The 57,671-nt window shown below is 70.4% G+C and carries 44 protein-coding genes, 1 tRNA gene and 1 rRNA gene (1 of these 46 running past the window's edge); 19 read left to right on the top strand and 27 right to left on the bottom strand.

The genetic code is table 11. From position 1 onward, the window contains the following. From IG54_RS0106920 to miaA, 5 genes are all read right to left on the bottom strand, one after another. A protein-coding gene (locus IG54_RS0106920) for a M1 family metallopeptidase (protein ID WP_030778581.1) crosses the window boundary here: on the bottom strand, positions 1–786 show its 5' portion. It extends 714 nt beyond the left edge of the window; 786 of the gene's 1,500 nt are visible here — the first part of the coding sequence; the start codon lies at positions 784–786; its stop codon lies off the left edge, out of view. A gap of 137 nt (positions 787–923) precedes the next feature. Then, positions 924–3,071, bottom strand: a complete 2,148-nt coding sequence (locus IG54_RS0106915; protein ID WP_030778579.1) for a RelA/SpoT family protein — start codon at positions 3,069–3,071, stop codon at positions 924–926. 142 nt (positions 3,072–3,213) lie between these two features. Next, complete coding sequence (gene dapF, locus IG54_RS0106910) at positions 3,214–4,092, bottom strand: diaminopimelate epimerase (protein ID WP_030778577.1); 879 nt, start codon at positions 4,090–4,092, stop codon at positions 3,214–3,216. 70 nt (positions 4,093–4,162) lie between these two features. After that, entirely contained in the window at positions 4,163–4,621 is a 459-nt protein-coding gene (locus IG54_RS0106905; protein ID WP_030778575.1) for a hypothetical protein, read from the bottom strand. A 107-nt stretch (positions 4,622–4,728) separates the two neighbouring features. After that, the gene (gene miaA / locus IG54_RS0106900; protein WP_030778572.1) at positions 4,729–5,667 is read right to left on the bottom strand and encodes a tRNA (adenosine(37)-N6)-dimethylallyltransferase MiaA; all 939 of its coding nucleotides are present in this window, start codon (positions 5,665–5,667) and stop codon (positions 4,729–4,731) included. Positions 5,668–5,849: 182 nt separating this feature from the next. On the opposite strand from miaA, the gene IG54_RS0106895 reads away from it, so the two are divergent. Both IG54_RS0106895 and IG54_RS0106890 read left to right on the top strand, forming a co-directional pair. Further along, positions 5,850–6,143, top strand: coding sequence for a hypothetical protein (locus IG54_RS0106895; protein WP_030778570.1), 294 nt, complete (start codon positions 5,850–5,852; stop codon positions 6,141–6,143). Between the two features lie 24 nt (positions 6,144–6,167). Beyond that, positions 6,168–6,473 carry an antitoxin gene (locus IG54_RS0106890; RefSeq protein ID WP_030778568.1) on the top strand — a complete coding sequence of 102 codons (306 nt, stop codon included), beginning with the start codon at positions 6,168–6,170 and terminating at the stop codon, positions 6,471–6,473. Between the two features lie 119 nt (positions 6,474–6,592). Here the strand turns inward: IG54_RS0106890 and IG54_RS0106885 are convergent, their stop codons facing one another. Continuing rightward, positions 6,593–7,312 carry a class III extradiol dioxygenase subunit B-like domain-containing protein gene (locus IG54_RS0106885; RefSeq protein WP_030778564.1) on the bottom strand — a complete coding sequence of 240 codons (720 nt, stop codon included), beginning with the start codon at positions 7,310–7,312 and terminating at the stop codon, positions 6,593–6,595. A 72-nt stretch (positions 7,313–7,384) separates the two neighbouring features. Beyond that, the gene (gene miaB, locus IG54_RS0106880; RefSeq protein WP_030778562.1) at positions 7,385–8,875 is read right to left on the bottom strand and encodes a tRNA (N6-isopentenyl adenosine(37)-C2)-methylthiotransferase MiaB; all 1,491 of its coding nucleotides are present in this window, start codon (positions 8,873–8,875) and stop codon (positions 7,385–7,387) included. Between the two features lie 139 nt (positions 8,876–9,014). On the opposite strand from miaB, the gene IG54_RS0106875 reads away from it, so the two are divergent. Beyond that, positions 9,015–10,010, top strand: coding sequence for a TAXI family TRAP transporter solute-binding subunit (locus IG54_RS0106875; protein WP_030778559.1), 996 nt, complete (start codon positions 9,015–9,017; stop codon positions 10,008–10,010). Here the strand turns inward: IG54_RS0106875 and IG54_RS0106870 are convergent. Both IG54_RS0106870 and IG54_RS0106865 read right to left on the bottom strand, forming a co-directional pair. Further along, positions 9,989–11,461: a sensor histidine kinase gene (locus tag IG54_RS0106870; protein ID WP_051819317.1), complete on the bottom strand. Its 1,473-nt coding sequence runs from the start codon at positions 11,459–11,461 to the stop codon at positions 9,989–9,991. The genes IG54_RS0106875 and IG54_RS0106870 overlap by 22 nt on opposite strands. 15 nt (positions 11,462–11,476) lie before the next feature. Beyond that, on the bottom strand, positions 11,477–12,166 hold the full coding sequence (locus tag IG54_RS0106865; RefSeq protein ID WP_030778555.1) for a response regulator transcription factor: 690 nt from the start codon (positions 12,164–12,166) through the stop codon (positions 11,477–11,479). Positions 12,167–12,439: 273 nt separating this feature from the next. On the opposite strand from IG54_RS0106865, the gene IG54_RS0106860 reads away from it, so the two are divergent. The 9 genes from IG54_RS0106860 (at position 12,440) to IG54_RS0106825 (ending at position 20,777) form a co-directional block, all read left to right on the top strand. Then, positions 12,440–13,219: an amino acid ABC transporter ATP-binding protein gene (locus tag IG54_RS0106860; RefSeq protein WP_030778553.1), complete on the top strand. Its 780-nt coding sequence runs from the start codon at positions 12,440–12,442 to the stop codon at positions 13,217–13,219. Between the two features lie 70 nt (positions 13,220–13,289). Beyond that, on the top strand, positions 13,290–14,129 hold the full coding sequence (locus tag IG54_RS0106855; RefSeq protein ID WP_030778551.1) for a glutamate ABC transporter substrate-binding protein: 840 nt from the start codon (positions 13,290–13,292) through the stop codon (positions 14,127–14,129). 75 nt (positions 14,130–14,204) lie between these two features. Continuing rightward, positions 14,205–14,870 (top strand): amino acid ABC transporter permease, encoded by a 666-nt coding sequence (locus IG54_RS0106850; protein WP_030778549.1) that lies wholly within the window; start codon positions 14,205–14,207, stop codon positions 14,868–14,870. Further along, positions 14,867–15,778 carry an amino acid ABC transporter permease gene (locus tag IG54_RS0106845; RefSeq protein ID WP_030778547.1) on the top strand — a complete coding sequence of 304 codons (912 nt, stop codon included), beginning with the start codon at positions 14,867–14,869 and terminating at the stop codon, positions 15,776–15,778. The genes IG54_RS0106850 and IG54_RS0106845 overlap by 4 nt, the downstream gene beginning before the upstream one ends. 623 nt (positions 15,779–16,401) lie before the next feature. After that, a complete protein-coding gene (locus tag IG54_RS41920; RefSeq protein ID WP_158708835.1) occupies positions 16,402–16,890 on the top strand; it encodes a hypothetical protein in 489 nt (162 codons plus the stop codon). A 706-nt stretch (positions 16,891–17,596) separates the two neighbouring features. Further along, complete coding sequence (locus tag IG54_RS0106835; RefSeq protein WP_078593791.1) at positions 17,597–19,270, top strand: FAD-dependent monooxygenase; 1,674 nt, start codon at positions 17,597–17,599, stop codon at positions 19,268–19,270. Between the two features lie 15 nt (positions 19,271–19,285). After that, positions 19,286–19,768: a putative leader peptide gene (locus tag IG54_RS43720; RefSeq protein ID WP_420712228.1), complete on the top strand. Its 483-nt coding sequence runs from the start codon at positions 19,286–19,288 to the stop codon at positions 19,766–19,768. Positions 19,769–19,848: 80 nt separating this feature from the next. Further along, positions 19,849–20,391, top strand: coding sequence for a cysteine dioxygenase (locus IG54_RS0106830; RefSeq protein WP_030778538.1), 543 nt, complete (start codon positions 19,849–19,851; stop codon positions 20,389–20,391). After that, positions 20,388–20,777, top strand: a complete 390-nt coding sequence (locus IG54_RS0106825) for a rhodanese-like domain-containing protein (RefSeq protein ID WP_030778536.1) — start codon at positions 20,388–20,390, stop codon at positions 20,775–20,777. The genes IG54_RS0106830 and IG54_RS0106825 overlap by 4 nt, the downstream gene beginning before the upstream one ends. Positions 20,778–20,825: 48 nt before the next feature. Here the strand turns inward: IG54_RS0106825 and IG54_RS0106820 are convergent, their stop codons facing one another. The 4 genes from IG54_RS0106820 to recA all read right to left on the bottom strand — a co-directional run bounded on the left by IG54_RS0106820 (position 20,826) and on the right by recA (position 26,342). Then, complete coding sequence (locus tag IG54_RS0106820; protein ID WP_030778534.1) at positions 20,826–23,432, bottom strand: FtsX-like permease family protein; 2,607 nt, start codon at positions 23,430–23,432, stop codon at positions 20,826–20,828. Beyond that, on the bottom strand, positions 23,429–24,262 hold the full coding sequence (locus IG54_RS37700) for a helix-turn-helix domain-containing protein (RefSeq protein WP_234336035.1): 834 nt from the start codon (positions 24,260–24,262) through the stop codon (positions 23,429–23,431). The genes IG54_RS0106820 and IG54_RS37700 overlap by 4 nt, the downstream gene beginning before the upstream one ends. 144 nt (positions 24,263–24,406) lie before the next feature. After that, positions 24,407–25,210: a recombination regulator RecX gene (recX, locus tag IG54_RS0106810; protein WP_030778530.1), complete on the bottom strand. Its 804-nt coding sequence runs from the start codon at positions 25,208–25,210 to the stop codon at positions 24,407–24,409. A 4-nt stretch (positions 25,211–25,214) separates the two neighbouring features. Further along, positions 25,215–26,342 carry a recombinase RecA gene (gene recA / locus IG54_RS0106805; protein WP_030778528.1) on the bottom strand — a complete coding sequence of 376 codons (1,128 nt, stop codon included), beginning with the start codon at positions 26,340–26,342 and terminating at the stop codon, positions 25,215–25,217. A 312-nt stretch (positions 26,343–26,654) separates the two neighbouring features. Here recA and IG54_RS0106800 point away from each other — a divergent pair, with 312 nt between their 5' ends. After that, positions 26,655–27,791, top strand: coding sequence for a winged helix DNA-binding domain-containing protein (locus IG54_RS0106800; protein WP_030778525.1), 1,137 nt, complete (start codon positions 26,655–26,657; stop codon positions 27,789–27,791). Positions 27,792–27,829: 38 nt separating this feature from the next. Here the strand turns inward: IG54_RS0106800 and IG54_RS0106795 are convergent, their stop codons facing one another. Next, on the bottom strand, positions 27,830–29,122 hold the full coding sequence (locus IG54_RS0106795) for an AI-2E family transporter (RefSeq protein WP_199809504.1): 1,293 nt from the start codon (positions 29,120–29,122) through the stop codon (positions 27,830–27,832). A gap of 104 nt (positions 29,123–29,226) precedes the next feature. Next, positions 29,227–29,421: a DUF3046 domain-containing protein gene (locus IG54_RS0106790; RefSeq protein ID WP_030778522.1), complete on the bottom strand. Its 195-nt coding sequence runs from the start codon at positions 29,419–29,421 to the stop codon at positions 29,227–29,229. Positions 29,422–29,501: 80 nt separating this feature from the next. Between IG54_RS0106790 and IG54_RS0106785 the strand changes: the two genes are divergently transcribed. The 4 genes from IG54_RS0106785 to IG54_RS0106770 all read left to right on the top strand — a co-directional run bounded on the left by IG54_RS0106785 (position 29,502) and on the right by IG54_RS0106770 (position 37,529). Next, a complete protein-coding gene (locus IG54_RS0106785) occupies positions 29,502–30,479 on the top strand; it encodes a hypothetical protein (protein WP_030778520.1) in 978 nt (325 codons plus the stop codon). A gap of 430 nt (positions 30,480–30,909) precedes the next feature. Then, on the top strand, positions 30,910–35,586 hold the full coding sequence (locus tag IG54_RS0106780) for an ATP-dependent helicase (RefSeq protein ID WP_030778518.1): 4,677 nt from the start codon (positions 30,910–30,912) through the stop codon (positions 35,584–35,586). 249 nt (positions 35,587–35,835) lie between these two features. After that, positions 35,836–36,636 (top strand): DNA-formamidopyrimidine glycosylase family protein, encoded by an 801-nt coding sequence (locus IG54_RS0106775; protein WP_030778517.1) that lies wholly within the window; start codon positions 35,836–35,838, stop codon positions 36,634–36,636. A 32-nt stretch (positions 36,637–36,668) separates the two neighbouring features. Further along, positions 36,669–37,529, top strand: coding sequence for an SDR family NAD(P)-dependent oxidoreductase (locus IG54_RS0106770; protein WP_030778515.1), 861 nt, complete (start codon positions 36,669–36,671; stop codon positions 37,527–37,529). 490 nt (positions 37,530–38,019) lie between these two features. On the opposite strand, the gene IG54_RS0106765 is transcribed toward IG54_RS0106770, so the two are convergent. The 9 genes from IG54_RS0106765 to IG54_RS0106725 all read right to left on the bottom strand — a co-directional run bounded on the left by IG54_RS0106765 (position 38,020) and on the right by IG54_RS0106725 (position 52,618). Further along, positions 38,020–38,490, bottom strand: coding sequence for a Dps family protein (locus IG54_RS0106765; RefSeq protein WP_030778514.1), 471 nt, complete (start codon positions 38,488–38,490; stop codon positions 38,020–38,022). A 241-nt stretch (positions 38,491–38,731) separates the two neighbouring features. Next, positions 38,732–39,106, bottom strand: coding sequence for a helix-turn-helix domain-containing protein (locus tag IG54_RS0106760; RefSeq protein ID WP_030778512.1), 375 nt, complete (start codon positions 39,104–39,106; stop codon positions 38,732–38,734). Between the two features lie 109 nt (positions 39,107–39,215). Continuing rightward, complete coding sequence (locus IG54_RS0106755) at positions 39,216–39,797, bottom strand: CinA family protein (RefSeq protein WP_234336034.1); 582 nt, start codon at positions 39,795–39,797, stop codon at positions 39,216–39,218. Continuing rightward, positions 39,794–40,495, bottom strand: a complete 702-nt coding sequence (gene pgsA, locus IG54_RS0106750; RefSeq protein ID WP_030778508.1) for a CDP-diacylglycerol--glycerol-3-phosphate 3-phosphatidyltransferase — start codon at positions 40,493–40,495, stop codon at positions 39,794–39,796. The genes IG54_RS0106755 and pgsA overlap by 4 nt, the downstream gene beginning before the upstream one ends. Then, on the bottom strand, positions 40,492–41,973 hold the full coding sequence (gene rimO / locus IG54_RS0106745) for a 30S ribosomal protein S12 methylthiotransferase RimO (RefSeq protein ID WP_030778506.1): 1,482 nt from the start codon (positions 41,971–41,973) through the stop codon (positions 40,492–40,494). The genes pgsA and rimO overlap by 4 nt, the downstream gene beginning before the upstream one ends. Positions 41,974–42,112: 139 nt before the next feature. Further along, positions 42,113–43,015, bottom strand: coding sequence for a helix-turn-helix domain-containing protein (locus tag IG54_RS0106740; RefSeq protein WP_030778504.1), 903 nt, complete (start codon positions 43,013–43,015; stop codon positions 42,113–42,115). Positions 43,016–43,249: 234 nt separating this feature from the next. Further along, positions 43,250–46,024, bottom strand: a complete 2,775-nt coding sequence (locus IG54_RS0106735) for a DNA translocase FtsK (RefSeq protein ID WP_199809503.1) — start codon at positions 46,022–46,024, stop codon at positions 43,250–43,252. 164 nt (positions 46,025–46,188) lie between these two features. Next, a complete protein-coding gene (locus tag IG54_RS0106730; protein ID WP_030778500.1) occupies positions 46,189–46,872 on the bottom strand; it encodes a response regulator in 684 nt (227 codons plus the stop codon). Positions 46,873–47,116: 244 nt separating this feature from the next. Then, the gene (locus IG54_RS0106725) at positions 47,117–52,618 is read right to left on the bottom strand and encodes a HAMP domain-containing protein (protein ID WP_106976958.1); all 5,502 of its coding nucleotides are present in this window, start codon (positions 52,616–52,618) and stop codon (positions 47,117–47,119) included. A gap of 335 nt (positions 52,619–52,953) precedes the next feature. Between IG54_RS0106725 and IG54_RS0106720 the strand changes: the two genes are divergently transcribed. Then, the gene (locus IG54_RS0106720) at positions 52,954–55,575 is read left to right on the top strand and encodes a SpoIIE family protein phosphatase (RefSeq protein WP_030778498.1); all 2,622 of its coding nucleotides are present in this window, start codon (positions 52,954–52,956) and stop codon (positions 55,573–55,575) included. Between the two features lie 123 nt (positions 55,576–55,698). Here the strand turns inward: IG54_RS0106720 and IG54_RS0106715 are convergent. Then, positions 55,699–55,771 (bottom strand) — tRNA-Thr (locus IG54_RS0106715). Between the two features lie 116 nt (positions 55,772–55,887). Here IG54_RS0106715 and IG54_RS0106710 point away from each other — a divergent pair. Continuing rightward, positions 55,888–56,802 carry an alpha/beta hydrolase family esterase gene (locus IG54_RS0106710; protein ID WP_078593789.1) on the top strand — a complete coding sequence of 305 codons (915 nt, stop codon included), beginning with the start codon at positions 55,888–55,890 and terminating at the stop codon, positions 56,800–56,802. Here IG54_RS0106710 and IG54_RS0106705 read toward each other — a convergent pair. Together IG54_RS0106705 and rrf are read right to left on the bottom strand one after the other, a co-directional pair. Beyond that, entirely contained in the window at positions 56,799–57,461 is a 663-nt protein-coding gene (locus tag IG54_RS0106705; RefSeq protein WP_030778495.1) for a DegT/DnrJ/EryC1/StrS family aminotransferase, read from the bottom strand. The genes IG54_RS0106710 and IG54_RS0106705 overlap by 4 nt on opposite strands. A gap of 115 nt (positions 57,462–57,576) precedes the next feature. Then, positions 57,577–57,671 (bottom strand): 5S ribosomal RNA (gene rrf / locus IG54_RS39135); the annotation flags it as partial.

The raw sequence follows: 57,671 nt of genomic DNA, 5'->3' as shown, positions 1-57,671 counted from the left end.
GTCCTTGGTCGGCACCACATCGCGTACGGGAAGGCCGTTCGGTCCCTCGCGGTGCAGCACGGTGGAGCGGCCGATCGCCACCTGTGCCAGCTCGGTCGCCATGGGGTGGTGGGTGCGGTACGTCCAGGTCGTGGCCCCGCCGATGTGACGGGTCCGGTCGATCGGCAGGCCGTTGGCGACGGCGGTGAGCCCCTTGGGGGCCGTCACACGGAACGTGAACGCCGCCTTGTCCGAAGGGTGGTCGTTGCACGGGAAGACCAGGTGGGCGGCGTCCGCCTGATTGGCCATGACGAGCCCGTCACCGGTACGCACCCAGCCGCCCTGCGCGTCCTTGGCGGACACGGGGTCACTGGTGTGCCGGACGGTGATCCGCAGCCGCTCGCCGGGGCCGACCGGCGCGGACGGCGTCAGGACCAGGTCCTCACCGGTGCTCTCGAAACGGGTGGCCTCGTCATTGACCTCGACGGACCGGACCTTGCCGTGCGCGAAGTCGAGATTCACGCGCTCCAGGGGAGCCGTGACCACGGCGTCGATCGTGGTGACGGCGTCCAGAGGCTTGCGGTTGTCACCGTGATAGGTGAAGTCGATGTCGTACGACGCCACGTCGTACCCGGGGTTGCCCAGGTGGGGGAAGAGCCGGTCGCCGATGCCGAGCGGGGCGGCCGGCGACGGTGCGCTCGCCGCGACGAGGGCGGCGGACGTGGTCGCCGCGATCAGCGCCGCGGCGAGGCGGGGGGTGCGCAGGGCCTTCGGCCGCGCGGCCGTGGTCCGGGGGGTGAGCAGCATGAACTTACGGCTACCAGCGCGCGCCTTCCCCGGTACGTGGGCGCGCGTCGGGCCACTCGAACGAGTCGCGGAGAGGTCCGTCCGATGAGCCGAACCGCTTCATGGGGGTCGAGGTCCCGCTCGGAGACCGGCCCGCCTCAGGGGGCCGCGGCCGCCGGATGCTGGGCCCGGCTCACGTCGTACACGCCCGGTACGGCCCGCATCGCCCGCATCAGGCCCGGAAGGTGCGCCGCGTCCGGGAGTTGCAGCGTGTACGTATGGCGTACGCGCTGCTGGGTGGGTGGTTCCACGGTCGCGGAGATGATGGCGACGCCTTCGAGGGCGATCGCCTCGGTGAGGTCGGCGAGCAGATGCGCACGGCCGAACGATTCGGCGGTCAGGGTCACCCGGCATTCGGCGGTGTCCCCCCAGCGCACGCCGACCTCCGCGCGCCCTACGTCCTTCATCCGCCCCACCGCGGGGCAGCCGGCCCGGTGGACGGTGACGGCGCCACCGCGCACGGCGAAGGCGGTGATGGCGTCGGGCGGCACCGGCGTACAGCACCCCGCGAGGCGCACGCTCGCGCCCTCGCGGTCCACCACGGCGCTCGCGGCTGCGGAACGCGCGCCGGTGTCCGGGCCCTCCGGGCGGGGCGTGGCCGTCGGCGCCTGCTGGGGCGGCCGCTGGGCGGACGGCGCCGGGGCGGGCGCGGGCGCCGGATGCGTGGTGAGCCAGCGCCGGATGGCGATCCGCGCGCCGGGCGTGCGGGCGTGGTCCAGCCACTCGCTGGAGGGCCCGGAGGCGGCGTCCTGGCCCATGAGGAGCTGCACCGTGTCGCCGTCCCTCAGGACCGTGCTGAGCGTGGCGAGGCGGCCGTTGACCCGGGCGCCGATGCAGGCGTGCGCGTCCTCCCCGTACTGGGCGTAGGCGGCGTCCACGCAGCTGGCGCCCGCGGGCAGGCCGAGGGTGCCGCCGTCGGGGCGGAAGACGGCGATCTCACGGTCCTGGGCGAGGTCTTCGCGCAGCGTCGACCAGAACGTGTCCGGGTCGGGGGCGGCCTGCTGCCAGTCGAGGAGCCGGGAGAGCCAGCCGGGCCTGGTCGGGTCCACGCGCTCGTCGTCGGCGCTGTCGGAGGCGTCCTCGGAGGGAGGAGCGTAGGGATTGCGCAGCGCGACGACGCCCGCCTCGGCGACCTGGTGCATCTGGTGCGTGCGGATGAGGACTTCGGCGACCTCCCCGTCGGGGCGGGCCACCGCGGTGTGCAGCGATTGGTACAGGTTGAACTTCGGTACGGCGATGAAGTCCTTGAACTCCGAGACGACCGGGGTGAAGCAGGTGTGCAGTTCGCCGAGGACTCCGTAGCAGTCCGCGTCCTCGTTGACGAGCACCAGGAGGCGGCCGTAGTCCGAGGCGCGCAGCTCGCCGCGTTTGCGGTGGACCCGGTGGACGGAGACGAAGTGCCGCGGCCTGATGAGGACTTCGGCCGCGATGCCCGCCTCGCGCAGTACACCGCGCACTTCGCCCGCGATGTCCCCGAGCGGGTCGCCCTCGCTCTCGGCGTTGGCCGTGATGAGGGCTTGGACCTCGGCGTACTCCTGCGGGTGGAGGATCGCGAAGACGAGGTCCTCCAGCTCGGTCTTGAGCGCCTGGACACCGAGGCGCTCGGCGAGCGGGATGAGCACGTCCCGGGTCACCTTGGCGATGCGGGCCTGTTTCTCGGGGCGCATGACGCCGAGGGTGCGCATGTTGTGCAGCCGGTCGGCGAGCTTGATCGACATGACGCGTACGTCGTTGCCGGTGGCGACGAGCATCTTGCGGAAGGTCTCCGGCTCGGCCGCCGCCCCGTAGTCGACCTTCTCCAGCTTCGTGACGCCGTCGACCAGATAGCAGACGTCCTCGCCGAACTCGGCCCGCACCTGGTCGAGCGTCACGTCCGTGTCCTCGACCGTGTCGTGGAGCAAGGAGGCGGTCAGGGTGGTGATCTCCGCGCCGAGCTGGGCGAGGATCAGGGTCACGGCCAGGGGGTGCGTGATGTACGGTTCGCCGCTCTTGCGGGTCTGGCCGCGGTGCGAAGACTCCGCGAGGACGTACGCACGGCGCAGGGGCTCCAGGTCCGCGTCCGGGTAATGGGCCCGGTGGGCCTCCACCACATGGCCGATCGCGTCGGGAAGCCGGTCCCGGGCGGCGGGGCCCAGGAGCGCCGCCCTGCCCAGTCTGCGCAGGTCGAGACGGGCGCGGCCGCGCCTTCGCTGGACCCCGGGCGTCACGGGGCCGGGCGTGGCTGGGTTCGTGGCCTCCGCACTCATGGGCACCTCCGGCTGCTTCGACCGGCGGTGTGCGGACGGTGGCGTACTCCGTCCGGGCCGGTGCTTGATGCTACCGAGCCCATCACGCGGCACTGACCGCCTCTCGCCGAGCGTGAAACGGATCACCCATTCGAGCGACAGTTCATGGGATTGCCGTTTCGAGCCATTCGGACACGAACTCACCTTCGGCGACGATCACGGCTGGGCCGGTCATCTCGATTTCGCCGTCGGGCCGCTCGGTGATCACCAGGCGTCCTCCGAGCACGTCGACCGTGTACGTCACCGGCGTGCCGGTGACGGCCGGGTCCACGCCGTCCCTGCGGGCCGCGGCGACCGCGACGGCGCACGTGCCCGTGCCGCACGAGCGGGTCTCGCCCGCGCCGCGCTCGTGCACGCGCATCGCCACGTGGCGCGGGCCGCGGTCGACGACGAATTCGACGTTCACCCCGTGCGGGTAGGCGGAGGCGGGGCGGAAGAGCGGAGGCTCGTAGAGCGTGCCCGCTTCGGAGAGGTCGTCCACGAAGGCGACCGCGTGGGGATTGCCCATGTTCACGTTGAGCGCGGGCCACTGGTGGTCCGCGACCGACACGGTGACGTCCCCCTCGGGGAGCAGCGCCTTGCCCATCCCCACGGTGATCTCGCCGCCGGCCTCCGCCTTCGCGATGTGCACGGTCTTCACGCCGCCACGGGTGGCCACCGCCAGGTCGCCCTCGGCGACGTGCCCCGCGTGCTGGAGGTACCGGGCGAAGACGCGCACGCCGTTGCCGCACATCTCGGCGATCGACCCGTCGCCGTTGCGGTAGTCCATGAACCATTCCGCCCGGTCCGCGAGGTGGCGGGCGTCGGGGTGGGCGGCGGAGCGCACGACGTGCAGGACGCCGTCGCCGCCGATGCCCGCGCGGCGGTCGCACAGGGCGGCCACGGCGGCCGGGGGCAGCTCGATGGCGTTGTCGGGGTCCGGGATGATCACGAAGTCGTTCTCGGTCCCGTGCCCCTTGAGGAAGGCGATCCGCGTGCTCATTCCTCGATCGTACGGGGTGGGTACGACACTCGGTCCGGACGGTGGCCGCGGGGAGTTCCGGCGGGGCGCCTCAGCGGAGCCGGGCGACCCGCCACACCGCGAGGACCGCCGCGCCGAGGAACAGCAGGGCGTACGCGCAGACGACCCGCCAGTCCGGACGGCGTCCCGAGCCGCGCTCGGGCAGCCCCGGCCAGGTGTGCCCCACCCGGCGGGCGGCCATCATTCCCCAGCCCGCGGCGCAGCAGCTGAGCAGCAGTCCGAGCATGGCGACCACCGCGCCTCCGTCGCCGAACTCGAAGGCCAGCGGGAAGGCGAACATCAGGGAGCCGACCGCGGCGAGGATCACGATGGGCGCGAGCTGCCAGATGCGCAGCCGTCGCTGCGGACGCAGCTCGACCTCGACCTCGTCCGCGGACATGTCGTCCGCGCCGGGGCCGTCGTCCGTCACGCCGCCCAACGTCTCGTCGGGACCGTCCGGACTCAGCTGCTCTCCGCCGTCATGCGCGGTGTCACGAGGGCCGGCCTCCATCGCCACGCGCCCTCCCACTTCGGACTCCACCTGTCGATCGATGGTCGATGATGGCACGGCGTCAGGTGCCCCGATGACCGCCGGAGCGTCCCGATGCCATCACGTGATCAGGCTGTGACCGGTCGTTCGACCAACGCCATTGCGCGTGCCGGGAGTTCCCCGCGATCGGCCACGGCCCCACTGAGCCAGTGCACCCGCGGATCGCGCCGGAACCACGAATCCTGGCGGCGCGCGAAGCGTTTGGTGGCGCGTACGGTCTCGGCACGCGCCTGTTCCTCGGTGCACTCCCCCGCGAGCGCCGCGAGCACCTGCTGGTAGCCGAGCGCGCGCGACGCCGTACGCCCTTCACGCAGCCCACGCGCCTCCAGCGCGCGTACCTCGTCGACCAGGCCCGCCTCCCACATGCGGTCCACGCGCGTGGCGATGCGTTCGTCGAGTTCGGGGCGGGCCACGTCGACGCCGATCTGCACCGTGTCGTACACGGACTCGTGGCCGGGGAGGTTGGCGGTGAAGGGCTTGCCGGTGATCTCGATGACCTCAAGGGCGCGCACGATCCTGCGGCCGTTGCTGGGCAGGATCGCCTGGGCGGCCCCGGGGTCGGCGGCGGCGAGGCGGGCGTGCAGCGCTCCGGAGCCGCGCAGTTCCAGCTCCTCCTCCAGGCGGGCCCGTACGGCGGGGTCGGTGCCGGGGAATTCGAGGTGGTCCACGGCGCCTCTGACGTACAGCCCGGAGCCGCCGACGAGGATCGGCCAGCGCCCCTCGGCGAGGAGGCGGTCGATCTCCTTGCGGGCCAGTTTCTGGTACTCGGCGACGCTGGCCGCCTCCGTGACGTCCCAGATGTCGAGCAGATGGTGCGGGACCCCGCCGCGCTCCTCCGGCGTCAGCTTGGCGGTGCCGATATCCATCCCTCGGTAGAGCTGCATGGAGTCGGCGTTGACGACTTCGCCGCCAAGGCGCTGGGCGAGGAAAACGCCCAGATCGGACTTTCCTGCGGCGGTCGGACCGACGACGGCGATAACCCGCGGGGCGGGAGCTGCTCTACTCACCGCCCCAGTCTCGCAAATCCCGGGCGTACTTCCCGAACGAGCTACGTGACGGTACGGCTCCCAGGTCGTTGCCTGTTGCGAGGTTCCGGCCGCCGGTTTCGAGGACCGATGCCCCGGGCGACGCAATGGGACGCACCGGGCGGGGCGGGATTTCGCCCACACGAGTAACGTATGGAGTAGATATGGGCGTTTTTGCCATGTTCCGCCGGAAGTCCAAGGACAGCGAAGAGGCGTCGACGACCGAGGCGGCCGCCGCCGCGCCGACGGTCGACCCCGAGAAGGCCGAGGGGTCTCCCGAGGCCTCCACGGACGCGGAGCCGCCCGCTGCCGAGGCCGCCGCGGACACCGAGAGTGCTGCCGCGGACAAGCCGGCGGAGGCCCCCGAGGCGGCCACCGCGGAGAGCGTGGACATTCCGAAGCAGCAGTCGGCCGAGGAAGCGGCCGACAGCGGTGCCGGTGAGGGCGCCCGCAAGTAGCTCCCCGCGAGGGAAGGTGACCCCATGGGCTTTTTGGACCAACTGAAAGCCAGGCTCGCCCCTGCCAAGGACAAGGTCTCGGACCTCGCGCAGCAGCACGGGGACAAGATCGACCACGGCCTGGACAAGGCCGCGACGATGGTCGACAAACGGACCAAGGGCAAGTACAGCGGCGTGATCCGGGCGGGAACGGGCAAGGCCAAGGACGCCCTCGACCGCCTCGCGCAGCACGACCAGGGCGAGGGCAGGGGCACGGGCGCGGGCGGCAAGGGCAGGGGTGGCAGTGCCACCCCACCTACGCCGCCGCCGTCACCCCCTCCGGCTCCCTGAACGACCTGCACGAGACGCACGAGAGGCACGACCTGCACGACGTGGACGACATGCGACGACGGCCGTGAAGCGCCCTGCTCCGCGGCCGTCGTCGCATGTTCGCGCCCTTGGCCGCGCCGCTAGGACCAGGTGGCCACGAAGTAGCCGACGCCGTACGGCGCGGCCTCGTAGAGCAACTCGCCGGTCAGCGCCGCGCCGTCCGCCGCCCCCGCCAGCACCTGCCACGGCGCCCGGCCCGCTGCCTTCAGTTCGTGCGCCAGCTCCGCGTCCAGGGCCTTCAGCGCCGCCACGTCGGCCGCACCGAGGGCACGGCCGACCTCCGCGTCGAAGCCGGCCGCCCGCTCATCGAGGTATCCCGGTGCCTTCAGCGTGCGGCACGCGCTGGCGTCGCCCATCACCAGCAGTGCCACCCGGTCCGCGCGGGCGCCGATCTCCCCTCCGACCTGGACGCACCGCTCGGCGGCGAGTGGCTCCCCCACGCCGAGGCCTTCCAGCGGGGCGGCTGACCACCGCGTACGCCCGAGCAGCCACGCGGCCACGGCGAGCGACGGCGGAAGCTCGCGTTCGGCCGGTTCGCCGTCTCCCTGGGCGGGTCCGAGCCGTACGTCGAGGTCCACCCCGAAGCCCCGGAAGGATCCACGAGCGCCCTGCGGGTGCGGTCCGCGCCCGCTCAGCTCGGCGGGGCCCACCACGACGAGCCGGTCGGGCCTGGCGGCGGCGAGGACCCCGATGGCGTCCGTGCACGCCGCGCGCGCGGCCTCCAGTTCGGGTGCCGCCCCGGCGGCGACGTCGGGGACGAGCAGAGGCGGGCAGGGGCAGACGGCTGCGGCGACAAGCATGATCCGCAGAGTAACGCGCCCGCTGGGCGACCGGCCCGGCGCTCTGTCCGGCCCGGTCCCCCTCACATCAGGTCAGTCGCAGCCGCAGCCGCTCCCCGTCGCCAGGGGCAGCGGCTCGGGAGCGCCGATCTTCGGCAGGCCCAGCATGACGCCCGCGGTCTTGGCGGCCGCCTCCGTGTTGCGCTTCTCCCAGGCGTCGCCCGCGCGCGTGGGGCGTACGTTGAGCACGGGCCCCTCGGCGAGCAGGTGGTGAGGGGCGGCGTAGGTGATCTCGACGGTCACGACGTCGCCGGGGCGCACCGCGGTGTCCGGCTTGGTGAAGTGCACGAGGCGGCTGTCGGGGGCGCGGCCGGACAGGCGGTGCGTGGCGCCGTCCTTGCGGCCCTCGCCCTCGGAGACCATCAGCTCCAGGGTGCGGCCGACCTGCTTCTTGTTCTCCTCCCAGGAGATCTCCTCCTGGAGGGCCACCAGACGCTCGTAGCGCGACTGGACGACCTCCTTGGGGATCTGCCCCTCCATGGTCGCGGCCGGGGTGCCGGGGCGCTTGGAGTACTGGAAGGTGAAGGCGCTGGCGAAGCGGGCCTCGCGGACCACGTGCATCGTCTGCTCGAAGTCCTCCTCGGTCTCGCCGGGGAAGCCCACGATGATGTCGGTGGAGATCGCCGCGTCCGGCATGGCGGCGCGGACCTTCTCGATGATCCCCAGGAAACGATCCTGCCGGTAGGAGCGGCGCATCGCCTTGAGGACCGGGTCGGAGCCGGACTGGAGCGGCATGTGGAGCTGCGGCATCACGTTCGGCGTCTCGGCCATGGCGGCGATCACGTCGTCGGTGAAGTCGCGCGGGTGCGGGGAGGTGAAGCGCACGCGCTCAAGGCCCTCGATCTTCCCGCAGGCCCGCAGGAGCTTGCTGAACGCCTCACGGTCACCGATGTCCGAGCCGTACGCGTTCACGTTCTGCCCGAGGAGGGTGATCTCGGAGACGCCCTCGCCGACGAGCGCCTCGATCTCCGCGAGGATGTCGCCGGTCCTGCGGTCCTTCTCCTTGCCGCGCAGGGCGGGGACGATGCAGAAGGTGCAGGTGTTGTTGCAGCCGACCGAGATGGAGACCCATGCCGCGTACGCGCTCTCGCGGCGCGTGGGCAGCGTGGAGGGGAACGCCTCCAGGGACTCCGCGATCTCGACCTGCGCCTCTTCCTGGACGCGGGCGCGCTCCAGGAGGACCGGCAGCTTGCCGATGTTGTGCGTGCCGAAGACGACGTCGACCCAGGGCGCCCTCTTGACGATGGTGTCGCGGTCCTTCTGGGCGAGGCAGCCGCCGACGGCGATCTGCATCCCTGGACGCTTGGTCTTCATCGGCGCCAGGCGGCCGAGATTGCCGTACAGACGGTTGTCGGCGTTCTCGCGCACGGCACACGTGTTGAAGACGACGACGTCGGCGTCGCCGTCGGCTCCTTCGGGCGCACGTTCGTAGCCGGCGTCCTCCAGCAGCCCGGAAAGCCGCTCGGAGTCATGGACGTTCATCTGGCACCCGTAGGTGCGCACCTCGTAAGTCTTCGCGCTCATCTCGCCCCCCAGGGTACGGGGTCGCCACGCGCGCGTGGCCGCCGATTCCGACCGGAGCGCCCGGGGGACGCCGCCCGGGGCGGCTCGGTGTGACCTCGCCCCTGGTCATCCACGTGAGCGGGCTGGCAGGATCGCGCGCATGCTCCAGGCATTCACCCACCTCAGCAGGCGCCGCGTTCTCCAGGGCTCGGCCGCGGCGCTCGTGGTGTTCGGGCTGCTGATGTGGTGGCTGCTGCCCCTGGGCGAGAGCGCGCCGAGCGGCCGGATGGCGTTCAGCACGGGTGTGCGGAACGGCGTCTACGAGCGGTACGGCAAGCTCCTGCGCACGGCGATCTCCAAGGACATGCCGAAGGTGGAGGTGGACCTGCGCAACAGCGAGGGGTCGCAGCAGAACATCGAGCGGGTCGCCACGGGGAAGGTCGACTTCACCATCGCGGCCGCCGACGCCGTGGAGAACTACCGCCTCGACGGGGCCCCGGGGGCGGACCGCCTGCGGGGCTGTGCGCGCCTCTACGACGACTACGTCCAGCTCGTGGTGGACCGGGGGTCCGACATCCAGTCCGTGGAGGACCTGCGGGGCAAGCGCGTCGCGGTGGGGCAGGACCGCTCGGGCGTGCGACTGATAGCGGACAGGGTGCTGGACGCCGCGGGCCTCGATCCGGTCGCGGACATCGAGCCGGTGTCCGCGGGCATCGACACCATGCCGCGCCTTTTGAAGGACGGTTCCGTCGACGCCTTCTTCTGGTCGGGCGGACTGCCTACCACCTCCGTGCGCGAACTCTCGAAGAAGATGGACATCCGTCTCGTCAAGCTCGGCTACCTCGTCGACCGGCTGCACAAGCAGGGCGGCGCCTCGCGCTACTACCGGGCCGCGACGATGCCGGCCGACGCCTATCCCGACGCCCAGCAGGGCTCCGCCGTGCCCACCCTGGCCGTGGCGAACCTCCTGGTCACCACGGACCAGGCGGACGCCGACCTCACCGCCGGGCTGACCCGCACGGTCATCGACAGCCGCGACCACATCGGCGACCAGGTGCACGCGGCCCAGCTGGTGGATCTGCGTACCGCCCTGTTCACCGACCCCCTTCCGCTGCATGAGGGCGCGCGCCGCTACTACCGCTCGGTGAAGCCCTGAGCGGTGCCGTGGGACTGTGGGGCGCGCCCTTGGGAGGTCGCCGCCGCGGACGGCTCGCTGCGGGGGACGCTGACGGTCACCCGCAGGCCGTGCGGTTCGTTCCGCGCGTACGCGATGGATCCGCCGCCCGCCGTGAGCAGGGCCCGTGAGATGGACAGGCCGAGGCCGGAGCCCTTCACGTTCTGATGGCGGTTGCTGCGCCAGAAGCGGTCGCCGACGCGGGCGAGTTCGTCGTCGGTAAGGCCGGGGCCGCCGTCGCTCACCACCACCGTCGTCGTGCCGTTGCTGGAGGAGACCGCCACGTGCACCGGCCCTCCTTCGGGGGTGAACTTCAGGGCGTTGTCGATCACCGCGTCCAGGGCGCTGGAGAGGGCGACCGGGTCGGCCCAGCCGGTCGTCGCCGGGCACTCGCCGGTCAGGCGCACACCCCGCTCCTCGGCGAGCGGCCGCCAGGAGGCGACCCGCTCGGCCGCCAGCTCGCCGATGTCGGTCAGGCTGAGGTCGGCCGCGGCGTGCTCGGCGAGGGCCAGGTCGAGCAGGTCGTCGAGGACCTGGGCCAGGCGTTTGCCCTCGGTGCGGACCGAGGCGATCTCCTCGTTGCCCTCGGGTAGTTCGAGGGCGAGGAGTTCGATGCGCAGGAGCAGGGCGGAGAGGGGGTTGCGCAGTTGGTGCGAGGCGTCGGCCACGAAGGCACGCTGCTGTTCGAGCACCTCCTCCACGTGGTCGGCCATTTCGTTGAACGACCGGGCAAGCCGTCTGAGTTCCGGCGGTCCGCCCGCGGCGGCGACGCGTGAGGTGAGGCGCCCCGTCGCTATGTCGTGCGTGGTGGCGTCCAGGACCCGCACCGGCCGCAGCACCCAGCCGGTGAGCCGCAGGGCCGCGCCGACCGCCAGGAGCATGGCCGCCGATTCCCCGGCGGCGATGAGCACCCAGCCCTTCAGCGTCTTCGAACGCATGCGTCCCGTCGGTGAGTCGGTGACGACCACGGCGATGACGTCACCGTCCTTGATCACCGGGGAGGCGACGGCGAGGCGGCCCCGTTGCCACGGCCACACCTGCTCGGGGTCGTGGCTGCCACGGGAGCGCAATGCCTCCTGGAACGCCCTGCGGACGTCCCCCTTGGCGGGGAGGTACCAGCTGGCCGGCGCGTGCGCCATGGGGCCGTTGTCGCGGTAGAAGACGCCCGCCCTGATGCCGTAGACGTCGTAGTAGTCGTCGAGTTCCTTCTGTAGCGTCTCGCGCCGCTCGTCCGTGCCGCCCAGCACCCGGGAGCCGGTCGGGCGCTCGGTGACGAACTGGGCGAGGGAGGCGAAGCGCGCGGTGTCGTCGATCCGGTCGACGACCACCTTCTGCTGCTGCGCCGCGGCGACACTGACGGCCAGCGGGAACCCGAGCGCGAGCAGCACGCCCGCCATCAGGATGATCAGCAGCGGGAGGAGGCGAGAGCGCACCTGTCCTCGCTCCCGCTACGTGGCCGGGGCGACGAGGCGGTAGCCGACGCCTCGGACTGTCTCGATCAGGGCCGGCATGTGCAGCTTGGAGCGCAGGGAGGCCACGTGCACTTCCAGCGTGCGCCCCGTCCCTTCCCAACTGGTCCGCCACACCTCACTGATGATCTGTTCGCGGCGGAACACCACTCCGGGGCGCTGGGCCAGGAGCGCGAGCAGGTCGAACTCCTTGCGGGTCAGTTGGACAACCGAACCGCCCACGCTGACCTGCCGGGTGGGCAGTTCGATGTGGACGGAGCCGAGCCGCAGTTCGCCGCCGCCCGACGCCGTCGCACCGACGGGGGCGGGGCGCCTGATGACCGCGTGGATGCGGGCGATCAGCTCCCCGGTGTCGTAGGGCTTCACTACGTAGTCGTCGGCTCCGAGGTTGAGGCCGTGTATGCGCGAGCGTACGTCCGAGCGGGCCGTCACCATGATCACCGGTGTCGAGCCGCGCTTGCGGATCTTGCCGCAGACCTCGTAGCCGTCCTGGTCGGGCAGGCCGAGGTCGAGGAGCACCACTCCGAAGGGGGCCGTTTCCGCGGGCAGTAGGGCCTGGAGCGCCTCTTCTCCACTGCGGGCGTGGACGACGTCGAAGCCGTGCCGGGCCAGGACCGCGGACAGGGCGGCGGCCACATGATCATCGTCCTCGACAAGAAGCAGTCTCATGCGGGCCCCCTCCGATTCATCCGTCGTTCCTCTGTGGCCGGTAGTCGCGCGTACGCACCAAGGCATCCACGCCGATGGATAAGGACCTCGTCAAGAGGCAGCGGGTCACGGACACGTTCCGTTATCCAGCCGGTACGCACATGGTGGACCCTCTTCACACGGTGTGTCCGGTTGCGGCCGGATCGTTATGCTCAATTTCCGCTCAGATGTAATGACGCTGGTCGCACTGGGTTATTACTGTCCTCGCAACCGAGGAGGATGGAGCAACAAGCCGTGACCGAAGTATCGGTGACCAAGGACGCCATACCGCCCGGGGCGGACGACCTGGTCGTGCTGAAGAACGTCAACAAGCACTTCGGCGCTCTGCACGTGCTCCAGGACATCGACCTGACCATCGCCCGCGGCGAGGTCGTCGTAGTGATCGGGCCCTCGGGGTCGGGCAAGTCGACCCTGTGCCGCGCCATCAACCGCCTGGAGACGATCGACTCGGGAGACATCTCGATCGACGGCAAGCCGCTGCCCCAGGAGGGCAAGGAACTCGCCCGCCTCCGCGCGGACGTGGGCATGGTCTTCCAGTCCTTCAACCTTTTCGCGCACAAGACCGTGCTCGAGAACGTGACGCTGGGCCAGATCAAGGTGCGCAAGATCAACAAGGCGGAGGCCGAGGAGAAGGCGCGCGCCCTGCTCGACCGCGTGGGCGTCGCCTCGCAGGCCGACAAGTACCCCGCGCAGCTCTCCGGCGGCCAGCAGCAGCGTGTGGCCATCGCACGCGCGTTGGCGATGGACCCCAAGGTGATGCTCTTCGACGAGCCCACGTCGGCGCTCGACCCGGAGATGATCAACGAGGTCCTCGAGGTGATGCAGCAGCTCGCCCGTGAGGGGATGACGATGGTCGTCGTCACCCATGAGATGGGCTTCGCCCGGTCCGCGGCCAATCGCGTCGTCTTCATGGCGGACGGCCGGATCGTCGAAGAGGCCGTGCCGGATCAGTTCTTCAGCAACCCGCGCAGCGACCGGGCCAAGGACTTCCTGTCGAAGATCCTTCACCACTGAGGCGACCGACGCGTGACGCGTCGAGTTCTCAGCGTTTTTTTCTCCCCGTCTGACTCAAAGGATGTGCACCATGAAGGCTCGTCAGGTAACCGCGGCAGCTGCCGTTGTCCTCGCGCTCTCCGTCACCGCCACTGCTTGTGGTTCGGACGACAAGGACGAGAAGGGGTCCGATGGCGGCAAGAAGATCACCATCGGTATCAAATTCGACCAGCCGGGTGTCGGCCAGAAGACCCCGGACGGCAAGTACGTGGGCTTCGACGTCGATGTGGCGACGTACGTCGCCAAGGAACTCGGCTACAAGGCCGACGACATCGAATGGAAGGAAGCAAAGAGCGCCGAGCGCGAAAACATGCTTTCGCGTGGTGACGTCGACTTCATTGCGGCCTCTTACTCGATCAACGATGAGCGCGCGGAGAAGGTCGACTTCGCAGGCCCTTACCTGCTCGCCCACCAGGACGTCCTGGTCCGCGCCGATGACAAGTCCATCAAGTCGCCCAAGGACCTGAACAACAAGAAGCTCTGTTCCGTGACTGGCTCGACGTCGGCACAGAATGTCAAGAAGAAGCTGGCACCGAAGGCTCAGTTGCAGACATACGGCGGCTACTCGGAGTGCCTGACCGGTGTCGAGAACAAGGTCATCGACGCGCTGACGACCGACGACTCCATCCTTGCGGGTTATGCCTCGCAGAAGGAGTTCCAGGGCAAGTTCAAGCTCGCCGGCTTCAAGATGACCAATGAGAATTACGGCATTGGCATCAAGAAGGGTGACGCCGACCTCAAGAAGAAGATCAACGCCGCTCTGACCAAGATGGTCGACGACGGCGCTTGGGACAAGGCCGTGAAGGCCAACTTCGGTCCGGCCAACTACAAGAACGAGCCCGCCCCGAAGATCGGCAACGTCGTCAAGTGAAGCAGGGCTTGATGGGCACGCCGCTCTCCGGAGCGGCGCGCCGAGCCCTCCCCACACGCGGAAGCGCGGGAGATCGTGTTCGACTTTCTTGAAGATTACGACTTGTTGGCGGCCTTTTGGGTGACGGTGAAACTCACCGCACTCTCCGCCGTCGGCTCCCTCATATGGGGAACACTACTGGCTGGCATGAGGGTCAGTCCGGTACCACTGATGCGTGGCTTCGGCACCGCGTACGTGAATGTGGTGCGAAACATTCCGCTGACCGTCATTATTGTCTTCACGTCCCTCGGCCTCTTCCAGACGCTGAGCATCAACTTCGGGGCAGAGGACTTCGAGACCATCAACTTCCGGCTCGCTGTGTTCGGTCTGATCGGCTATACCTCCGCGTTCGTCTGTGAGGCCTTGCGATCAGGCATCAACACCGTGCCCGTGGGCCAGGCAGAGGCGGCGCGTGCGCTCGGCCTGGGTTTCACCCAGGTACTGGTCCTGATCATCCTCCCTCAGGCATTCCGTTCGGTCGTGGCACCGCTGGCGAACGTCCTGATCGCGCTGACCAAGAACACCACGGTCGCCGCAGCGATCGGCGTCGCCGAGGCCGCTCTGCTGATGAAGGAAATGATCGAGAACGAAGCCCAGCTGATTCTCATTGCAGCCATCTTCGCATTCGGATTCATGTGCCTCACCCTTCCCACCGGTCTGATACTCGGCTGGGTGAGCAAGAAGGTGGCGGTGAAGCGATGACTTCCGTTCTGTACGATGCCCCGGGGCCTCGCGCCAAGCAGCGGAACATTCTGTACTCGATAGCGTTCTTGGCTGCTCTGGCGGCCGGGGTCTACTGGCTCTATCGCAAACTGGACGAGAAGCAGCAGCTTGAGTGGGTGAAGTGGAAGCCATTCTTCACGGACGCCCGAGCCTGGGAGACCTACATATGGCCCGGCCTTGAGAACACCCTCACGGCCGCAGCCTTCGCTATGCTGCTCGCTCTTCCGCTGGGTGCTTTCTTCGGCATCTCCCGGCTCTCCGACCACAGCTGGGTTCGACTTCCGGCCGGCACTGTCGTAGAGCTCTTCCGTGCCATCCCAGTATTGATCCTCATGCTCTTCGCCGACGCGGCGTACTCCGAATTCACGGACATCAGCTCGGACGACCGTCCGCTCTACGCCGTCATCACCGGCCTGGTGCTCTACAACGCGTCGGTCCTCGCGGAAATCGTGCGAGCGGGCATCCTGTCCCTGCCCAAGGGGCAGGGTGAGGCCGCAATGGCAATCGGGCTGCGCAAGGGACAGATCATGCGGTCCGTGCTGCTCCCGCAGTCGATCACCGCAATGCTGCCCGCAATCGTCAGCCAGCTTGTCGTCATCGTGAAGGACACCGCACTGGGTGGCGCACTGCTCAATTTCCCGGAATTGTTGGCTTCGGTCCGCCCGATGAGCGCCGCCTATGGCGCTAACACCATCGCGAGCTTTACCGTCGTCGCCATCATCTTCGTAGCCATCAACTTCGCGCTGACGACATTCGCTTCATGGCTGGAGGGACGACTGCGTCGCGGCAAGAAGTCAACGGGCGCGGTGCTCCCTCCTGCGGCAGTGAGTGGAACTCTCTCCACCGGAGAGGTCGGGGGCGGTGTGGACGGCATTAAAGGGGTTTGATGCCCTGCAACCGAATGTGGTGCAGGAGCTTCTCTCCATAGCGTGGGCGGTGTGGCAATCGATCGCACCGCCCACGGCCAATTCCCCGGTACTTCGCCCGTGCCTCCGCAAAGGCCCCCTGCCTCCGGGCCCGGCATAGCTTCTCCCTTTGCAGTTCATGGGTCCGGAAGGCCTGTCACCGTGGTCGCCGTGCCGCTTGGGCGGCGTGCTGGGCCTCCAGGTTGCGTCCCGCCGCGCCGTCGAACGAGATGAGGCAGCGGTGGCCGGTTGGTGGCGCCTGGTGTGGGGGCAATCTCAACACCACTGCCAGCCGGGCTTTGGCCGGCTCTGCCCGATCTGATCTCCGTGTCCGCCGGGGACTACACCAGCTCCAGCACCACCCCAGTGTCCCGACGGATGTCCCATCGATACAGGCCACCGTGACAACACTACGCATTCAAAGTCGTAGACGAGCAAGCGGCAAGTATGCAGAAAAAATAACGCCCCCAACTGGCCAGCTCAAGTTTAGCTCAATTCCATTGCAACCACGAGAATCTGGCGCTTACCATCTGGATGCACCTGAATCTTGGGGGCTTAGACCGACGCTGACACTTCAAGGCGTTCAGGAGAACGGGAGGAATGGCGTGAATCGTATCGCACGCAAACGGGGCGGTAGCTCTATATCAAAATCCCTTGGCTCATTTCGTGGACTGACAGGAGCGACGGCAGCACTGGGAATCGCCGCTGCGGCCACCATTGCGTTCAGCGCGCCCGCACACGCCGCAAATCCGAACGATGGGCGCCCCGAAGGGGCCGTTTGCTCGGACAAGATCGACGGAGACGGCGCCCCGGCGGTGGCCTGCTTCCTACCCAAGGGCGATAAGGTCTACATCAACGACAAGGAAAAGGACGGCCTTCGCGCGGTCGCCCAGGTCTGGTCTGATGAGGTCAGCGGCGGGCCCTGGGAGTGCCACGACAAGAACGGCTCCAACAACGGCTGGACAGTCTGCAACTTCAACTTCCCCGAGGGAAAGTGGATCAGCATCTCCGCCGTTCTGCGCAAGGGAGCTTGCGGCCCTCAGCAAGGGTGTAATAACAAGTGGGGGAGCTGGGTCAACGGGACCCGTTCTTAACGCGAATCTCAATGATTGGCCGCCCGCCACAGCTGGCGGCCGATCCGCTTTTCGAGGAATTCGCGGGCAATCCGTTTCCCCGGGAACATATCTACTGACGCCTAGCGGAGCGATTCCGTCGGGGCGGTACTGGAGCTGACGTAGTCCCCGGCGGGCGCGGAGATCAGATCGGCAGCATCGGCCAAAGCCCGGCTGGCAGGGGGTGTCGAAATGGCCCCAGCCCAGCACGATGAGGTCGCCGAGCCGCGGGTGACGGGTCTGGATCAGGCCGCGGTAAGGCTGCCAGGAGAAGCTCGCGCCCGTCCGGTCGCGCGCCGGAACAGGGGCCGGTAACTCCAGCCGGGAGCGTGCATCGGGCTTGTAGCGGGCCGGCACCTGCGACTGTTGCCCGCCCCAACTACAAGGTCAGGCGGCAACGCGCGACTGCCTCGGGTGGCTGGTACGTCCGTCCTGTGAGAGCGGCGTCATGACAGATACACAGAGCAACGTGTGAGGGTTGCCGTTCGAAAGGAACGGCAACCCTCACTGCGTTCAAAATGGCTCCCCAAGCGCATACGCCGCGGCAGTCGGCCAGAAACTTGACGCGGGCACCTGCGGTGGGTTGCATACGTTCTGTGATCGTGCACCGGGCTCCAACTGCCAGTTTCTGTACGTACGTCCAGCGCTTCCGGGCAGTCCGGGCCCGGCGGGCCGGAGGGTGTGCGCCGTGGACCCGGTGATCGTCGTCGGCGCGGGCCCCGTAGGGCTCGCCCTCGCTCTCGCTCTCGCCCGCCAGTCGGTGCCCACCGTCGTCCTGGACGAGGGGCCGGGCAAGGACGAGCAGCGGCTCGCGCGGACCGTCGTGCTCCGTGAGGACACGGCGGCGTTCGTGGAACGCCTCGCGGGTCATTCGTTCGGCGACACGGAGTCGGGTGCACGCTGGGCCGGCTGGCGCTCCGTGCGGCGCAAGCAGCTGATGCGGGAGCTGGAGTTCGACGACGAGGCCCCCGCTCCGCTGCACCTGCCGCAGCACGTCCTGACGGGCGCTCTGCGTGATGCCATCGCCGACGAACCGCTCGTCAAGGTCGCGGTCGAGAACAAACTCGACTCCCTGGAACAGGACGCCGGCGGGCTGACCGCGCACACACGCGGGCCGAAGGGCACGTGGTGGCGGGGCAGTTACCTGGTGGGCTGCGACGGGTCCCGCTCCACCGTGCGCAAGCTCCTCGACGTCCGCTTCCCGGGACGTACGGCCGTCGAGCGACACGCCGTGGCAGCGCTGCGCACGGAACTTCCCTGGCCGGGTCAGGCGTTGTTGCACCGGATGCCTCCGTGGCGCCACGGGGGCGCCGAGGTGACCGGCCGCCCCCTCGCCGACGGGGTGTGGCGGATCGACTGGCTGCTTCCGCCGCACGGTGACCTGGTGACGCCCGACGCCCTCGTCGTGCGCATCCGGGAGAGCCTCGCGGGCTGGTGCGGGGGCTCGACACCGCCGTACGAACTGCTCGACACGGGCGTGCACACCGTCCACCACCGGCTCGCCCGCCGGTGGCGGGTCGGCCGCGCCTTCCTCGCCGGGGACGCCGCGCACCTGCTCGGCGCGCTCGGCAGCCAGGGGCTCGACGAAGGCCTGCGGGACGCCGACAACCTCGCGTGGAAACTGGCGCTCTCCTGGCACCACGGCGCCCGCGAATCCCTGCTCGACAGCTATCAGGTCGAGCGGCGGGCCGGCGTGGCCGCGCGGCTGCGCGCCGCCGACCAGTCGCTTCCGGTGCTGCGCGGCGGCAAGGGCCTGCGCTCCTACGTGCCCGGGAGCGCGCGCGGCCACGACGCGCTGCTCACGGACGGCCACGTGGGGCGCGGGCCGCTCGGCATGCCCTCGTCCTACGCGCGGTCCCCTCTCGCGCCCGCGCCGTCCGAGTCCGAGACGGCGGTGGGTACGGAGGTGGGCGCGCCGGTCACCGACGTACGGGTGACTGCTCCCGACGGGTCCTTCGTACAGCTGCGCGAGCGGCTCGGGCTCGGTCATCTCCTCGTCGTCCTGGTCGCGCCGGGCACCGTGGTGTGGGAGCGGCGGCACTGGGTGACGGCCGGGATCATGCCGCGCCTCGCCGCCGCGGTCACCGCCCTGCCGCACCCCGCCGAGCTGCTCGTCGCGGAGAGCTACCCCGGGGCCCCCGCACATTCCGTCCTGCTCATCCGCCCCGACGGTCATCTGGTCACCGCCCTCTCCGGGGTGCGCCCGGCCGAGCTGTACGCGGCGGCCGAGGCGGCGGTGGGGGGCGCGGCGGCACCGGGGAGCGGGCGCGGGGACGACGACACCGAGCAAGGTGAGGATGCGGTTCGGGCGGACGGGGTGGGGAGTGCCGCGGGGGTGCGGGCGGCGCGGCCTTCGAAGTGAGGGGGCGGGGTCGGGGTGGCGGGGTGCCGGGGTGGCGGGGCAGCAGTCCGGCTGGGTGACAGGGGCGGCGTGCTGGCTGGGCGAGAGGGTGGCGGGGCGGCGCAGGCCGGGTGGGTGACAGGAAGCGGCACGCTGGCGGGGTGGCAGGCCGGTGGGGTGGCACAGGTCGGGTGGGTGGCTCGGCGGGCTCCAGGGGACGAGCCTCCCTGGAGTCGCCGGGCAAGCCCTCCGCACGCGGCCCGGCATACGTGCCGACCTGCGGCCCGGCCCGCGGTTCGGCACGCGGTCCGACCGGACTCGACCGCCGTCCGACACCCCTCACTGCGGCCGTCCGACCGACCGGTGAACCCCGCACGACCGCATGCTGAGCCGGAGTTGACCGCCTTCCCCCTCCATGGTCTACTCCGGATCGTGACCGACACCGATGTGCGCCTGTGGCGGAGGGTCCACATGGACCTCGTCCGCTACGCAGGCTGCGTGTGTCACCCGTCCCACTGAATTCGCATCCCTTCCCCACGCGCTGAGCGCCGTCTTCCGGCCTGCTCGCGCGCCTTCCGCGAACCTCCAGGACGGTCCCTGTGTCTGTTTCCGCCCCTCCCTCCACCGCGCCCGCGACCGCGTCCTCGGCGGCCCCGACCGCCGCCGAACTCCTCGACTTCGTCCGCCGCAGCGCCGCCGACCGCGAACTCATCGCCTCCCTGCCGCTCGACCCCGAGGACCGCACCTGGGTGCGCCTGGCGGGGCCCGGCGGCAGCGAGGCCTGGCTGATCGGATGGCCGCCCGGCAGCGGCACCGGCTGGCACGACCACGCCGAGTCGATCGGCGCCTTCCTCACCGCGGCCGGCACCCTCAGGGAGAACTCGCTCGCCGTGCGCCTGCCCACCGACGGCTGGAAGACCCTGGAACTCTCCGAGGACGTCGACCGCGAGCGGGAGCTGACGCGAGGCGAGGGCCGCGCCTTCGGGCGTAACCATGTCCACGAGGTGCTGAACGAGTCGACGGCCGAGCACGCCATCTCCGTACACGCCTACTACCCGCCGCTCCCCCGGATCCGCCGCTACAGCCGCACCGGCGAAGTCCTCCGCCTGGAGTCCGTGGAGCGCCCGGAGGACTGGCAGTGAGCGAACAGTCGATAGGCATCGACGAGCTGCTGGAGCGCGTACGGCTCGGCCTCGACCGAGTCACTCCCCAGGAGGCGTACGACGCCCGCGAGGCGGGCGGCCTCCTGGTCGACATCCGGTACGCGGCACTGCGCGAGCGCGACGGACTGATCCCCGGAGCGCTCGTCGTGGAACGCAACGAACTGGAGTGGCGCCTCGACCCCCTGGGCAGCCATCGCGCCCCGGAGGCCACAGGCCATGACCTGCGTATCGTCGTGATCTGCAACGAGGGATACGCATCGAGTCTCGCGGCCGCCTCCTTGCGGCAGTTGGGGCTGCGCCACGCGACCGACCTGGTCGGCGGTTTCCAGGCGTGGCGTGCGGCAGGGCTCCCGGTCGTGGTGTGACACAAGGGGGGAGCCCCTCACTCGCCTACTCCTTTGCCGTCGCCACGCCTACTCCTTTGCCGTCGCCACGGCGACCGGGAGGGGCCTCAGGGCGGCGCGGCCCGGCAGCGCTGTCGCCACCAGGGCGAGCAGTCCGGCGACGGCGACCACGGAGACGTACACCAGGGGGGTGACCGCCGGTGCCGCGCTGCCCGTTATGCCGACGCTGAAGGCGGTCAGGACGGCGAGCGCCACCCCGCTGCCGAGCACCGCGCCGATGAGCAGGACCGACAGCGCCTCGATGCGCAGCATGCGCAGCACCTGTCGGCGTGTGGCGCCCGCGAGCCGGAGCATCGCGAACTCCCGGATGCGCTCCGAGACGGACATCGCGAGGGTGTTGACGACCGCGATGGCGGTGAAGGCCAGGACGAGGCCCATGGCGAGGAGGTTCACCTCCGCGTTGGCCTGCTGACGGTCGGCTTCGAGCCCGTCGAAGGCGGCCGGGTCCAGAACCCTCACGCCCGGGAACTTCGCGACGGCTGCCGTGAGTTGTTTCTCCGTACGGTTGTTGGCGAGGTCGTTCTGGAGGTCGCTCTTGAGATTGTTCTTGAGGTCGCTCTTGGGGCCGCTCTTGACGAGGACCATGGTGGCGAGCGGGTTGTCGACGTGGCGGGCGACCAGGCCGTGCGCCATGGTCAGATCGCCGAACCCGAGCCCGCGGGCGTACACGGCACGCACGGTGAGTTCGGCCTTCGTGCCGTCTCCGAGGGTGAATTTGAGCGTGTCGCCCGGCTTCAGGCCGAGCTGGTCTGCTGCCCGTTCGCTGATGGCGACGCTGTCCTTGCCGAAGCCCTTAAGGGTTCCGGAGGTGATATCCGGGTCCCAGGTGCGGGTGAGGCCTTCCGGAGTGACGCCCTGCGCCGGGTACTTGACGAGTCCGACGCGCACGGTGGTGCGGACGACCTCGGTGGCGGCCTCGACGCCCTCGGCACTACGGACGGCCCGCGCGGCCTGCGCCGGGACGCCCGGCCCCTGAGCGGCGAGCACCCAGTTCGCGCGGATGCCGTCGCGGGCCTGGGTGCGGGCGGCGTCGCCGAGGGTGGGCTGCATGAAGAGGACGGTGCAGGTCATGCCGGTGAGGAGGGCGAGGGGGGTGACGGCGGCGGCCATCCGGGCCGCGTTGCCGCGCAGGTTGGCGTGGGCGAGCTTGCCGGACGGTCCGGTCAGCCGGAGGAGGCCGGTCAGCAGTGCGGCGGCGCCTCGGACGACGAACGGGCCGAGGAGCGCGATGGCGCAGGCGAAGACCACAACGGCCAGATACGTCACGGGGGTCGACGCGGCCTCGGTGCGCAGCACGCTCAGGACGGCGACCAGGACGATGCCGCCCACGAGGAGGACGAGACCGGCGATGACGCGGCTCCACGCGGGCCTGTCCCGCTCGACCCGGGCCTCGGCAAGGGCCTCGGCGGGGCGGATACGGACGATCCGGCGGCCGGCGATGCGGGCGGCGGCCCAGGCGCCGAGCAGGGTCGCGCCGATGGCGACGAAGGGCGGGAAGACACTGACGGCGCGTTCGAGGGTGGCGGAGATTGCCCCCGCCTCCACGAACCGGCCGTGCAGCCAGGCGCCGAGCGGGATTCCGGCGAGCGAGCCGATGACGCCCGCCGCGGCGCCGACGAGCAGCGCCTCGCGTCCGAGCAGCCTGCGTATCTGCTTCGGTGTCGCGGCGACGGCACGCAGCAGGGCGAGTTCGCGGTGGCGCTGCTGCACGGAGAGCGCGAAGGTGCCGACGACCACGAGGATGGCGACGAGCAGGGAGGTGCCACCCATGGCGCCGCCCATGCTGATGAGCTTGACGCGGTCGCCCGCGGCGTCCAGGAACTCGACGGGTCCGCGGCCGTCACCCGTGCTGACCTGCGCTGTCGTGCCGTCGAGGGCGTGCGCTACGGCCTGCTTGAGGTCGGCGACATCGGTGCCTCGGTCCGGTATGACGCCGAAGGCACTGACCTTTCCGGGGTGCGCGGCGAGCCGCTCGGCCTCCTCGGAGGAGAAGAAGAGCGAGGTCTGGTGGGCGAGGGCGCCGCCGGCGGGGGCGGCGATGCCGGTGACGCGGTAGCTGCGCGGGCTCTGCGTCGACTGGACGGTGAGCCGGTCGCCGGGCTTCAGCTCGGCGCGGTCGGCGAGGTCACGGTCGATGACGAGATCACCGGCCGCGCTCGGGGCTCTGCCGTCGACGAGGCGGAAAGGGGTGAGGGCGGCCGAAGTCCAGGCATGCCCGTACGCGGGTCTGTCATCGCCCGTCGCGCCGGGCGGCGTCAACGGCTGTGCGAGGAAAGTCAGTTCGGGCACGATCGCGTCGACGCCCGGGGCCTTCCTGAGTCTGCTCTCGATGTCGTCGGCCGACAGCCAGGCCCGCTCGGCGATCGGTTTCGCCTTGTGCTTGATCTTCGTCTTGCCCTTCTTGTGCTTGACCGTGGTCTGGTGGACGTTCTGGTCGGCGGAGACGATAACGGGCGCGGCGGCGTATCGCTCGGTCTTGATCGTGCCGCGCAGGCCCGTCTCCATGAGGGTGCCGCAGGCCGTGATGAGCGCGGCGGCGCACATCAGCGCGAGGAAGGCGCCCAGGAACCCGCCCTTGCGGTCCCGGACCGTTTGCAGTGCGTAGCGCAGCATCATGAAAGCTCGGTCTCTTTCCGGTTCTGGGAAGGGGAGTTCGGGGAGGGGGAAGCGGGGGCGGCGTGCGCGGCCTGCGCGGTGGGCGCGGGCGCGGGGAAGGCCAGGAGGCGGGTGAGCACGGTGCGGGCCTCGGCCGGGGTGTCGGCGGCGGGCCGCTTGTAGCGGTTGAGCAGCGCGATGTACTCCTCGAAGAACTCACGGAGTTCAGGGAGGGTCAGCCGGATCGTGCCGCGCGAGTAGGGGAACGCGTCGGCCCACTCGCCGAGTCCGGCATCGGCCTCGCGCTGCAACTGCTCGAAGAGGTCGAGGTCGGCGGCGTACGAGAGGTGGTTCAGCTCGTCCATGACGCGCCGTGTCGCGGGGCTCTGCCTGCTGCGCGGCGGAAAGCGCCGGTCACCGGGGACGGCCCGCCACCAGCGCTCACGCCCGTGCCCGGAGCCCGACGTCTCCTCGACGAAGCCGTAGCGGGCCAGCTCGCGCAGGTGGTAGCTGGTCGCCCCAGTATTGAGGCCGAGCGCCCGGGCAAGCGTCGCCGAGGTGGCCGGACCGTGCAGGGTGAGGTGCTGCAACATCTGCTGCCGCCGCGGCTGCGCGAGCGCCTTGAGCAGGCGCAGATCGGTCAGCTCTTCGGGAGGCGGGTGCGAACCCTGCCGTAAGCCCGAGCCCGGAGCCGAGTCCGGAGCCGGGATCGGCCGTGCGGGATCCGTCGATGGGCCCCGACCCGGACCGGCTGCCGAGGGCGACGCCAGCCCCGAAGCCGTACTGGATGCCGTGCCGGATGCGGAGTCGGCGGCGTGCGCCGCGCCAGTGGTACCGGGTCTCTTTGTCATGTGTACACAGTCGCCTGTGCACACCTTCCTGGGCACTGTGGTGGTCCGGCGTCTCCGCAGGGGGGATAACCCCACCCTGCGGAGCGCGAGTTGAGATACGTGGACCGTTCTGGATGCCGCCCCACCCCCGTGGGGGCGGCCCACTCAGAACGTCTCGTATCCCAAGTCCTCCGTGTTTTCGCCCTCTTCTTCGAGGGCCTGCCGGACCACTCTGAGCGCCATGCCCTCCCCGTAACCCTTGCGGGCGAGCATGCCCGCGAGGCGACGCAGCCGCTTGTCCCGATCGAGGCCGCGCGTGGAGCGGAGCTTGCGGGCGACCAGCTCGCGGGCGGTCGCCTCCTCCTGCTCCGAGTCGAGCTGCCCCACGGCTTCGTCGATCAGCGTGGACTCCACGCCCTTGGTACGCAGCTCCCTGGCGAGCGCGCGCCGGGCAAGGCCCCGGCCGTGGTGCCGCGACTCCACCCAGGCGTCCGCGAAGGCGCTGTCATTGATCAGCCCGACCTCTTCGAAGCGGGAGAGGACTTCTTCCGCCACGTCGTCGGGGATCTCCCGCTTGCGCAGCGCGTCGGCGAGCTGCTTGCGCGTACGCGCGGTACCGGTGAGCAGGCGCAGACAGATCGCCCGCGCCCGCTCAGCCGGATCCCCCGTCGGCGGCTCCCCCTTCTCGGCCCTCGACGAGGAAGGGGTGCCGCCGTCCTGGCGGTCGCCGAAGCCGCCGCGCCGCCGTCGGTGCCCGCCGCTCCGGCCGGTGCCGTCCTCCCGGGAGCCGTCACCGTCCCGCGAGCCGGTCCCGTCGCCCGCCAAGGAACCGCGGCCGTCCTCCCGGAAGCCACGGCCGAGGTCCTGGTCGACGCCGTCCTGATCCGCACCGCCCCCGTGGCCCCGCCCCGTGGCGCCGGGGCGGCTTTCGGAGGCGGTGTGGTCCGCCCAGTCGGTTCGTCGCGTCACCGGACTAGCTCTTGGCCGCCGCGGTCTTGGACTTGGCGGCCTTGGCGGCCGGCGCGGGAACCGTCTTGGCGGCGTCCTCGGCCGGGGCGGCCGCGCCCGCCGCGTCCGTGCCCGGCTCGGCGGCCGGGGCCTCGGGCTTCACACCGACGCCCAGCTTCTCCTTGATCTTCCTCTCGATCTCGTTGGCGAGGTCGGGGTTGTCCTTCAGGAAGTTCCGCGCGTTCTCCTTGCCCTGGCCGAGCTGGTCGCCCTCGTACGTGTACCAGGCGCCGGCCTTGCGGACGAAGCCGTGCTCGACGCCCATGTCGATCAGGCCGCCCTCGCGGCTGATGCCCTGGCCGTAGAGGATGTCGAACTCGGCCTGCTTGAAGGGCGGCGCGACCTTGTTCTTGACGACCTTGACGCGGGTGCGGTTGCCCACCGCGTCCGTGCCGTCCTTCAGGGTCTCGATGCGGCGGATGTCCATGCGCACCGAGGCGTAGAACTTCAGCGCCCGGCCACCGGTCGTGGTCTCCGGGGAGCCGAACATGACGCCGATCTTCTCGCGGAGCTGGTTGATGAAGATCGCTGTGGTCTTGGACTGGTTGAGCGCGCTGGTGATCTTCCGGAGCGCCTGGCTCATCAGGCGGGCCTGAAGACCCACGTGCGAGTCGCCCATCTCGCCCTCGATCTCCGCGCGCGGCACCAGGGCGGCGACGGAGTCGATGACGATGAGGTCGAGGGCGCCGGACCGGACCAGCATGTCGACGATCTCGAGAGCCTGCTCGCCGTTGTCCGGCTGGGACAGGATGAGGTTGTCGATGTCGACGCCGAGCTTCTTCGCGTACTCGGGGTCGAGGGCGTGCTCGGCGTCCACGAAGGCCACCGCGCCGCCCGCCCGCTGGGCGTTGGCCACGGCGTGCAGCGTGAGGGTCGTCTTACCGGAGGACTCCGGTCCGTACACCTCCACCACACGGCCGCGGGGGATGCCGCCGACGCCGAGCGCGACGTCGAGCGCGGTCGACCCGGTGGGGATGACCTCGATGGGCTCATTCGGCCGCTCGCCCATGCGCATCACTGCGCCCTTGCCGAACTGCCGTTCAATCTGTGCGAGCGCGGCGTCGAGCGCCTTCTCGCGGTCGGTTCCTGCCATGGGTTCCACCCGATTTGCTTGAGTCGATCGCTTCACGTCAAAGACGCTAACGCCTGCCACTGACAATCCGCCCCGACGCCCGTCCAGCCTGTGGATAACTCGAGGGCCTCCCTCGCCGAAATCCTCCGGAACGTGACGGGGATCCCCCCTCGCACCCCCGGAAAATCGCCGCCGGACACCCCCATAAGAATGGATGTTCGATTTTGGTGTCAAGCGCGGCACGCCGCATCCGCCGCCCGTCCCGGCCGGGCCGCGAGGACGCGGCGGACACTGGTCGGAACGAGGTGGGCCAGGGCAGAATCCCGCGCTGTGATGATCAATGCGGGCGAACTCAACCGGGCCACTCTCAGCCGCCAGCTGCTGCTGGAGCGCGAGCCTCTTACCGTCCAGGACGGCATACGACGCGTGGTCGCGCTCCAGGCGCAGCACCCGGCCTCGCCGTACCTCGCGCTCTGGAACCGGCTCAGGGACTTCTCCCCGTCCGACCTCGACGCCGCCTTCGCCCAGCGCGCGATGGTCAAGGCCACCCTGATGCGGATCACCCTGCACGCCGTACACGCCGAGGACTATCGGCACTTCCGCGGGGCCACGCAGCCGACCCTGTACGGCTCCCGGCTCGGTCACCGCTTCGCCGCGGCGGGCCTGACGCCCGCGGACGCCGAGGAGCTGGTGCCGGAGCTGCTGGCCTTCGCCGCCCGGCCCCGGACCTCGGCCGAGATGCAGGCGTGGGTCGAGGAGCGGCTCGGCTCCGAGAAGGCCGGCGGGGCGTGGTGGGGCCTGAAGGCATACGCGCCGCTCCATCACGCCCCGACCGACGCGCCGTGGTCGTTCGGCATACGGCCGTCCTTCGTGGCGGCCGAGGCAGGGCCGCTGCCTGTGGGGCGGACGGTGGAACCGGAGGCACTGCGGGCCCTGATCCTGCGCTATCTGGCGGGGTTCGGTCCCGCGTCCGTGGCGGACGTGGCGCAGTTCTCCATGGTGGGACGGGCTGCCGTACGCGAGGCGCTGCGCGCCCTGGACGGCGCCGTGGAGCTGCTCCAGGGGCCGGACGGCAGCACGCTGTTCGACCTGCCGGCCGCCTCCCGGCCGGACGCGGACACCCCCGCCCCGCCCCGGCTCATGGCGATGTGGGACAGCGTCCTGCTGGCGTACGCCGACCGGGGGCGGGTGATACCCCCGCCCTACCGCCCCCTGGTGATCCGGAAGAACGGCGACGTGCTGCCCACCCTCCTGGTGGACGGCCACGTCGCCGGGGTGTGGCGGCAGGTGGACGGCCGCATCGAGGCCACGGCCTTCCATCCCCTGTCCCCCGAGACCTGGGAAGGGCTCGCGGCGGAGGCCCGCTCCCTGACCGCGCTGCTCGCCAGCCGTGAGACGAAGGTCTACAGCCGCCATCACTACTGGTGGGCCAGGCTCCCCGAGGCGGAGGTCCGCTCACTGCCGCTGTGAACAGCGGTTCCCTCGCGTCCCCGGGGCTGTCGCGTGCCCTATCGGCGCCCGTCGGACCCCGGCCGTGTCTCGGCTCCTGGCCGTGTCTCGGCCTCCGCCGCCGCCTCTGGGTGGTTCGGCCCGCGCAGAGCGCGCCGCACGCGCGCGAGGAGGGGTGGTCCGACCCGGCGCCGGTGCCCGTGCACCCGGGGGTCGTCCGTGACGTCGTACCTCTTCACGTACGCCCCCAGGAAGGCCTGGAGGGTCGCGACGGCCGGGATGGCGACGAGCGCCCCGACCGCGCCGAGGAGCGCCGTCCCCGCGATGACCGAACCGAAGGCGACGGCGGGGTGGATGTCCACGCTCTTGGCGGTGAGCTTGGGCTGTAGTACGTAGTTCTCGAACTGCTGGTAGATCACGACGAAGATCAGCACCCAGAGCGCGTACCAGGGATCGACCGTGAAGGCGATCAGCATCGGCAGGGCACCCGCCAGGTACGTGCCGATGGTGGGGATGAACTGGGAGACCAGGCCCACCCACACGGCCAGCACGGGCGCGTAGGGGACGTCGAGCGTCTGGAGCAGGATGTAGTGGGCGACCCCGGAGATCAGCGCCATCAGGCCGCGCGAGTAGAGGTAGCCGCCGGTCTTGTCGACCGCGATCTCCCAGGCGCGCAGCACCTCGGCCTGCTTGGCGGGCGGCAGCACCGAGCACAGCGCGCGCCGCAACCGCGGGCCGTCGGCCGCGAAGTAGAACGAGAACAGCAGGATGGTCAGGAGCTGGAAGAGGCCGCCGAGGACCTGCGCGGAGACGTCCAGGACGCCGCTGGCGCTGTTCTGCACGTACTTCTGTAGCCAATCGGAGTGGACCAGGCTGTCCTGCACCTCGACGCGGGAGAGGTCCGTGTGGAACGTCTGGTTGATCCAGCTGATGACCTTGTCGAGGTAGTCGGGGAAGTCCTCGACCATGTCGACGATCTGGCCCGCCAGCATCGAGCCCATCAGCGTGACGAAGCCCGCGCTCGCGATCACGACGCTCATGAAGACGATGAACGTGGCGAAGCCCCTGCGCAGCCCGCGCGCCGCCATCCAGCTCACCGCCGGCTCGACGGCGAGCGCCAAGAAGAACGCGATCAGGACGTTGATCAGCAGTCCGGTCAGCTGGTGGAAGGCCCAACTGCCCAGCTGGAAGCAGGCGACGAGCGCGAGGGCCAGCACCATGGCACGCGGCAGCCAGCGCGGCATGCGGGCACCGCAATCTGCCTCTGCCCCGGTGGGGGGCTGGGCGGGCGGCGTCGTGCCGAGCGGAGCGTTGTCCTGGGTGACCTGCGCGGTCTCGTCTGTGGGTGCCACGGAGCCAGTCTCGCCCACGCGGCCGGCAATCGGCCGCCACCCCCGCATCTTGGGACGGCCTACGCGCGCGTGGCGGCCTGCCAACGGCAGCGAGCCGTCCGTAGTCAGCGCTTTTCGGCCGGTACGTCCATGGCCGTGCAGACCGCGCGCCAGACGTCCTTGGCCTCCCAACCCGCGTCCAGCGCTTCGTGGACCGTGCGGCCGCCCAGTTCCGCCATCACGTGATCGCGCGCGAAGGAGTCGGCGTAGCCCGCTCCGAAGTGAGCCGCCATCCGCTGCCAGAAGACCGTCAACCGCATGCCTCCAGTATCGCGCCCCAGAGAGTGCAGCCCGGCACAGGGGGGCTTGCCGAGAACGCTTTCCACCCTACGGTCGGGGCATGGTCGAAACCGGAGCATCCCCCGATCCAGTGCCCTCCCCCGATCCCGGGCCCTCCCCCGATACGGCGCCCTCCCCGGTCGCCCACGCGGAGCACTTCGTATGGCTCACCGCGCGCGTCCTCGAGCAGCGACGGTTCGCGTACCACTTCCTTGAGGGGGGCCGGCAGGCCGCGGACGCGGTGGAGACCGCCCTCGCGGCGTACGACACCCCGGACGGCGGCTACGGCTTCGCGCTCGAACCCGATCTGCGCGGTCCCGTGAGCCAGCCGCTGCACACCGGGCACGCGCTGCGGGTCCTGGACTCGATCCGGCGCTGCGGAGGACAGCGGGTGGAGCGCGTATGCCGCTATCTGACGTCGGTGTCGACGCCGGAGGGCGCTCTCCCCGCGATCCATCCCAGCCAGCGCGGCTACCCCTCGGCGCCGTTCGTTCCGGTCGTGGACGACCCGCCCAGCGAGCTGCTCGCCACGGGGCCCGTGGTGGGTCTGCTGCACCGCAATGAGGTGTGGCACGCCTGGCTCTTCCGGGCCACCGACTTCTGCTGGGCCGCTGTCGAATCTCTTGAGAAGTCGCATCCGTACGAGGTTCAGGCGGCCGTCGCCTTCCTTGACGGCGTACCCGACCGCTCGCGCGCGCAGGCCGCGGCCGATCGTCTCGGCCGCCTCGTGCGCGAGCAGCGCCTCGCGGCCCTGGACCCGGAGGATCTGGACGCGTTCCCGGTGTCGCCGGGGTACGCGCCGGGCGAGCACCACTTCGCGCACGACTTCGCGAAGGCACCCGAGTCGCTCGCGCGCGCGTGGTTCACCGACGCCGAGATGAAGCGCTCGCTGGACTTCTTGGCGCGGGAACAGCAGGAGGACGGCGGCTGGCCCGTCCGGTGGCGGCAGTGGGCACCGGGCACGGCCCTGGAGTCGCGCCCGATCGTGACGATCGAGGCACTGCGCACGCTCCGGGCGTACGGGCGGCCCATCGACTGACGGAGGCCCGTCGGCGGGCCTCAGCCCGGGGAGCGCCGCCGACGGGCCTCAGCCCGGGGGAGCGTCGCCCGCGGGCCGGGAGGAGCGCGGACTGCGGGCATCAGCCGGGGAGCACCGCCAGCCGCGTCGCGCGGACACCTCGTAGGCCCGCAGGGATCAAGGGCGCAAACCCTCCGGACCCCGCTGGATCGGCCTGCCAGGGCCGCCAAGGCCCGCCAGGGCCGCCGCTGCCCGCCCCCGGGCGCGCTGTCCGACCCCAAGCCGCGCTGGCCGGGCAAGCGCCACAGCGGCACCAGCACCAGCACCGCCGCTTGGACACCTCTCGGCACACCCCCTCCGCCCAACTGCCAGGCCCGCCGCTCGCACCCGGCGCGCGACACCATTTCCGCAGGTCGACGCCGTTGTCAGTGGCGGGGTGCACGATGGGGTCATGGTCAGCTCCGCGTCCGGTGCCCACGGCGCCCTCGATGAGTTCTCCCCCGCGACCCGCGGTTGGTTCACGGGGGCCTTCTCCGCGCCCACCTCCGCCCAGGCCGGCGCGTGGCGGGCGATCGCCGAGGGCTCCGACGTGCTGGTCGTCGCGCCCACGGGATCGGGCAAGACCCTGGCCGCGTTCCTGGCCGCGCTCGACCAGCTGGCCTCCACCCCACCGCCCGCGGATCCGAAGAAGCGCTGCCGGGTGCTGTACGTCTCACCGCTGAAGGCCCTCGCCGTCGACGTGGAGCGCAATCTGCGCAGCCCCTTGACCGGCATCCGCCAGGAATCCGTGCGTCTCGGCCTGCCCGAGCCGGAGGTGCGCGTCGGTATCCGTTCGGGCGACACCCCGCCCGCCGAGCGTCGCGCCCTGTCCACCCGCCCGCCGGACATCCTGATCACCACGCCCGAGTCGCTCTTCCTGATGCTCACCTCCGCCACGCGGGACGCGCTCACGGGCATCGAGACGGTGATCCTCGACGAGGTGCACGCCGTGGCGGGCACCAAGCGCGGCGCCCATCTCGCGCTGTCCTTGGAGCGGCTCGACGAGCTGCTGCCGAAGCCCGCGCGCCGCATCGGCCTGTCGGCGACGGTCCGGCCGGTGGACGAGGTCGCGCGCTACCTCTCCCCCAAGCGCAAGGTGGAGATCGTCCAGCCGCCGTCCGGCAAGGAGTTCGACCTTTCGGTGGTCGTCCCGGTCGAGGACCTCGGGGAGCTGGGCGGCTCCCCGGCCGCCGACTCCGGAGACGGCACGGGCGCGGCGGCCGAGCGCCCCTCGATCTGGCCGCACGTCGAGGAGCGCATCACCGACCTCGTCCAGTCGCACCGCTCGACGATCGTCTTCGCCAACTCCCGCCGTCTGGCCGAGCGCCTGTGCAACCGCCTCAACGAAATCGCGTACGAGCGAGCGACCGGCGAGGCCCTCCCCGACGATCACTCCCCGGCGGAGCTGATGGCCGAGTCCGGCGCCGCCAAGGGCGCCCCGCCCCTGCTGGCCCGCGCCCACCACGGGTCGGTCTCCAAGGAGCAGCGCGCCCAGGTCGAGGAGGACCTGAAGGCGGGCAGGCTGCCGGCCGTGGTCGCCACCTCCAGCCTGGAGCTGGGCATCGACATGGGCGCGGTCGACCTGGTCGTACAGGTCGAGTCGCCGCCGTCCGTCGCCTCCGGGCTCCAGCGCGTGGGCCGCGCGGGACACCAAGTGGGCGCGGTCTCCACGGGAGTCGTCTTCCCCAAGTACCGCGGCGACCTGGTCCAGGCCGCGGTCGTCACGGAGCGGATGCGGACCGGCGCCATCGAGTCGCTGCGCGTCCCGGCCAACCCCCTGGACGTGCTGGCGCAGCAGCTGGTGGCGATGGTCGCCCTCGACACCTGGCAGGTCGACGACCTCCTCGCCCTGGTCCGCCGGGCGGCCTCCTTCGCCTCGCTTCCGGAGTCCGCGTTCACGGCCGTCCTGGACATGCTCGCCGGCCGCTATCCCTCCGACGCCTTCGCGGAGCTGCGGCCCCGAGTGGTCTGGGACCGCGTGGCGGGCACGGTCACCGGCCGGCCTGGCGCGCAGCGCCTCGCGGTCACCTCCGGGGGCACGATCCCCGACCGCGGCCTCTTCGGTGTCTTCCTCGCGGGCGCCGATCCCAAGAAGGGCGGCGGCCGCGTCGGAGAGTTGGACGAGGAGATGGTCTACGAGTCCCGGGTGGGCGACGTCTTCACGCTCGGCACGAGTTCCTGGCGCATCGAGGACATCACCCGCGACCGCGTCCTCGTCTCCCCCGCCCCCGGTGTCCCGGGCCGCCTGCCCTTCTGGAAGGGCGACCAGCTGGGCCGCCCGCTCGAACTGGGCCGGGCGCTCGGCGCGTTCCTCAGGGAGGTCGGCGCGCTTTCGCGGGAGGACGCGCGCGTGCGGCTGCTCGCCGCGGGGCTCGACTCCTGGGCCGCCGACAACGTCCTCACCTACCTCGCGGAGCAGCGCGAGGCCTGCGGGCACATCCCGGACGACCGGACGATCGTCGTCGAGCGGTTCCGTGACGAGCTGGGCGACTGGCGGGTCGTCGTGCACTCCCCCTTCGGAGCACAGGTGCACGCCCCGTGGGCCCTCGCCCTCGGCGCCCGCCTGACCGAGCGGTACGGCATGGACGCGCAGGTCATGCACGCCGACGACGGCATCGTGCTGCGCCTTCCGGACGCCGACCTGATGGGTTTGGACCTGCTCGACCAGGACCCCGCCGAGCCCGCCGTGGAGTACGACGCGGACAAGGCCCCCATCGGAGCCGCCGACGTCGCCTTCGACAAGGGCGAGGTCAACCAGATCGTCACCGACCAGGTGGGCGGCTCGGCCCTGTTCGCCTCCCGCTTCCGGGAGTGCGCCGCCCGAGCGCTGCTGCTGCCGCGCCGCAGCCCCGGCAAGCGCACCCCCCTGTGGCAGCAGCGCCAGCGCGCCGCCCAGCTGCTCGAAGTGGCGAGCGAGTTCGGATCGTTCCCCATCGTCCTGGAAGCCGTCAGGGAATGCCTCCAGGACGTCTTCGACGTACCGGGCCTCACAGAACTGATGGGTGACATCGAGGCCCGCAGCGTCCGCCTCGTCGAGGTCACCACTCCCGAGCCCTCCCCGTTCGCCCGCTCCCTCCTGTTCGGGTACGTGGCCCAGTTCCTGTACGAGGGCGACTCGCCCCTCGCCGAGCGCCGGGCGGCGGCCCTCTCCCTGGACTCCCACCTGCTCGCGGAGCTGCTCGGCCAGGCGGAGCTGCGCGAATTGCTCGACGCGGACGTCCTCGCCGAGCTGGAGCAGGAGCTTCAGTGGCGCACGGAGGACCGCCGGATCAAGGACCTCGAAGGCGTCGCCGACCTGCTGCGCCTGCTCGGCCCCCTCACCGGGGACGAGCTGGCCGAGCGCGGCGCCGAGCCCGAGTGGGCCGTTGAGCTGGCATCCGCCCGCCGCGCCATCCGGGTCCGGATCGCCGGGGCCGATCACTGGGCGGCGATCGAGGACGCGGGCCGTCTGCGGGACGCTCTGGGCACGGCTCTGCCCGTCGGGGTCCCCGAGGCCTTCACCGAGCCGGTCAAGGACCCGTTCGGCGACCTCCTGGCCCGCTTCGCGCGCACGCACGGGCCCTTCACCACCGCCACCGCCGCCGCCCGCTTCGGCCTGGGAGCGGCGGTCACGGAGGGCGCGCTGCAACGCCTCGCGGCGAACGGCCGTGTCGTACAAGGAGAGTTCCACCCGGCGGGCATCGGCCAGGAGTGGTGCGACGCGGCGGTCCTGCGCCGCCTGCGCCGCCGCTCCCTGGCGGCCCTGCGGCACGAGTTGGAGCCGGTGCCACCGTCGGCCCTCGCCCAGTTCCTTCCCCAGTGGCAGCACTTGAGCGGCCACGGCCTGCGCGGCATCGACGGCCTGGCCCGCGCCATCGAGCAGTTGCAGGGGGCGACCGTCCCGGCGTCCGCGCTGGAGAAGCTCGTCCTGCCGTCGCGCGTTTCCGGTTACGCCCCCGCCATGCTCGACGAACTGACCGCGGCCGGCGAGGTCGTCTGGGCCGGCGCCGGATCCCTGCCGGGGAAGGACGGCTGGGTCTCCCTCTACCTGGCCGACACGGCCCCGCTCCTGCTGCCGCCCCCACACCCCCTGGAACTCACCGCCCTGCACCAGTCGGTCCTGGACACCCTCTCCGGGGGGTACGGCCTGTTCTTCCGCCAGATCGCCGACCAGGTCCGCGCCACCACCCACCCCGAGGCCTCGGATACACAACTGGCCGACGCCATCTGGGACCTGGCATGGTCAGGACGGCTCACGAATGACACGCTCGCCCCGATGCGCTCGCTCCTCGGCTCGGGCCGCACCGCGGGCGCCACGGCGCACCGAGCCAAACGAGGCATCCCGCGCGGGCGCTACGGCACCCTGACCGCCGCTGCCCGGACCGCCTCCCGCACCGGGCCTCCGACGGTCGCGGGCCGCTGGTCGCTGCTCCCGCCACGTGAGCCCGATCCGACGCTGCGGGCCCACGCCCTGGCCCGCGCCCTCCTGGACCGGCACGGCGTGGTGACGCGCGGCGCGGTGGCGGCCGAAGGCGTGGAGGGCGGCTTCTCCGCGACGTACCGCGTCCTGTCCGCCTTCGAGGACAGCGGCCAGGCCCGGCGGGGTTACGTGGTGGAGGGTCTCGGCGCGGCCCAGTTCGCGATGGACGGGGCGGTGGACCGCCTGCGCGCCACGGCGAACTCCCGGGAGCGCACGGACACTTCCCGCCCCTCGGACGCCCAGGCCGCCGTCGTCCTCGCCGCCGCCGACCCGGCGAACGCGTACGGCGCGGCCCTGCCCTGGCCCGAGCCGCCGACCGGTGCGAGCCACAAACCCGGCCGCAAGGCGGGCTCCCTCGTCGTCCTGGTCGACGGCGAGCTGACCCTGTACATGGAGCGCGGGGGCAAGACCCTCCTGGCCTGGCCCGGAGCCCCCGATGAGGCCGTCACCGAGGACGCCCGGCTGCGCGCGGCCGCCGAGGCCCTGGCCTCAGCCGCCCGCGCGGGCTCCCTAGGCACGGTCACAGTGGAGCGCGTCAATGCCGCCGCCGCGCTGACCTCCCCCTTCGCCCCCCTCCTGGAAGGAGCCGGCTTCCACGCGACACCCCGGGGACTACGGCTGCGCGCGTGACGGCCTCCGACGGCCGGCGCCAGAGGGGCCGCCGCCCCCGGATCTCACTCCGGGTACGCCGACCTGCCTCGCCCTGCCGGCCGTAGGGAGGACCCACCCCCGCCCACACCCACACCCACACCCACACCCACCCAACGGGCAGCCCCTCTAACCCCCACCTCAAGACACCGGCATAACCCTCATAACCCTCATAGCCCGCCTAGCCCCCATCTCTAACCCCCTCCCCCACGTCCGTGCCACCCTGGACCCATGCCCGAAGGAGACACCGTCCACCAGGCAGCCGGGCGGCTGCACAGCGCCCTCGCCGGGCACACCCTCACGCGTTCGGATCTGCGCGTGCCGAAGCTCGCGACGGTCGACCTCACCGGGCGCACCGTCCTGGACGTGACCCCCCGCGGCAAGCACCTCCTCACCCGCATCGAGGGCGGGCTCACCCTGCACTCCCACCTCCGCATGGACGGGGCCTGGCGGATCTACGCCCCCGGCGAGCCCTGGCGGGGCGGCCCCGGGCATCAGATCCGGGCCATCCTCGGCACCGCCGAACGCACCGCCGTCGGCTACCGCCTGCCCGTCCTCGAACTGCTCCGCACCGCCGACGAGGACAAGGCCGTGGGTCACCTGGGCCCCGACCTCCTCGGCCCCGACTGGGACCCGGCGCTCGCCCTGGCCAACCTCCTGGCCACGCCCGAGCGCCCCCTCGGCGAGGCCCTCCTGGACCAGCGCAATCTCGCGGGCATCGGCAACGTCTACAAGAGCGAACTCTGCTTCCTCCTGGGGGTCACCCCCTGGCTCCCCGTGGGTCAGTTGCCCGAGGAGACGGCCGCTCGCCTTCCCGCCCTCGCGAAGAAGCTCCTGGAAGCCAACCGCCACCAGCCGTCCCGCACCACCACCGGCCGCCCCCGCCCCGGCCAGCGCCTCTACGTCTATGGCCGCGCGTCCCGCCCCTGCCTGCGCTGCGGCACCTCGGTCCGCGTGGCGGAACAGGGCGACGGCTCCCGCAGCCGCCCCACCTACTGGTGCCCCACCTGCCAGCGAGGCCCCACCAGTTGACGTGCCGTCAGATCCAGTCGTACCGTCCCGTCATGCCCGTCAAGGCGTACGACCTCACCGGCCGCACGGCATTCGTCACCGGCGCCGCCAGCGGCATCGGCCGGTCCTCGGCCCTGCTCCTGGCCGAGGCGGGCGCCACCGTCCACTGCGCCGACCGCGACGACGAGGGCCTCGACGAGACCGCGGCGCTCATCAAGGCGGCCGGCGGCGAGGCGCACACCCACCGACTCGACGTCGCCGACAGAGAACAGGTCGACCGGGCCGTCGCACAGGCCGCCGCCACTGCCACCGCCGCCGCGCCGCACGGCCGACTCGACATCATGGCGGCCATCGCCGGAATCATGCACAGCAGCCCGGTCCTGGAGACCCGCGACGAAGACCTCGACCGGGTTCTGAACATCAACTTCAAGGGCGTCCTGTACGCGTGCCAGGCGGCGGCCCGAGCCATGATCGACGCAGCCGCCACCACAGCCACGGCCACACCCCCAGCCACAGGTACAGGTACAGGTACAGGCATATCCACCCGCAAGGGCGGCAGCATCATCACCATGGCCTCGGGAGCCGTGGACACCGGCGGCCCCGGCCTCCTCTGCTACGGCGCCGCGAAGGCCGCCGTCGTGCAACTCACCAAGACCCTCGCCACGGAGGTCGGCCCGCACGGCATCCGGGTCAACGCCGTCGCCCCGGGTTGGATCCGCACCCCCATGACGGACCACCACGACGCGAAGCCCCACGCCCACACCGGGGAAGTCATGGCCCGCATGTCACCCTTGGGTCGCGTCGGCGAACCGGAAGACATCGCGCACGCCGTGCTGCATCTGGCCTCCGACGCCTCAGCCTTCACGACGGGCCAGATCCTCCGCCCGAACGGCGGCGTCGCCATGCCTTGGTGATCCGCGCCCTCGCCGCCCCGCTGATCGGCCGCCCCTCGGCGGGAGCCCGGCCCCGGCCCCCACCCCCACCTCGCGCCTTCAAGGCCCGTACGGCCTGAGAGTGGGGCACACAGTGAACGGGGAGCAGACTCAGCCCCCACCCCCCAGCGGCGATGGATCCCTCCAGAGCCCCCGCGTCGGGCGCGAAGGCAAGCCGCAGTACGCCCCACCACCACAGCGCGCCGATCGCGAAGACGGGCACCCACCGGACCACCCGCCACGTCACGGCTGTCACACTCGCGGCTGTCACGGCTATCACGGCTGTCACCTCCCGCCGACGCGAGATCGACGCTAAATGCCCGAGTTCACCCCCCGGGAGGGCGCACCACCGGCATCAGGTGCGCCGAGCGGCGCTACGGCGCGCGACCCGCGACACCGACCCGGCGGTAGCGCCCCTTCAGGGCCAGCCCCCAAGGGTCGACCCCCAAGGACAACCGCTTGGCGCCCAACCTCAGCCGTTCTCGGCCTGGAACATCCAGTGGTGCTTCTCGAGATCGGCCGTGATGCCGATGAAGATGTCCTGGCTGACCGGGTCGGCCTCGCCGGTCGCGTCGATCCGCTCACGGAATCGCGTGATCACCGCGCCGAGCGCGTCCACGAGGACCCCGATCGCGTCCGAGTCCTTGATCCAGCCCTCGGAGACCTTGCTGATACCGCTGCTCTGCGCCACGGTCGCCGCGCGCCCGTCGGGCGAGACACCGAGCGTGGAGGCACGCTCCGCCACCGTGTCGGAGTGCTGCCTGGCGGTGTCCACGACCTCGTCGAGCTGGAGATGTACGGAGCGGAAGCGCGGGCCGATCACATTCCAGTGGACCTGCTTGGCCACCAGCGACAGGTCGACCAGGTCCACCAGCGCGCCCTGGAGCGCCTCCGAGACCGTCTTCTGGTCCGCGTCGGACAGCGGGCTCTTGGCGACGTACATCTGTCTCCTCCAACTCATAGACGAACGAGAGAAACCCTCATCAACCATGGCATAAGTACTGCAATATGGCTGATTAAGAGGACTTCTATCCCCATCGGGAGCTTCTACACAGGACGTCCGTCCCTCCCCGCAAAGCAGAAGGTCCCGACCGGGTACCCGGTCGGGACCTTCACACGCACAAACGCCTTCACGCGCACCATCACCTTGGCACGCACAGACGCTCAGCCAAGCAGCAGTACCGTCACGCCGCGACGACGTCCACCGCCTCGGCCGGAGCCTTGATCGTCACCCGTTCCGGTGGCACACCGGTCACGGAGACGGAATTGAGCATCGGGCGAACCGGCGCACGCACCGGTTCCGTGACCGTTGCCGACTCAGCCAGCTCGGCGAGCGACAGCTCGTCACTCACTTCACGCATCAGCTCGGACATCCGTACGTCAAGCGCGTCGCAGATCGCGGAAAGCAGCTCGGAGGAAGCCTCCTTCTGCCCCCGCTCCACCTCGGAGAGATAGCCGAGCGAGACTCGGGCGGACGAGGAGACTTCGCGCAGAGTACGGCCCTGGCGCTGGCGCTGCCGACGCAGCACGTCACCCAGCAGGCGACGGAGCAGAATCATCGGTGGCTCCCTCCTCGGACCGCGTAGCCGCATCCTTCACGCCCCACCGTACCGCCTTGCGCGGCGGCCGTGCGGGGAGCGATGTCGTGTTCACTCAGGGCTGCAAACATCAATTCCCCCCGTTCTGTTCCGTATCCTGTGCCCGCCCATTCCCCACAGCTTCGCCCGACAGCTGCTTGAGCAGCAACGTCAGCACGCTCCGTACACTCTCCATACGGATTTCCGTACGGTCACCGTTCAACCGCAGGGCGGCTACTTTCCCCTCGGCTCCGCCATCGGCGTAACCGCGCATCCGGTCCAGACCGGGCCCCGCGACCGCCACGAAGACGGTCCCGACGGGCTTCCCGTCCTGGGAGTCGGGACCCGCGACCCCGGTGGTCGCGATCCCCCAGTCGGCGCCGAGCGCCTTGCGCACGCCCACCGCCATCTGCCGCGCGACCTCGGCGTCCACGGCTCCGCGTTCGTCCAGCAGAGTGCCGTCGACCCCGAGCACGTCCCGCTTCAGGTCGGTGGCGTACGCCGTCACGGACCCCCGGAAGACCATCGAGGCGCCGGGCGCCGCCGTGATCTCGGCGGCCACCAGGCCTCCTGTGAGCGACTCGGCGACAGCGAGCGTCTCACCGCGTGCGGCGAGGAGCCGCAGCAGTCTGCTCGCCGACACCGCGGCGGCCGAGGGTCCGGGGGATGTCACTTCGCGGCCTCCCGGGCGGCCTCCGACGCCGCCGTACGTTCCTCGGCCCTGCCCTGCCTGCGCAGCACAAGGGCCTGCTTCACATAGTCGAGGCCGGTCACCACCGTCAGGACGACGGCGACGGCCATCATCCAGAACCGCAGCGTCGCGAGCGGCCCCGTCAGGGCGAGAACGTACATCCCGACCGCCGTGCCCTGCGCGAGCGTCTTCATCTTGCCGCCGCGACTGGCCGGAATGACGCCGTAGCGGATCACCCAGAACCGCAGCAGCGTGATGCCAAGCTCGCGCCCGAGAATCACGCCGGTCACCCACCAGGGCAGGTCGCCGAGCCAGGACAGACAGATCAGCGCGGCACCCATGATCGCCTTGTCGGCGATGGGGTCGGCGATCTTCCCGAAGTCCGTGACCAGGTTGTATGTACGTGCCAGGTGGCCGTCGAAGAGGTCGGTGATCATGGCGACGGCGAAGGCGGCCCAGGCGAACGACCGCCAGGCCGGGTCGTGTCCGCCGTTGCCGAGGAGGAGCATCACGAAGCCCGGCACGAGCAGCAGCCGGACCATGGTGAGCAGGTTGGCGACGTTCCACAGGCTGGCCTGATTGACGGCCGCAGCACCCAGCTTCCCGCCACGCACCGGCTTGGCGCCCGAAGCGCCTTGCGTGCCGGAACCGCCTGACGCGGATGCCGGGACTCCGGTCATCTGCCGGCCTCCTCGAGACACTCAGCCACCAAGTCCACGCCCTCCGTGCCGACGACCTTTGCCACGACCATACGGCCGACCAGCAGGCCCTCCCCACCCGTGGCGCCCGTCAGACGGATCTGGCCGTCCGTCTCCGGGGCCTGGTGCGCGGCCCGGCCGAGCGGGCCCTCTTCCTCGTCGAGGGACTCCACGAGAACCTCGACGCTCTCCCCGAGCCGCTCCTCGGCACGCTGCGAGGTCAGGTCCTCGGCGAGGCGCGCGATGTGCGCCAGCCGCTCGTCGACGACGTCCTGGGGCAGCTTCCCGTCGTACGTCGCCGCTTCGGTGCCCTCCTCGTCGGAGTAGCCGAAGACACCGATGGCATCCAGTCGCGCACCGGTCAGGAACCGCTCCAGCTCAGCGACGTCGCCCTCGGTCTCGCCGGGGAAGCCGACGATGAAGTTGGACCGGACACCGGCCTGCGGCGCCTTGGACCGGATGGTCTCAAGAAGCTCCAGGAAACGGTCGGTGTCACCGAAGCGCCGCATCGCGCGCAGCACGCCGGGCGCGGAGTGCTGGAAGGACAGGTCGAAGTAGGGGGCGACCTTCTCCGTCGAGGTGAGTACGTCGATGAGCCCGGGCCGCATCTCGGCGGGCTGAAGATAGCTGACCCGCACCCGCTCGATTCCGTCGACGGCGGCCAGCTCGGGAAGGAGCGTCTCCAGTAGCCGGATGTCGCCGAGGTCCTTGCCGTAGGAGGTGTTGTTCTCGGATACGAGCATGACCTCCTTGACGCCCTGCTCGGCGAGCCAGCGCGTCTCGCCGAGGACATCGGAGGGACGACGCGAGATGAAGGAACCGCGGAAGGACGGGATGGCGCAGAACGAGCAGCGCCGGTCGCAGCCGGAGGCCAGCTTCACGGAGGCGACGGGGTTGCTGCCGAGGCGGCGGCGCAGCGGGGCACGCGGTCCCGAGGCGGGCGCGACGCCCTCGGGCAGGTCCTTGGGGGGCTCCGGGGCCTCTACGGGGGCGTGCCCGGGCAGGGCGATCCCGGCACCGGCGACCTGCCGCTCCGCGGGGCTGATGGGCAGGAGCTTGCGCCGGTCACGCGGGGTGTGCGCCTCGACGCTGCCGCCGCTCAGGATGGTCTGGAGCCGGCTGGAGATGTCCGAGTAGTCGTCGAACCCGAGCACACCGTCGGCCTCGGGCAGCGCCTCGGCGAGTTCCTTGCCGTAGCGCTCGGCCATGCAGCCGACCGCGACGACGGCCTGGGTCCTGCCATGGCCCTTGAGGTCATTGGCTTCGAGCAGGGCGTCGACGGAGTCCTTCTTGGCGGCTTCGACGAAGCCGCAGGTGTTGACGACGGCGACGTCCGCGTCCTCGGCGTCCTCGACGAGCTGCCAGCCATCCGCCTCCAAGCGGCCTGCGAGCTCCTCCGAGTCCACCTCGTTACGGGCGCAGCCAAGAGTGACAAGGGCGACGGTGCGGCGTTCGGGCATGCTCTCAAGACTACTTCGTCCACGCCGCGGCCCCCGCCGCCAGGGTTACCCGGCGGTCGGCCCACGGCCCCCGGCACGTCACCCGGGCGTCACCGCGGTCCCCGCCGCTTCGCTGGTCAGCCGCCCCGGAGGGGGTCGGTCAGCCGACTTCCGGGTCACCCTTCGTGTACGTGAGGCGCTCCACCGTGCCGGGCTCGAATTCGTTCGCGACCGGCTTGCCGTTCACGTACAGGTTGATCGCGCCCGCGTCGCCGAGGACGAGGTCGATCTTCTGCTTGTCCTGGAAGGTCTTGGCCTGGCCCTGCTCCAGGACGCCGTCGAAGAGGGTGCGGCCGTTGTGGTCCTTGGCGGAGATCCAGCTGCGGCCGTCCGCGGCGTCGACCTTGACCGTGACCTTGTCGCGCGGCACACCGGCGATGGCGCTGTCCGACGGGTCGGGCTTGGGGTCGGCGGGCTTGTTGGGCTTGGGCTTCTCCGCGGGCTTGGTGGAGGCGGGCGTGGAGCCCTCGGCGACCGACCGCGACCCGTCGTTCTCGTCTCCGCCGTTGAACGCGGTGAATCCGACGAAGCCGATCACCGCGACGATCGCGGCGACCATGGCCGCGGTCCAGTTCGGCCGGCGCGGGTCGGAGCGGATGCGCTCGGCCTCGAAGAGGGGCGCCGCCGACGTGGGCGCGGGCGGGTGGCCGCCGTGACTCTCGTCGTACCGCGCGAGCAGCGGGGCGGGATCGAGCCCGACGGCGCGCGCCAGGGTCCTGATGTGGCCGCGGGCGTACACATCGCCGCCGCAGCGCGAGAAGTCGTCCTGCTCGATCGCGTGCACGATGGGGATGCGCACCCGGGTGGAGGTGCTGATCTCGTCGACGGTCAGGCCGGCGTCGACGCGGGCCTGCCGTAGGACACGGCCGATCGAGGGCCGGTCGTCGGCCTGGCGGTCGCCTGCCGGGGCTTCGTCTGCCGGGCTTTTCGCTGCCGGGTCGGCGAGTCGGTCGAGGCGGTCGTCCGAAGGTCGGTCGTCTTCTGGGGAGTTGCCGATGGACACGGGGGCGCCTTTCGAGCGTGTAGCCACCTGCCGGAGGTTCAGTTTAGGGGCCCCGAGAAAGAGTGGGGCAACTGGGCGGACGGACTTTGTACGCCATCAGAATGGCCGGACGTCCTGATGGCGGGACATCGCGCTGTCGTCTCTTTCAACTTGACGTGTGCCGAAGGGAAACGGTTGCCTCCCGATTCCTTACGGGTGAGCCTCCCCTTTCCTCACCGGTGAGCCACCCCTTCCCTACGGCTGAGCCTCCCCCCGGATCACGGCGAGCACGCCGTCCAGCTCATCGGGTTTCACAAGAACGTCACGTGCCTTGGAGCCCTCGCTCGGGCCCACGATGGAGCGCGACTCCATGAGGTCCATCAGCCGTCCGGCCTTGGCGAAGCCGACGCGCAGCTTGCGCTGGAGCATCGATGTGGACCCGAACTGGGTGGATACGACCAGCTCAGCGGCCTGGCACAGCAGATCGAGGTCATCGCCGATGTCCTCGTCGATCTCCTTCTTCTGCTGGGTGCCGACGGTGACGTCGTCGCGGAAGACGGGCGCCATCTGGTCCTTGCAGTGCTGAACCACCGCGTGGATCTCGTCCTCGGTGACGAAGGCGCCCTGCATTCGGGTGGGCTTGTTCGCCCCCATCGGCAGGAAGAGGCCGTCACCCTTTCCGATGAGCTTCTCCGCACCCGGTTGGTCGAGGATGACCCGGCTGTCGGCGAGCGAGGAGGTCGCGAAGGCGAGCCTAGAGGGGACGTTCGCCTTGATCAGACCGGTCACGACGTCCACGGAGGGCCGCTGCGTGGCGAGCACCAGGTGGATGCCGGCCGCGCGCGCGAGCTGCGTGATGCGCACGATCGAGTCCTCGACGTCGCGTGGCGCGACCATCATCAGGTCGGCCAGCTCGTCGACGATCACCAGCAGATACGGATACGCCTGAAGCTCCCGCTCACTGCCCTCGGGCGTCTTGAGCTTGCCCTCGCGGACGGCCTGGTTGAAGTCGTCGATGTGCCGGTAGCCGAACGCGGCGAGGTCGTCGTAGCGCAGATCCATCTCGCGTACGACCCACTGGAGCGCCTCGGCGGCCTTCTTGGGGTTGGTGATGATCGGCGTGATCAGGTGCGGGATGCCCTCGTACGCGGTCAGCTCGACGCGCTTGGGGTCGACGAGGACCATCCGCACGTCCTCGGGCGTCGCTCTTATCATGATCGAAGTGATCAGGCAGTTGATGCACGACGACTTACCCGATCCGGTGGCTCCGGCCACCAGGATGTGCGGCATCTTCGCCATGTTGGCCATGACATAGCCGCCCTCGACGTCCTTGCCGAGCGCGACCAGCATCGGGTGGTCGTCCTCGGCCGCGTCCGCGAGGCGCAGCACGTCGCCCACGTTGACCATCTCGCGGTCGGTGTTGGGGATCTCGATGCCGACCGCGGACTTGCCGGGGATCGGCGAGATGATCCGCACGTCCGGGGAGGCGACCGCGTACGCGATGTTCTTGGCCAGCGCCGTGATCTTCTCGACCTTCACGGCGGGGCCCAGCTCGATCTCGTAGCGCGTGACCGTCGGGCCGCGCGTGAAGCCGGTGACGACGGCGTCGACCTTGAACTCCGTGAACACGTTCGTCAGCGAGGCCACGACCGCGTCGTTGGCGGCGCTGCGGGTCTTCCCGGGCCCGCCACGCTCCAGGAGGTCCAGCGAGGGCAGCGCGTACGTGATGTCGCCGGCGAGCTGAAGCTGCTCGGCGCGCGCCGGGAGTTCGCGTGGGGCGTCGGGCGGGGACTTGGTGAGGTCCGGTACGACGCCCTCGGCGGGCGCCTGCGGCTTCTTCCTGAGCTTGCCGGGCACCGGGGCGTCCGTGGCGCGCGCGGGCGGCACAGGGGCCGTGCGTGCGCTCTCCTCACGCTCCTCACGCTCCCCCGAGACGCCCTGTGTCAGGTCGGCGACCAGCGGCGAGGGCGGCATACCGTGCAGGACGGCTCCGTCGAGGTCGGCGGCCGCGGCGGCCGCCACATCCACGGCGTCCCGCGGCCGGCCCATGTCCGGCTGCCCGGACGTCCTGCGCGGCCTGCGGCGCTTGGAGAGCGCCTCCTCCTCGGCGTCGTCGGGGGCGTACGCCTCGGGGGCGAGGGAGCGCCGGCGCGCGGTGCGTGCGGGCAGCGCCTCGCGCCACTGCTCGTCGTAGCGCTCGTCGTCGTCGAAATACTCCTCCGCCATGGGCTCCGCCTGGATCACGCCGAGCTTGATGCCGAGCAGCCGCAGCCGCTGCGGGATGGCGTTGACGGGTGTCGCCGTGACGACGAGCAGACCGAAGACGGTGAGCAGCACCAGGAGCGGCACCGCGAGGATCTCGCCCATGGTGAAGATCAGCGGCGTGGAGGCGCCCCAGCCGATCAGCCCGCCCGCGTCCCTTATCGCCTGCATGCCGTCGCTGCGGGCGGGTGAGCCGCACGCGACGTGGACCTGTCCAAGGACCCCGATGACCAGGGCGGACAGGCCGATCACGATGCGGCCGTTGGCCTCGGGCTGCTCCGGATGGCGGATGAGGCGTACGGCGATGGCACCGAGGAGCAGCGGTACGAGCAGATCGAGGCGGCCGAAGGCGCCGGTCACCAGGATCTCGACGAGATCACCGACGGGGCCCCGCAGATTCGACCAGGTGCCCGCCGCGACGATCAGAGCGATGCCGAGCAATAGCAGCGCGAGGCCGTCCTTGCGGTGCGCCGGGTCGAGGCCCTTCGCCCCGCGCCCTATGCCGCGGAACATGGCGCCGACCGCGTGTGCGAGGCCGAGCCAGACGGCCCGCACCACGCGGTACAGGCCCCCGGTGGGGCTGGGTGCGGGCCGGGGCGCGGGCTTCTTCACCACGGCTTTCTTCGCCGGGGCTCTCTTCGCGGGCGCCTTCTTGGCCGCGGTCTTCCTCGCGGGCGGTCTGGCGGCGGCCTTCTTCGCCGGAGCCTTCGTCGGCGCGGCCGCCTTCTTCGCGGGCGTCTTCTTGGCTGCGGGCTGACGTGAGGCCATGGGTGTGAGGTTACCGTTGTCGACCACTGCGGACACGTGTGCCCTCCCCCGAGTTCTCGACTTCGCTCGAACAGGGGGGACCCCTACCATCACCCGTTCGTGTCGCCCTTGCGGGGGCGGTGAACTGACGGGCACTCACCGGAGCCGCGGGGCGACCTGGCGCGTCAGTTCTGCGAGGGGACCGAGGGGGCGCCGCTGCCGGTGCCCGGTTCCAGGGCGTCAAGAGCCCGCCGCAGGCCGGTGAGTTTGCGTTCGAGATGGGCAGCGGTGGCCACCGCTGCCGCGTCCGCCGACTCGTCGTCCAGCTGCTTGGAGAGCGCTTCGGCCTGCTCCTCGACGGCCGCGAGCCGCGCGGACAGTTCGGCGAGGAGGCCCGCGGGCTCCTTCACGCCGCCCCGCTCGGCCTTGCCGCCGCCTTCGAGCTGGAGGCGCAGCAGAGCGGCCTGCTCCCGCAGTTGGCAGTTCTTCATGTACAGCTCGACGAACACCGAGACCTTCGCGCGCAGCACCCACGGGTCGAACGGCTTGGAGATGTAGTCCACCGCGCCCGCCGCGTAGCCGCGGAACGTGTGGTGCGGCCCGTGGTTGATGGCGGTGAGGAAGATGATCGGGATGTCCCGGGTCCGCTCCCGCCGCTTGATGTGCGCGGCGGTTTCGAAACCGTCCATTCCAGGCATCTGGACGTCCAGCAGAATGACCGCGAAGTCGTCCGTGAGTAGTGCTTTGAGCGCTTCCTCCCCGGACGATGCCCGCACCAGTGTCTGATCGAGCGCAGAGAGGATGGCCTCCAGCGCCAGCAGATTCTCCGGCCGGTCATCGACCAGGAGGATCTTGGCCTTCTGCACCATGGCCCGCCCTCCTCGCCCCGGCGGTACACCGGGCGCCGCCCCAGAGGACGACTCCCTTGCGCCGCCCGTCCTTGTGCCGGTCATGGTAGCCGCACCCCGCCTGTCGCCACACCCTGTCACCGCGATGTCACTGTGCACGTAGCAGAAACGCGGTGGGAGACCAGAAGGTTCCCCGAATACCGCCGTTCTACACGACCTCGGCCACACTGTGTCAGCAACTCCGTGTGACCAAGCCGGTTCTCGGTCATTGACCGCGCATCCACTGCTCCATCACTGACAACAGGTGATCCGGATCGACCGGCTTCGTCACGTAGTCGGAAGCTCCGGAGTCGATCGCCTTCTCCCGGTCGCCCTTCATCGCCTTCGCCGTGAGCGCGATGATCGGCAGCCCGGCGAACTGCGGCATCCTGCGGATGGCCGTCGTCGTCGCGTAGCCGTCCATCTCGGGCATCATGATGTCCATCAGAACAACCGTCACGTCGTCGTGCTGCTCCAGGACTTCGATCCCTTCCCGGCCGTTCTCCGCGTAGAGCACCGACAGGCCGTGCTGCTCCAGGACGCTCGTGAGCGCGAAGACGTTGCGGATGTCGTCGTCGACGATCAGGACCTTCTCCCCCTCGAAGTGGAAGCCGGGCCGCGCGGGCGCCGCCTCCTGCCCCGCGGCGGGCCACTGCTCCTGCGGCCGCTGGTCCTGGCCCCCCGCCGGCTGCCCCGGCAGCGCGGGCGGCTGCTGCTCCGGTGCCGAGCGGCGGCGGCGCCTGAAGAGCGCCGCCGGGCCCGCGGGAGCCTCCTGGCGGGCCGCGGCGGCACCGTCCTGCTCCGAGGTCTCGGGCGCCCTCGCGGGGCCCTCCGGGGCGGGCAGTTCCGCCGTGGAAGGCACCGGCGCGAGCTGCGCGTAACCCTGGGGAGGCAGTTCGCTCGGGTGCAGGGGCAAATAGAGCGTGAAGGTCGAACCGCGGCCCGGTTCGCTCTGTGCGTAGATCTCGCCGCCGAGCAGCCGCGCGATCTCCCGGCTGATCGACAGGCCGAGGCCCGTGCCGCCGTACTTGCGGCTGGTCGTGCCGTCGGCCTGCTTGAAGGCCTCGAAGATGACCCGCATCTTGCTCGCCGCGATGCCGATGCCGGTGTCCGTCACGGAGAAGGCGATCAGGTCGGCGCCCGCGTCCCTCAGCGAGCCCGCCTCCAGGAGCTGTTCGCGGATCGCGTTGGGCACGTCGTTGTTGGCGTGCCGGATCACCAGCTCGACCGCTCCGGAGTCGGTGAACTTCACCGCGTTCGACAGGAGGTTGCGCAGCACCTGGAGCAGTCGCTGCTCGTCCGTGTGCAGCGTCGCGGGCAGTTCCGGGGACACGCGTACGGAGAAGTCGAGCCCCTTCTCCGCGGTCAGCGGACGGAACGTGGCCTCTACGTAGTCGACGAGTTGGACCAGGGCGATGCGCGTCGGGGAGACGTCCATCTTGCCCGCCTCGACCTTCGACAGGTCGAGGATGTCGTTGATGAGCTGGAGCAGGTCCGATCCCGCCCCATGGATCGTCTCGGCGAACTCCACCTGCTTGGGCGTGAGGTTCGAGTCGGCGTTGTCGGCGAGCAACTTGGCGAGGATCAGCAGGGAGTTGAGCGGTGTGCGCAGCTCGTGCGACATGTTCGCCAGGAACTCGGACTTGTAGCGCATCGAGACCGCGAGCTGCTCGGCGCGCTCCTCCAGGACCTGCCGGGCCTCTTCGATCTCGGTGTTCTTGACCTCGATGTCGCGGTTCTGCTGGGCCAGCAGCTCGGCCTTCTCCTCCAGCTCCGCGTTCGAGTCCTGGAGCGCCTTCTGCCGGTTCTCCAACTCGGCCGACCGCTCCCGCAGTTGCTCGGTCAGCTCCTGCGACTGCTTGAGCAGCACCTCGGTCTTCGTATTGACGCTGATGGTGTTGACGCTCGTCGCGATCATCTCGGCGATCTGGTTCAGGAAGTCCTTCTGGATCTGCGTGAAGGGCTGGAACGCGGCCAGTTCGATCACGCCGAGCACGGTCCCTTCGAAGAGCACCGGAAGCACGATGACCTGTGCCGGGGGCGCCTCTCCGAGGCCGGACGCGATCCGCAGATAGCCGGAGGGCGCGTTCTCCACGAGGATCGTGCGCCGCTCCTTGGCCGCCGTGCCGATCAGCGTCTCGCCGGGCCGGAAGGACGTCGGCATGGACCCCATGGAGTAGCCGTAACTGCCGAGCATGCGCAGCTCGTACGCGTCCTCGTGGTCGCCCCCGAGATCCTTGCCGTCATCCGTGGGCATCGCCAGGAAGAACGCGCCGTGCTGCGCCGAGACCACCGGCGTCAGCTCGCTCATGATCAGCGAGGCGACGTCCTCCAGGTCGCGGCGGCCCTGCATCAGACCGGAGATCCGCGCGAGGTTGCCCTTCAGCCAGTCCTGTTCCTTGTTGGCGAGGGTGGTGTCGCGGAGGTTCGCGATCATCGTGTTGATGTTGTCCTGGAGGACCTGGATCTCGCCCGCCGCGTCGACCTCGATCTTGAGGTTGAGGTCACCCCGGGTCACCGCCGTGGCGACCTTCGCGATCGCGCGCACCTGACGGGTGAGGTTCCCGGCCATCTCGTTCACGGACTCGGTCAGGTCGCGCCAGGTGCCGTCGACGTCACGCACGCGCGCCTGGCCGCCCAGCTGGCCCTCCGTGCCCACCTCGCGGGCGACCCGGGTGACCTGCTCCGCGAACGACGACAGCTGGTCGACCATCGTGTTGATGGTCGTCTTCAGCTCCAGGATCTCGCCCCGGGCGTCGATGTCGATCTTCTTGGTGAGATCGCCCTTGGCAATCGCGGTGGTGACCATCGCGATGTTGCGGACCTGGCCGGTCAGGTTGGACGCCATCGAGTTCACGGACTCGGTGAGGTCCTTCCACGTACCGGAGACGCCCGGCACGCGCGCCTGGCCGCCCAGGATTCCGTCCGTACCCACCTCACGGGCCACGCGCGTGACCTCGTCGGCGAACGAGGACAGCGTCGTCACCATCGTGTTGACCGTGTCGGCGAGCTGCGCGACCTCGCCGCGCGCCTCGACCGTGACCTTCTTGGTGAGGTCTCCGTTGGCGACCGCCGCCGAGACCTGGGAGATGTTCCGCACCTGGCTGGTCAGGTTGTTGGCCATCAGGTTGACGTTGTCACTCAGGTCCTTCCAGATGCCGGTGACGCCCGGCACCCGCGCCTGGCCGCCGAGCTGCCCCTCGGTGCCCACCTCGCGGGCCACGCGCGTGACCTGCTCGGCGAACGAGGACAGCTGGTCGACCATGGTGTTGACGGTCGTGACGAGTTCGAGGATCTCGCCCTTCGCGTCGACGGTGATCTTCTTGGAGAGGTCGCCCATGGCGACGGCCGTGGTGACCTCGGCGATGTTGCGCACCTGGAGGGTGAGGTTGTTCGCCATGCCGTTCACGGACTGCGTGAGGTCCTTCCAGGTGCCCGAGACACCCTGGACCTCGGCCTGGCCGCCGAGGATGCCGTCCGTGCCCACCTCGCGGGAGACCCGGGTCACCTGTTCGGCGAAGGCGGACAGCTGGTCCACCATCGTGTTCAGGGTGTTCTTCAGCTCAAGGATCTCGCCGCGCGCGTCCACGTCGATCTTCTGCGACAGGTCACCGCGGGCCACCGCCGTCGCGACCTGCGCGATGTTGCGCACCTGGGCGGTGAGATTCCCGGCCATGCCGTTCACGGAGTCCGTCAGGTCCCGCCACACACCGGCCACGCCCGGCACCTGCGCCTGGCCTCCCAGACGCCCCTCCGTGCCCACCTCACGGGCCACCCGGGTCACCTGGTCGGCGAAGGCGGACAGCTGGTCGACCATCGTGTTGATGGTGTTCTTCAGCTCAAGGATCTCGCCACGCGCGTCGACCTCGATCTTCTGGGAGAGGTCACCGCGCGCCACGGCCGTCGTCACCTGGGCGATCTGGCGCACCTGCGACGTCAGGTTGCCCGCCATGAAGTTGACGGAGTCCGTGAGGTCCTTCCACGTACCGCTCACGCCGTCCACGCGGGCCTGACCGCCGAGGCGGCCCTCGGTACCCACGTCCCGCGCCATCCGCGTGACCTGGTCGGCGAAGGACGACAGCTGGTCCACCATCGTGTTCACGGTGTTCTTCAGCTGGAGCATCTCTCCGGAGACGTCCACCGTGACCTTCTGCGACAGGTCGCCGTTGGCGACCGCCGTCGTCACCTGCGCGATGTTGCGCACCTGACCGGTGAGGTTGCGGAAGGCGGTGTTCACCGAGTCGGTGAGGTCCTTCCACGTACCGGCCGCGCCCTGCACCTGCGCCTGGCCGCCCAGCTCACCCTCGACGCCGATCTCCCGCGCCACTCGCGTGACTTCGGAACCGAAGGCGGAGAGCTGGTCCACCATCGTGTTCACGGTGTTCTTCAACTCGAGCATCTCGCCCGCGACATCGACGGTGACCTTCTGTGACAGATCGCCGTTCGCCACCGCCGTCGTCACCTGCGCGATGTCCCGCACCTGCGTGGTGAGGTTGCGGAAGACCGTGTTGACCGAATCGGTGAGGTCCTTCCACGTCCCCGCGGCGCCCGGCACATTGGCCTGGCCGCCGAGCTGCCCCTCGGCTCCGACCTCGTTGGCCACGCGCGTGACCTCGTCCGCGAACGTACGCAGCGTCTCGGTCATCTGGTTGATGGTCTCGGCGAGCTGGGCGACCTCGCCGCGCGCGCTCACCGTGACCTTCTGCGACAGGTCGCCGTTCGCGACCGCCGTCGTCACCTGCGCGATCCCGCGCACCTGCGCGGTCAGATTGCCGGCCATCAGGTTCACCGAATCGGTGAGGTCCTTCCACACGCCGGCCACACCGGGCACCTGCGCCTGGCCGCCCAGCTCCCCCTCCGTGCCCACCTCGCGGGCCACCCGGGTCACCTCGGAGGAGAACGAGGAGAGCTGGTCCACCATCGTGTTGACGGTGTTCTTCAGCTCCAGCATCTCGCCCGCGACATGAACCGTGACCTTCCGGGACAAGTCACCCTTCGCCACGGCCGTCGTCACCAGCGCGATGTCCCGCACCTGCGCGGTCAGGCGGTACGCCATGGTGTTCACCGAGTCCGTGAGGTCCTTCCACGAACCGGACATCCCGCGCACCCTGGCCTGCCCGCCCAGCTTGCCCTCGGTGCCGACCTCGCTGGCCACGCGCGTGACCTCGTCGGTGAAGGTGGAGAGCTGGTCGACGAGGTTGTTGACCGTCCGCCCGACCTTCAGGAACTCCCCGCGCAACGGATGGCCGTTCCCGTCCACCGACTGCGCCCGCAGCTCCATGCGCTGCTCCAGGTCGCCCTCCGCCACCGCGGAGAGAACCCGGCCGACCTCGGAGACAGGACGTACAAGATCATCGACGAGGGCGTTCGACGCCTCGATCGCGGCGGCCCACGAGCCCTCGCTCGCTCCGCCCTCAAGTCGTTCCGTGAGTTTTCCCTCACGTCCGACCATGCGCCGCACCCGCGAAAGCTCACCCGTCAGGTGCAGATTCCGGTCAGCGACCTCGTTGAAGACAGCGGCGATCTGCGACATCACGTCGTCGCCGGAGACCGTGAGCCGCTTGCGGAAATTGCCGTCCCGCATCGCCACCAGGGCCGCGAGCAGCCGATTCAGGGCCGCCGCGTCCACGGAAGCAGTCGCCCCATTGCGCGGTTTGCGCTGTTTGTTCAGGGACTGTCCGTCTTTCGCGCGCGTCTTAGTGCCCCGCGTCGCTGCGCCAGACTCCACTGTGTCCCTCCCGCAAGGGTTGACCTACTGCTTGGGCCGCTCAGGCTGTCTCCATGAAGCTTGCCCAGTGTTTCACCATGGCCGAACCAGGCCATAACAGTTCGGCAGCTTCGCACACCGTCCGCACACCCTCCGGGCGGAAACACTGACGACCGGCATCCGCTTGGACGGCGAAGGTAAGTAACCTTGCATCCGGCTGTCCAACCACCCCGGTCCTGCCCGGCCAGGGCGGTGGTACACGAACAAGCGGGCATCGGAGGGGCGGCCGCACCATGAGTTCGGGAGAACTGGGCGTCGATACAGTCGACACCGTCGATACTCGTCCGAGGAGTGCTGTGATCACCGCGCGTGCGGCTGCGACCTTCGAGCCCGTCGGGCGTTCCGTCGCCACGGCCCGCTCCTTCGTGCGCGACACCCTCCAGGGCTGGGGGTTCACGGACATCGCCGACGACGCCGTCGTCCTCACCAGCGAGCTGGTGACCAACGCCGTGGTGCACGCCGGCACGGCCGCCGACGTCCTGTGCCTGCGCAGCGCCGACGCCGTACGCATCGAGGTCTCCGACCACTATCCGGAACGGGAAATCCCGCTCCAGCAGTCCTCCGCCAACATGGGGAGCCCGGACCGCGAGGGCGGCCGCGGCCTCCAGCTGTGCGCCGCGCTCGCCACCCGCTGGGGCGTCGAGTACACCCCCACGCACAAGCAGGTCTGGTTCCAACTCGACCTCCCCCACCGCCCGGTGGGCACCCGCACCGCGGGCCCCTCGCTCCCCGCCGACCTCCTGCCCATCGCCGACGGCCGCGTCCGCGTCGCCGTCATCCAGATCGACCGCCTGGGCGCCATCTCCGCGTGGAACGAGGACGCGGAGGACCTCTTCGGATACGCCGCCGAGCACGTCACCGGCAAGCCGCTGAACGACCTGGCGGCCTGGCCGCACACCCCCGGCACCAGTACCGGCATCGCCGAGGCCCTCCAGCTCTCCCGCTGGGAAGGCAGCTACGGCATCCGCGGCGCCCACGGCCGCGTGATTCCCGTATACGCCTCCCACCTGCGCGTCCGCGACACCGACGGCGAACCGTCCACGGTCTGCCTTCTCGTACGCGACGACGAGCGCGCCGTCCTCCAGACCCCGCTGCGCGGCGCGACCCCCGAGCAGGCCACGCTCAGCGAGCCGAACGCCACGGACCCCTTCGAGGTCTTCATCGGCTCCCCCGCCCCCGATGACCTCGACGGCCTGCTCCAGCGCACCGTCGAGCGCGCCCGCGACATGCTCGACGGCGACGCCGCCTTCCTGCTCCTGGCCACCGACGACGAGACGGAGCTGGAGGTGCGCGCCTCCACGGGCCTGCCCTCGGCCCGCCAGCGCTTCGCCCGCGTCCCCGTCGAGGCGGGCCCCGGACGCTACGGCTCGGCCCGCATGCCGGCCGTCCACGAGGACCTCACCGTCGTCCCCGGCGCCGTCCCGCTCCTCAACGGCACGGGCATGCGCTCCGTCGTCACGGTCCCCCTCAAGGTCGAGGGCCGCCTCACCGGCTCCCTCGGCGTCGCCGCGGAGGCTCCCGACCGGTACTCGAACGAAGAAGCCCTGCGCCTCCAGTTCGCCGCCGACCGCATCGCCCTCGCCGTGGAGTCCGCGCGCCTCGGCGAGCTGGAGCGGCTCCGCCGCGGCTCGCTCTCGTTCCTCGTCGAGGCCTCCGACCTCCTCGCCGGCACCCTCGACCGTGACCAGACGCTGGCCCTGATGGCCCAGATGACGGTCCCGACGCTCGCCACCTGGTGTGCCGTCTACACCATCGCCGACCAGTCGGCCGAGCCCTACCTCTCGTACGTCCTGCACGAGGACGAGGACCGCATCGACGGCCTGAAGGCGCTCCTCTCCAAGATCGCCCCGCCCGACCCGGTGCCCACCCCGGGCGCCCGCGTCTGGGCCGCCCCTTCGGAGGCCGCACACCAGGCGGCGCTGCGCACCTCCATGCGCAGCCTCGGCCTCGGTGAGCCTGTGACGCTGGGTTCGGGCATCGGTACGACGCTCTCCACGGCGTCCGCGGTGGGCGGCGAGACGGTGGTCCTCCCCCTGGTCGCCCGCAACCGCGTCATCGGCATGCTCACGCTCGGTAAGCCCTCCGACGAGCACTTCCGCCAAGAGATCCTGGAATTGGCCGAAGATCTATCCCGCCGAGCGGCCCTGGCGCTGGACAACTCCCGTCTCTACTCCGAGCGCATGGCCATCAGCCAGTCCCTCCAGCGCAGCCTGCTGCCGCCCGGACTGCCCCAGATCCCGGGCGTGGAGGTCGACGTCATCTACCGCGCGGCCGGCGAGGGCAATGAGGTGGGAGGCGACTTCTACGACCTCTTCCCGATCCGCGACGGCGCGTACGGCTTCGCGATCGGCGACGTCTGTGGCACGGGCCCGGAGGCCGCGGCCGTCACGGGCCTCGCCCGGCACGCGCTGCGCCTGCTGGCGCGCGAGGGCTTCGGCGGCCCGGCCGTCCTGGAGCGCCTGAACGCCGCGATCCTCGACGAGGGGTCCCGCAGCCGCTTCCTGACTCTCCTCTACGGCGAGTTGTGGCCGCAGGAGGACGGCTCGGCGGTCCTGAAGATCGTCTGCGCCGGCCACCCGCTCCCGCTGCGCCTGCGCCAGGACGGCACGGTCGAGCCGTACGCGGAACCGCAGCCGCTGCTCGGCGTCATGGACGACCTGGAGCTGTACGAGCAGACGGTGACGCTCGATCCGGGCGACGTCCTGCTCTGCGTGACCGACGGCGTCACCGAGCGCCGCGAGGGCACCCGCATGCTCGGCGACGACGGCCTCGCCGACGTCCTGACGACGTGCACGGGCCTGACGGCCGGCGCGGTGGCGGCCCGCATCATGCGCGCGGTGGAGCGCTTCGCGTCGGACGCTCCGTCCGACGACATGGCGATCCTCGCGATGCGCGTCCCCGGCCTACAGAAGGACTGAGCGCCCCGGGGCACCCGCCGGGTGCCCCGGACACCGCCGAACCCCCGCGCATCCCCCATCCCCCATCCCCCTGTGAACATGACGAAGGCCCCCGCCCAACTGGGCGGAGGCCTTCACAAGTTGAGCCCCCAAGCGGAATCGAACCGCTGACCTTCTCCTTACCATGGAGACGCTCTACCGACTGAGCTATAGGGGCCTGCTGTCCTTCGCGGTTTCCCGCGCGGCAACGAAATAGATCATACCTGAAATCCGAGCCCTTCCGAACCGCCCGTTCCTCTGGACCGCCGGCCCCGGCGCTGCCACTCTGCGCGCATGCCGACCCGACGCGCCTCGCTGCCGCGGTCCGCCTTACCCCTGGCGGCCGCTCTCCTGCTCCTGCCGCTCACAGCCTGCGGATCCGAGACCGACAAGGGCGACCCCGAGCCCACGCGGAAACCGACGGCCGCGGAGACCCCGCGCCCGGGCGACCAGAAAGTGACGCTGTCCTGGAAGGGCGAGAAGCGCGTCTACACCGTCCACGCTCCGCCCGGCTATACCCGGTCCGAGCAATTACCTCTGGTCGTCGCCATGCACCCCTATCCGGCCGACGGTAAGGAAGTGGCCGCCATCAGCGGCCTGAACACCAAAGCGGACGAGGAGAACTTCCTCGTCGCCTACCCCGACGGCCTCAACCAGGGCTTCAACGCGTTCATCTGCTGCGGCTCCGAGGACGACACCGGATTCATACGTACGCTCGTCAAGCGGCTGACCGGCACCTGGAACGCCGACCCGGCGCGCGTCTACGCCACTGGCATTTCCAACGGCGGCGACATGTCGTACAAACTCGCCGTCGAACTCCCCGACACCTTCGCGGCGATAGCCCCGGTCAGCGGCGGCTATCTCGGCACCGACGCGGAGAAGGACTCGTACATGCCGAAGACCCCGGTCTCGGTCATCACCTTCATCGGCGGCCTCGACGAGCACTATGCCGGTATGAACGCGGGCATCAACGCCTGGCAGAAGCGCCTGTCCTGCGAGCCGGGCAAGCCGCAAAGGCTGAGGAACGACATCAGGAAGACCACCGCCGACTGCCGCGACGGTTCGCGCGTGGTCGTCTACCGGCTTCCCGAGATGGGCCACTCGTGGCCGAACGGCGCGGGCGGCACCATGTCCGACCCGAAGGCCGGCGTCAACGCGACCGATCTGATGTGGGAGTTCTTCACGTCCCACCCCAAGAAGGCGTCCTAGAAAGCGGGCTGGAGGAGCCCGCCGAGGGCGTTGCAGGCGGAGACCACACGCTGCAACTCGCGCCGCGACATCGACGCGTCGACCGGCAGCGCGAGCGTCTCGTCCGCGGCCCGCTCGGTCTCGGGCAGGCACACGTCCCGCCGGAATTGCGGTAGCCGGTGCACCGGCGTCTTCACGGGCACCCAGCAGTTGACGCCCTTGGCCCGTACGGCGCGGGCGAACGCGTCCCGGTCGGGCCGCCCGTTCCCGGGCACGCGCACCACGAACTGCTGGTAGCTGTGCTCCTCACGGACATCCGGCGTGACGACTCCACTGAGCCGCCCGCTCAGGTACGCGGCATGCGCCCGCCGCCGCTCGATGCCTTCGTACGGCGTCTCCGACTCGCCCTGCTCCAGGACGAGGAACCCCTGCCGCTGCCCCAGCTCGCGCAGTCGCCGTACGTCGGCCTGGTTCCCGAAGCGGTGTACGACGATGACGGCGGCCGTACGCGGGGTCACCGCCGAGGCGACGGCGTCAGGGTCTAGGCAGTACGTCGCCGGCTCTATGTCGGCGAACACCGGCAGCGCTCCCGCGAGGACGACGGCCTCGGCGACCTCGGCGTTCCCGTAGGCGGGCACGACCACCTCGTCACCGGTACCGACACCAGCGGCGCGCAACACTCCAACAGTCCCCATGCCTTCGGATGTTGGCCGCGCAACGTGAACGGCAAGTGACGCAAAACAAAAAAGAGCTGGTCCCTGAACCGAAGTTCAGGGACCAGCTCTATCAAGATTAGTTCGGCGGCGTCCTACTCTCCCACAGGGTCCCCCCTGCAGTACCATCGGCGCTATGAGGCTTAGCTTCCGGGTTCGGAATGTAACCGGGCGTTT

This window comes from Streptomyces sp. NRRL S-920 (assembly GCF_000717945.1).
Lineage (GTDB): Bacteria > Actinomycetota > Actinomycetes > Streptomycetales > Streptomycetaceae > Streptomyces > Streptomyces alboniger.
The sequence above is the reverse complement of the archived record's forward strand: the minus strand, read 5'-3'. Positions and strand labels throughout refer to the sequence as shown.

Excerpts from the sequence above, each read along its gene's own strand:
- IG54_RS0106770 (WP_030778515.1), top strand. The coding sequence starts at position 36,669 with ATGCCCGTCAAGGCGTACGACCTCACCGGCCGCACGGCATTCGTCACC.
- IG54_RS0106730 (WP_030778500.1), bottom strand. The coding sequence starts at position 46,872 with ATGGTGCAGAAGGCCAAGATCCTCCTGGTCGATGACCGGCCGGAGAAT.
- IG54_RS0106765 (WP_030778514.1), bottom strand. The coding sequence starts at position 38,490 with ATGTACGTCGCCAAGAGCCCGCTGTCCGACGCGGACCAGAAGACGGTC.
- IG54_RS0106820 (WP_030778534.1), bottom strand. The coding sequence starts at position 23,432 with ATGATGCTGCGCTACGCACTGCAAACGGTCCGGGACCGCAAGGGCGGG.
- IG54_RS37700 (WP_234336035.1), bottom strand. The coding sequence starts at position 24,262 with ATGACAAAGAGACCCGGTACCACTGGCGCGGCGCACGCCGCCGACTCC.
- IG54_RS0106875 (WP_030778559.1), top strand. The coding sequence starts at position 9,015 with ATGCTCCAGGCATTCACCCACCTCAGCAGGCGCCGCGTTCTCCAGGGC.
- IG54_RS0106735 (WP_199809503.1), bottom strand. The coding sequence starts at position 46,024 with ATGGCCTCACGTCAGCCCGCAGCCAAGAAGACGCCCGCGAAGAAGGCG.
- IG54_RS0106775 (WP_030778517.1), top strand. The coding sequence starts at position 35,836 with ATGCCCGAAGGAGACACCGTCCACCAGGCAGCCGGGCGGCTGCACAGC.
- IG54_RS0106710 (WP_078593789.1), top strand. The coding sequence starts at position 55,888 with ATGCCGACCCGACGCGCCTCGCTGCCGCGGTCCGCCTTACCCCTGGCG.
- IG54_RS0106905 (WP_030778575.1), bottom strand. The coding sequence starts at position 4,621 with ATGGAGGCCGGCCCTCGTGACACCGCGCATGACGGCGGAGAGCAGCTG.
- IG54_RS0106915 (WP_030778579.1), bottom strand. The coding sequence starts at position 3,071 with ATGAGTGCGGAGGCCACGAACCCAGCCACGCCCGGCCCCGTGACGCCC.
- IG54_RS0106790 (WP_030778522.1), bottom strand. The coding sequence starts at position 29,421 with ATGCGGTTGACGGTCTTCTGGCAGCGGATGGCGGCTCACTTCGGAGCG.
- IG54_RS0106845 (WP_030778547.1), top strand. The coding sequence starts at position 14,867 with ATGACTTCCGTTCTGTACGATGCCCCGGGGCCTCGCGCCAAGCAGCGG.
- IG54_RS0106780 (WP_030778518.1), top strand. The coding sequence starts at position 30,910 with ATGGTCAGCTCCGCGTCCGGTGCCCACGGCGCCCTCGATGAGTTCTCC.
- rimO (WP_030778506.1), bottom strand. The coding sequence starts at position 41,973 with ATGCCCGAACGCCGCACCGTCGCCCTTGTCACTCTTGGCTGCGCCCGT.
- recA (WP_030778528.1), bottom strand. The coding sequence starts at position 26,342 with ATGGCAGGAACCGACCGCGAGAAGGCGCTCGACGCCGCGCTCGCACAG.
- IG54_RS0106885 (WP_030778564.1), bottom strand. The coding sequence starts at position 7,312 with ATGCTTGTCGCCGCAGCCGTCTGCCCCTGCCCGCCTCTGCTCGTCCCC.
- IG54_RS0106800 (WP_030778525.1), top strand. The coding sequence starts at position 26,655 with ATGATCAATGCGGGCGAACTCAACCGGGCCACTCTCAGCCGCCAGCTG.
- miaB (WP_030778562.1), bottom strand. The coding sequence starts at position 8,875 with ATGAGCGCGAAGACTTACGAGGTGCGCACCTACGGGTGCCAGATGAAC.
- dapF (WP_030778577.1), bottom strand. The coding sequence starts at position 4,092 with ATGAGCACGCGGATCGCCTTCCTCAAGGGGCACGGGACCGAGAACGAC.
- IG54_RS0106760 (WP_030778512.1), bottom strand. The coding sequence starts at position 39,106 with ATGATTCTGCTCCGTCGCCTGCTGGGTGACGTGCTGCGTCGGCAGCGC.
- IG54_RS0106895 (WP_030778570.1), top strand. The coding sequence starts at position 5,850 with ATGGGCGTTTTTGCCATGTTCCGCCGGAAGTCCAAGGACAGCGAAGAG.
- IG54_RS0106890 (WP_030778568.1), top strand. The coding sequence starts at position 6,168 with ATGGGCTTTTTGGACCAACTGAAAGCCAGGCTCGCCCCTGCCAAGGAC.
- IG54_RS0106855 (WP_030778551.1), top strand. The coding sequence starts at position 13,290 with ATGAAGGCTCGTCAGGTAACCGCGGCAGCTGCCGTTGTCCTCGCGCTC.
- IG54_RS0106865 (WP_030778555.1), bottom strand. The coding sequence starts at position 12,166 with ATGAGACTGCTTCTTGTCGAGGACGATGATCATGTGGCCGCCGCCCTG.
- pgsA (WP_030778508.1), bottom strand. The coding sequence starts at position 40,495 with ATGACCGGAGTCCCGGCATCCGCGTCAGGCGGTTCCGGCACGCAAGGC.
- IG54_RS0106785 (WP_030778520.1), top strand. The coding sequence starts at position 29,502 with ATGGTCGAAACCGGAGCATCCCCCGATCCAGTGCCCTCCCCCGATCCC.